At 62.9% G+C, this 56,282-nt stretch carries 58 protein-coding genes and 1 tRNA gene (1 of these 59 running past the window's edge); 24 read left to right on the plus strand and 35 right to left on the minus strand.

What is annotated here, in order from left to right; translation table 11 throughout:
- Positions 1–187 (minus strand): hypothetical protein (locus tag E4634_RS21645; protein ID WP_206046741.1); only part of this gene is annotated, 187 nt, incomplete at its 3' end.
- Between E4634_RS21645 and E4634_RS00005 the strand changes: the two genes are divergently transcribed.
- From E4634_RS00005 to E4634_RS00030, 6 genes are all read left to right on the plus strand, one after another.
- Entirely contained in the window at positions 174–773 is a 600-nt protein-coding gene (locus E4634_RS00005) for an RNA polymerase sigma factor (RefSeq protein ID WP_135440554.1), read from the plus strand. The genes E4634_RS21645 and E4634_RS00005 overlap by 14 nt on opposite strands.
- On the plus strand, positions 770–1,465 hold the full coding sequence (locus tag E4634_RS00010; RefSeq protein WP_135440555.1) for a zf-HC2 domain-containing protein: 696 nt from the start codon (positions 770–772) through the stop codon (positions 1,463–1,465). Before E4634_RS00005 ends, E4634_RS00010 begins: the two co-directional genes overlap by 4 nt.
- A gap of 6 nt (positions 1,466–1,471) precedes the next feature.
- On the plus strand, positions 1,472–2,779 hold the full coding sequence (locus E4634_RS00015; protein WP_135440556.1) for a S8 family peptidase: 1,308 nt from the start codon (positions 1,472–1,474) through the stop codon (positions 2,777–2,779).
- Between the two features lies 1 nt (position 2,780).
- The gene (locus E4634_RS00020) at positions 2,781–3,503 is read left to right on the plus strand and encodes a hypothetical protein (protein WP_135440557.1); all 723 of its coding nucleotides are present in this window, start codon (positions 2,781–2,783) and stop codon (positions 3,501–3,503) included.
- Between the two features lie 66 nt (positions 3,504–3,569).
- Positions 3,570–4,319, plus strand: a complete 750-nt coding sequence (locus E4634_RS00025; RefSeq protein ID WP_135440558.1) for an SDR family NAD(P)-dependent oxidoreductase — start codon at positions 3,570–3,572, stop codon at positions 4,317–4,319.
- 126 nt (positions 4,320–4,445) lie between these two features.
- Positions 4,446–5,705: an endonuclease/exonuclease/phosphatase family protein gene (locus E4634_RS00030; protein ID WP_135440559.1), complete on the plus strand. Its 1,260-nt coding sequence runs from the start codon at positions 4,446–4,448 to the stop codon at positions 5,703–5,705.
- Positions 5,706–5,717: 12 nt separating this feature from the next.
- Here the strand turns inward: E4634_RS00030 and E4634_RS00035 are convergent, their stop codons facing one another.
- The 3 genes from E4634_RS00035 to E4634_RS00045 form a co-directional block, all read right to left on the minus strand.
- Complete coding sequence (locus E4634_RS00035) at positions 5,718–6,164, minus strand: hypothetical protein (protein WP_135440560.1); 447 nt, start codon at positions 6,162–6,164, stop codon at positions 5,718–5,720.
- A 154-nt stretch (positions 6,165–6,318) separates the two neighbouring features.
- Positions 6,319–6,834 (minus strand): hypothetical protein, encoded by a 516-nt coding sequence (locus tag E4634_RS00040; protein WP_135440561.1) that lies wholly within the window; start codon positions 6,832–6,834, stop codon positions 6,319–6,321.
- A 49-nt stretch (positions 6,835–6,883) separates the two neighbouring features.
- The gene (locus E4634_RS00045) at positions 6,884–7,192 is read right to left on the minus strand and encodes a DUF2218 domain-containing protein (RefSeq protein ID WP_135440562.1); all 309 of its coding nucleotides are present in this window, start codon (positions 7,190–7,192) and stop codon (positions 6,884–6,886) included.
- A gap of 147 nt (positions 7,193–7,339) precedes the next feature.
- Between E4634_RS00045 and E4634_RS00050 the strand changes: the two genes are divergently transcribed.
- On the plus strand, positions 7,340–8,245 hold the full coding sequence (locus E4634_RS00050) for a LysR family transcriptional regulator (RefSeq protein ID WP_135440563.1): 906 nt from the start codon (positions 7,340–7,342) through the stop codon (positions 8,243–8,245).
- A gap of 55 nt (positions 8,246–8,300) precedes the next feature.
- Here the strand turns inward: E4634_RS00050 and E4634_RS00055 are convergent, their stop codons facing one another.
- From E4634_RS00055 to E4634_RS00065, 3 genes are all read right to left on the minus strand, one after another.
- A complete protein-coding gene (locus E4634_RS00055) occupies positions 8,301–9,161 on the minus strand; it encodes an SDR family NAD(P)-dependent oxidoreductase (RefSeq protein WP_135440564.1) in 861 nt (286 codons plus the stop codon).
- Positions 9,162–9,190: 29 nt separating this feature from the next.
- Complete coding sequence (locus E4634_RS00060) at positions 9,191–9,745, minus strand: nuclear transport factor 2 family protein (protein ID WP_206046742.1); 555 nt, start codon at positions 9,743–9,745, stop codon at positions 9,191–9,193.
- A gap of 214 nt (positions 9,746–9,959) precedes the next feature.
- On the minus strand, positions 9,960–10,559 hold the full coding sequence (locus tag E4634_RS00065; protein ID WP_167854687.1) for a TetR/AcrR family transcriptional regulator: 600 nt from the start codon (positions 10,557–10,559) through the stop codon (positions 9,960–9,962).
- Positions 10,560–10,756: 197 nt separating this feature from the next.
- Here E4634_RS00065 and E4634_RS00070 point away from each other — a divergent pair, with 197 nt between their 5' ends.
- From E4634_RS00070 to E4634_RS00095, 6 genes are all read left to right on the plus strand, one after another.
- Complete coding sequence (locus E4634_RS00070; protein ID WP_135440566.1) at positions 10,757–11,590, plus strand: TauD/TfdA dioxygenase family protein; 834 nt, start codon at positions 10,757–10,759, stop codon at positions 11,588–11,590.
- Between the two features lie 14 nt (positions 11,591–11,604).
- The gene (locus E4634_RS00075) at positions 11,605–13,212 is read left to right on the plus strand and encodes an NHL repeat-containing protein (RefSeq protein ID WP_135440567.1); all 1,608 of its coding nucleotides are present in this window, start codon (positions 11,605–11,607) and stop codon (positions 13,210–13,212) included.
- A gap of 34 nt (positions 13,213–13,246) precedes the next feature.
- Positions 13,247–13,639 (plus strand): DUF4345 family protein, encoded by a 393-nt coding sequence (locus E4634_RS00080; protein WP_167854688.1) that lies wholly within the window; start codon positions 13,247–13,249, stop codon positions 13,637–13,639.
- A 465-nt stretch (positions 13,640–14,104) separates the two neighbouring features.
- Entirely contained in the window at positions 14,105–14,335 is a 231-nt protein-coding gene (locus E4634_RS00085) for a hypothetical protein (RefSeq protein WP_135440569.1), read from the plus strand.
- A gap of 91 nt (positions 14,336–14,426) precedes the next feature.
- Complete coding sequence (locus tag E4634_RS00090) at positions 14,427–16,955, plus strand: hypothetical protein (RefSeq protein ID WP_135440570.1); 2,529 nt, start codon at positions 14,427–14,429, stop codon at positions 16,953–16,955.
- Positions 16,952–17,878 carry a hypothetical protein gene (locus E4634_RS00095; RefSeq protein WP_135440571.1) on the plus strand — a complete coding sequence of 309 codons (927 nt, stop codon included), beginning with the start codon at positions 16,952–16,954 and terminating at the stop codon, positions 17,876–17,878. The genes E4634_RS00090 and E4634_RS00095 overlap by 4 nt, the downstream gene beginning before the upstream one ends.
- 91 nt (positions 17,879–17,969) lie before the next feature.
- On the opposite strand, the gene E4634_RS00100 is transcribed toward E4634_RS00095, so the two are convergent.
- Positions 17,970–18,045 (minus strand) — tRNA-Ala (locus E4634_RS00100).
- A gap of 249 nt (positions 18,046–18,294) precedes the next feature.
- On the opposite strand from E4634_RS00100, the gene E4634_RS00105 reads away from it, so the two are divergent.
- On the plus strand, positions 18,295–18,780 hold the full coding sequence (locus tag E4634_RS00105; protein ID WP_135440572.1) for an FKBP-type peptidyl-prolyl cis-trans isomerase: 486 nt from the start codon (positions 18,295–18,297) through the stop codon (positions 18,778–18,780).
- 92 nt (positions 18,781–18,872) lie between these two features.
- Here the strand turns inward: E4634_RS00105 and gltX are convergent, their stop codons facing one another.
- The 3 genes from gltX to E4634_RS00120 all read right to left on the minus strand — a co-directional run bounded on the left by gltX (position 18,873) and on the right by E4634_RS00120 (position 22,173).
- Entirely contained in the window at positions 18,873–20,357 is a 1,485-nt protein-coding gene (gene gltX, locus E4634_RS00110) for a glutamate--tRNA ligase (RefSeq protein ID WP_135440573.1), read from the minus strand.
- A gap of 95 nt (positions 20,358–20,452) precedes the next feature.
- Positions 20,453–21,178, minus strand: a complete 726-nt coding sequence (locus E4634_RS00115) for a tRNA pseudouridine(65) synthase TruC (protein ID WP_346763327.1) — start codon at positions 21,176–21,178, stop codon at positions 20,453–20,455.
- 5 nt (positions 21,179–21,183) lie between these two features.
- The gene (locus E4634_RS00120; RefSeq protein ID WP_167854689.1) at positions 21,184–22,173 is read right to left on the minus strand and encodes a type II asparaginase; all 990 of its coding nucleotides are present in this window, start codon (positions 22,171–22,173) and stop codon (positions 21,184–21,186) included.
- 331 nt (positions 22,174–22,504) lie between these two features.
- On the opposite strand from E4634_RS00120, the gene E4634_RS00125 reads away from it, so the two are divergent.
- Positions 22,505–25,018: a glycogen/starch/alpha-glucan phosphorylase gene (locus E4634_RS00125; protein WP_135440575.1), complete on the plus strand. Its 2,514-nt coding sequence runs from the start codon at positions 22,505–22,507 to the stop codon at positions 25,016–25,018.
- Positions 25,019–25,044: 26 nt separating this feature from the next.
- Here the strand turns inward: E4634_RS00125 and E4634_RS00130 are convergent, their stop codons facing one another.
- From E4634_RS00130 to E4634_RS00150, 5 genes are all read right to left on the minus strand, one after another.
- Positions 25,045–25,326, minus strand: coding sequence for a cytochrome C oxidase subunit IV family protein (locus tag E4634_RS00130; protein ID WP_135440576.1), 282 nt, complete (start codon positions 25,324–25,326; stop codon positions 25,045–25,047).
- 5 nt (positions 25,327–25,331) lie between these two features.
- The gene (locus tag E4634_RS00135; protein WP_135440577.1) at positions 25,332–25,931 is read right to left on the minus strand and encodes a cytochrome c oxidase subunit 3 family protein; all 600 of its coding nucleotides are present in this window, start codon (positions 25,929–25,931) and stop codon (positions 25,332–25,334) included.
- Between the two features lie 12 nt (positions 25,932–25,943).
- Positions 25,944–26,726 (minus strand): hypothetical protein, encoded by a 783-nt coding sequence (locus E4634_RS00140; RefSeq protein WP_135440578.1) that lies wholly within the window; start codon positions 26,724–26,726, stop codon positions 25,944–25,946.
- Positions 26,723–27,427 (minus strand): hypothetical protein, encoded by a 705-nt coding sequence (locus E4634_RS00145; protein WP_135440579.1) that lies wholly within the window; start codon positions 27,425–27,427, stop codon positions 26,723–26,725. Before E4634_RS00145 ends, E4634_RS00140 begins: the two co-directional genes overlap by 4 nt.
- A gap of 174 nt (positions 27,428–27,601) precedes the next feature.
- The gene (locus tag E4634_RS00150) at positions 27,602–30,019 is read right to left on the minus strand and encodes a TonB-dependent receptor (protein WP_167854690.1); all 2,418 of its coding nucleotides are present in this window, start codon (positions 30,017–30,019) and stop codon (positions 27,602–27,604) included.
- A 412-nt stretch (positions 30,020–30,431) separates the two neighbouring features.
- On the opposite strand from E4634_RS00150, the gene E4634_RS00155 reads away from it, so the two are divergent.
- A complete protein-coding gene (locus E4634_RS00155) occupies positions 30,432–31,025 on the plus strand; it encodes a TetR/AcrR family transcriptional regulator (RefSeq protein ID WP_135440581.1) in 594 nt (197 codons plus the stop codon).
- Positions 31,026–31,059: 34 nt separating this feature from the next.
- Here the strand turns inward: E4634_RS00155 and E4634_RS00160 are convergent, their stop codons facing one another.
- Genes E4634_RS00160 through E4634_RS00180 form a run of 5 tightly spaced genes read right to left on the minus strand, consistent with a single transcriptional unit; the run spans position 31,060 to position 33,369 of the window.
- The gene (locus E4634_RS00160) at positions 31,060–31,791 is read right to left on the minus strand and encodes an SIMPL domain-containing protein (RefSeq protein ID WP_135440582.1); all 732 of its coding nucleotides are present in this window, start codon (positions 31,789–31,791) and stop codon (positions 31,060–31,062) included.
- Positions 31,792–31,825: 34 nt separating this feature from the next.
- Positions 31,826–32,146 (minus strand): cupin domain-containing protein, encoded by a 321-nt coding sequence (locus E4634_RS00165; protein ID WP_240725031.1) that lies wholly within the window; start codon positions 32,144–32,146, stop codon positions 31,826–31,828.
- 42 nt (positions 32,147–32,188) lie between these two features.
- Complete coding sequence (locus tag E4634_RS00170; RefSeq protein WP_135440584.1) at positions 32,189–32,572, minus strand: GFA family protein; 384 nt, start codon at positions 32,570–32,572, stop codon at positions 32,189–32,191.
- A gap of 45 nt (positions 32,573–32,617) precedes the next feature.
- Positions 32,618–33,052 (minus strand): MAPEG family protein, encoded by a 435-nt coding sequence (locus tag E4634_RS00175; RefSeq protein WP_135440585.1) that lies wholly within the window; start codon positions 33,050–33,052, stop codon positions 32,618–32,620.
- A complete protein-coding gene (locus E4634_RS00180) occupies positions 33,049–33,369 on the minus strand; it encodes a putative signal transducing protein (protein WP_135440586.1) in 321 nt (106 codons plus the stop codon). The genes E4634_RS00175 and E4634_RS00180 overlap by 4 nt, the downstream gene beginning before the upstream one ends.
- Before the next feature lie 107 nt (positions 33,370–33,476).
- On the opposite strand from E4634_RS00180, the gene E4634_RS00185 reads away from it, so the two are divergent.
- On the plus strand, positions 33,477–34,562 hold the full coding sequence (locus E4634_RS00185) for a formylglycine-generating enzyme family protein (protein WP_135440587.1): 1,086 nt from the start codon (positions 33,477–33,479) through the stop codon (positions 34,560–34,562).
- Complete coding sequence (locus E4634_RS00190) at positions 34,563–35,729, plus strand: methanobactin export MATE transporter MbnM (protein WP_135440588.1); 1,167 nt, start codon at positions 34,563–34,565, stop codon at positions 35,727–35,729.
- Positions 35,730–35,743: 14 nt separating this feature from the next.
- On the opposite strand, the gene E4634_RS00195 is transcribed toward E4634_RS00190, so the two are convergent.
- The gene (locus tag E4634_RS00195; protein ID WP_135440589.1) at positions 35,744–35,932 is read right to left on the minus strand and encodes a hypothetical protein; all 189 of its coding nucleotides are present in this window, start codon (positions 35,930–35,932) and stop codon (positions 35,744–35,746) included.
- Between the two features lie 284 nt (positions 35,933–36,216).
- Here E4634_RS00195 and dusA point away from each other — a divergent pair, with 284 nt between their 5' ends.
- A complete protein-coding gene (gene dusA, locus E4634_RS00200) occupies positions 36,217–37,206 on the plus strand; it encodes a tRNA dihydrouridine(20/20a) synthase DusA (protein ID WP_276606609.1) in 990 nt (329 codons plus the stop codon).
- 107 nt (positions 37,207–37,313) lie between these two features.
- On the opposite strand, the gene E4634_RS00205 is transcribed toward dusA, so the two are convergent.
- The 5 genes from E4634_RS00205 to E4634_RS00225 form a co-directional block, all read right to left on the minus strand.
- On the minus strand, positions 37,314–37,703 hold the full coding sequence (locus E4634_RS00205; protein WP_276606611.1) for an MAPEG family protein: 390 nt from the start codon (positions 37,701–37,703) through the stop codon (positions 37,314–37,316).
- Positions 37,704–37,779: 76 nt separating this feature from the next.
- Positions 37,780–38,151, minus strand: a complete 372-nt coding sequence (locus E4634_RS00210) for a VOC family protein (RefSeq protein ID WP_135440591.1) — start codon at positions 38,149–38,151, stop codon at positions 37,780–37,782.
- A 138-nt stretch (positions 38,152–38,289) separates the two neighbouring features.
- Positions 38,290–40,137 (minus strand): DUF885 domain-containing protein, encoded by a 1,848-nt coding sequence (locus E4634_RS00215; protein WP_167854691.1) that lies wholly within the window; start codon positions 40,135–40,137, stop codon positions 38,290–38,292.
- A 125-nt stretch (positions 40,138–40,262) separates the two neighbouring features.
- Positions 40,263–40,649 (minus strand): hypothetical protein, encoded by a 387-nt coding sequence (locus tag E4634_RS00220; protein WP_135440593.1) that lies wholly within the window; start codon positions 40,647–40,649, stop codon positions 40,263–40,265.
- A 186-nt stretch (positions 40,650–40,835) separates the two neighbouring features.
- Positions 40,836–41,831 carry an enoyl-CoA hydratase/isomerase family protein gene (locus E4634_RS00225; protein ID WP_135440594.1) on the minus strand — a complete coding sequence of 332 codons (996 nt, stop codon included), beginning with the start codon at positions 41,829–41,831 and terminating at the stop codon, positions 40,836–40,838.
- A gap of 354 nt (positions 41,832–42,185) precedes the next feature.
- Between E4634_RS00225 and tal the strand changes: the two genes are divergently transcribed.
- Positions 42,186–43,139 carry a transaldolase gene (gene tal, locus E4634_RS00230; protein ID WP_135440595.1) on the plus strand — a complete coding sequence of 318 codons (954 nt, stop codon included), beginning with the start codon at positions 42,186–42,188 and terminating at the stop codon, positions 43,137–43,139.
- Between the two features lie 17 nt (positions 43,140–43,156).
- Here tal and E4634_RS00235 read toward each other — a convergent pair whose 3' ends face one another.
- The 7 genes from E4634_RS00235 to hrpA all read right to left on the minus strand — a co-directional run bounded on the left by E4634_RS00235 (position 43,157) and on the right by hrpA (position 51,610).
- Complete coding sequence (locus E4634_RS00235; protein WP_135440596.1) at positions 43,157–43,642, minus strand: STAS domain-containing protein; 486 nt, start codon at positions 43,640–43,642, stop codon at positions 43,157–43,159.
- 1 nt (position 43,643) lies between these two features.
- Positions 43,644–44,822 carry a PP2C family protein-serine/threonine phosphatase gene (locus E4634_RS00240; protein ID WP_135440597.1) on the minus strand — a complete coding sequence of 393 codons (1,179 nt, stop codon included), beginning with the start codon at positions 44,820–44,822 and terminating at the stop codon, positions 43,644–43,646.
- Between the two features lie 118 nt (positions 44,823–44,940).
- Entirely contained in the window at positions 44,941–45,666 is a 726-nt protein-coding gene (locus tag E4634_RS00245) for an MlaA family lipoprotein (RefSeq protein WP_135440598.1), read from the minus strand.
- Positions 45,667–45,715: 49 nt separating this feature from the next.
- Positions 45,716–46,474, minus strand: coding sequence for an HvfC family RiPP maturation protein (locus E4634_RS00250; protein ID WP_135440599.1), 759 nt, complete (start codon positions 46,472–46,474; stop codon positions 45,716–45,718).
- Complete coding sequence (locus tag E4634_RS00255) at positions 46,471–47,319, minus strand: HvfB family MNIO-type RiPP peptide maturase (protein ID WP_276606610.1); 849 nt, start codon at positions 47,317–47,319, stop codon at positions 46,471–46,473. The genes E4634_RS00250 and E4634_RS00255 overlap by 4 nt, the downstream gene beginning before the upstream one ends.
- An 18-nt stretch (positions 47,320–47,337) precedes the next feature.
- Positions 47,338–47,730 (minus strand): hypothetical protein, encoded by a 393-nt coding sequence (locus E4634_RS00260; RefSeq protein ID WP_434783488.1) that lies wholly within the window; start codon positions 47,728–47,730, stop codon positions 47,338–47,340.
- A 145-nt stretch (positions 47,731–47,875) separates the two neighbouring features.
- Positions 47,876–51,610 carry an ATP-dependent RNA helicase HrpA gene (hrpA, locus tag E4634_RS00265; RefSeq protein WP_135440600.1) on the minus strand — a complete coding sequence of 1,245 codons (3,735 nt, stop codon included), beginning with the start codon at positions 51,608–51,610 and terminating at the stop codon, positions 47,876–47,878.
- A 263-nt stretch (positions 51,611–51,873) separates the two neighbouring features.
- Between hrpA and E4634_RS00270 the strand changes: the two genes are divergently transcribed.
- The 3 genes from E4634_RS00270 (at position 51,874) to E4634_RS00280 (ending at position 54,834) form a co-directional block, all read left to right on the plus strand.
- Entirely contained in the window at positions 51,874–52,959 is a 1,086-nt protein-coding gene (locus E4634_RS00270) for a hypothetical protein (RefSeq protein WP_135440601.1), read from the plus strand.
- A gap of 16 nt (positions 52,960–52,975) precedes the next feature.
- Positions 52,976–54,277 carry an LssY C-terminal domain-containing protein gene (locus E4634_RS00275; protein ID WP_135440602.1) on the plus strand — a complete coding sequence of 434 codons (1,302 nt, stop codon included), beginning with the start codon at positions 52,976–52,978 and terminating at the stop codon, positions 54,275–54,277.
- An 80-nt stretch (positions 54,278–54,357) separates the two neighbouring features.
- A complete protein-coding gene (locus tag E4634_RS00280) occupies positions 54,358–54,834 on the plus strand; it encodes a MaoC/PaaZ C-terminal domain-containing protein (RefSeq protein WP_135440603.1) in 477 nt (158 codons plus the stop codon).
- Positions 54,835–54,846: 12 nt separating this feature from the next.
- Here E4634_RS00280 and E4634_RS00285 read toward each other — a convergent pair whose 3' ends face one another.
- A complete protein-coding gene (locus E4634_RS00285) occupies positions 54,847–55,371 on the minus strand; it encodes a hypothetical protein (protein ID WP_135440604.1) in 525 nt (174 codons plus the stop codon).
- A gap of 95 nt (positions 55,372–55,466) precedes the next feature.
- Here E4634_RS00285 and mnmC point away from each other — a divergent pair, with 95 nt between their 5' ends.
- A protein-coding gene (gene mnmC, locus E4634_RS00290; protein ID WP_135440605.1) for a bifunctional tRNA (5-methylaminomethyl-2-thiouridine)(34)-methyltransferase MnmC2/FAD-dependent 5-carboxymethylaminomethyl-2-thiouridine(34) oxidoreductase MnmC1 crosses the window boundary here: on the plus strand, positions 55,467–56,282 show its 5' end (the start). Its footprint extends 1,236 nt past the window's final position; 816 of the gene's 2,052 nt are visible here — the first part of the coding sequence; the start codon lies at positions 55,467–55,469; its stop codon lies beyond the right edge, outside the window.

Genomic DNA, 56,282 nt, shown 5'->3' on the forward strand with positions numbered 1-56,282 from the left:
CCACACCAGATTCTTTTCCCCCGCCCTTCGAACCCTCTCGCGCCAGGCGGGTACCCACCTGTGAAGGCCGCGACACACGCGCCGCCGGGATTGCGAAAAACACCCCGCAACCCTTGAACTTTTTATCCAGAATCAGATACTTACCCGAAATAAAAGCGAGACCAGCCCCTGCAATGAACCGGCTCAACAGCAAAGCCAGCGCCGAGGACGCCCGCCACCGGGAACTGCTCGCCGCGAGCGCGACGGGATGCCGGGAATCCTTTGCCCAACTCTACGACCTGCTGTATCACCCGGTGGTGCGCTTTCTCTACCGCTACACCAGCAACAGCGCCACGATCGAGGAAATCCTCAACGACACCATGCTGGTGCTGTGGCAGAAGGCCGACACCTTTCGCGGCGATTCGCGGCTGATGACCTGGGTGCTGGGCATCGCCAGCCGGCGCGCCCTGAAAACCGTGAATCGCGAACGCTCCCAGCGCGAGCGCGCGGCGCAGCTTGATCCCCCGGAACTGGCGGCGCAGGACCTGGAGCGACTGGGCACCCTGGCCACCCTGGAGTGGGCCATGCAACAGCTCAGCGCGGACCACCAGCTGGTGCTGGAAATGGCCTACTTCCAGGGCCTGAGCTGTGAGGAAATGGCCGAGGTCCTGGGCTGCCCGGTAAACACTGCCAAGACCCGCCTGCACTACGGCCGCAACAAGCTGCGCGCCGTATTCGCCGGTGAAGACAATCCACTCGAACTCAACGACTTTATCGACGAGGCATCCCGATGAACCACGCCAGGATGGCACTTTCCCACGCGCAGGTGCGCCAGCTGATGCCCGGCTTCATCCACGGCCGGCTGGACAGCCAGCAACAGCGCGAGGTCCAGGAGCACATCGCCTCCTGCGCCAGTTGCGCGCGCCAGCACCGCGATGACCTGCAGCTGACCGAGGCCTTCGCACCACCGCCCCGGGACATCGAACTGCTGCTGACCTCGAGCCGCCGCGAGCACAACCGGCAGCAATTGTTCGCCATGATCGACGCGCTGGAACCCGCTGCAGCTGCGCCTGCATCGGCGGGCCCGGCGAGCGCAACGCGGCCGCGGCGGCATTCAACCTGGCCCCTGGCACTGGCGGCGGGACTGGCGGCGCTCAGCGTCGGCGCCACCCTGTTCAACAGCCAGCTGGACCCGCACCACGGCTACCAGTCGCAGAGCTATCGCACGCAGACCGCGGCCCTGCCCGGCGCCACGAACCAGGCCAGCCCGGCGAGCTACCGCGTGGTCTTCGACGCCAGCACCACCCTGGAGAGCATCCAGGCGCTGCTGCAGGGCATGCACGCGACGGTGATCGACGGGCCCAGCGCCGCCGGCGTCTACACGCTGGTATTCCCCGCCGACACACCGGAAGCGGAACTGCTGGGCGAGCTGCGCGCCGACCCCGCGGTGCTGTTCGCGGAAAAAAGCGTACACAACGACGGCTGATCATCGATGCGCAACCCCCTGCACTACTGGCTTCGCGCCCTCGCCTGCCTGCTCGCCCTGGGTTTCGCCGCCGGCTGCAGCAGCCTCGGCGACGAGAATGCAGCCGCGGCCCATGCCGGCCACCAGCAGCTGCTGATCACCTTCGCCCCCGGCGAGGAGCACGAGACCGGCCTGCTCAACGCGTTTGCCAACCAGTATCACCGCGGCAACTACGGCGCGGCGCTGAGCACGCGGCGCCAGATCTCCGCGGTGGAAAAGGACTACCCGATCCACGAGGAGGCGGGCTGGACGATCAACTCACTGGGCATTTACTGCGTGCTGTTCGCGGTCAACCCGGACACCGACGTCGACCAGCTGCTGCAGCGCCTGGGGGCGGACAGCCGCATCGATAGCGCGCAACTGCTGCTCAGCTACCAGACGCACGCCAGCGTCAGCTACAACGACCCGTATTTCGGCTTGCAGTACGGCCGTGCGCAACCGTTCATCCTCGAGCTGCACCGGGCGGCCACGGGCAAAGGCGTGCGCATCGCGGTGGTCGACACCGGCATCGATCCGGATCACCCGGACCTGGAGCGCCAGCTCGCCGGCAGCGAGGACTTCCTCGGCGACGGCAAGCAGGCCAGTCACCAGGACATTCACGGCACCGCGGTGGCCGGGGTGATCGCCGCCCAGGGCAACAACGGCAGCGGCATCGTGGGCATCGCCCCGGACGCGCGCATCTACTCACTCAAGGCCTGCCGCCAGTTGCAACCCGGCTCCAGCCTGGCCAGCTGCGACAGCTTCACCCTGGCGCGGGCCCTGGATTACGCCATCATGCGCGGTATCGACATCATCAACCTGAGTCTCTCGGGGCCGCAGGACCCTCTGCTCGCGCGGCTGGTCGAGTCCGCGCTGGCGCGCGACCTGGTGATCACGGCCGCTGACCCGGGGACGGGTGAGGCGCGCTACCCGGCCCTGCTGCCCGGGGTTATCGCGGTGCGCGAAGACCCGCTACAGGCCGCACCCGGCGCGGAGTCCGACCCGCATGGTTTGCTGGTAGTGGCGCCGGGCCGCGAGATCCTGAGCACCGGACCGGGCGGCGGCTACGACTTCTACACCGGCTCGTCGATCGCCACCGCCATCGTCAGCGGGCTCACCGCGGTGTTGCTGGAGGAGGACCGCGACATGCCGCCGGCGGGCCGCGTCGCCTGGATCAACGACGCGCTGCGGCGGGAAATCGGCCCCGCGGACAACGAACCGCGTCCCACAAAACCGCTGGCGATGGCGTCAGATCGGGTACAATCGGAGAAAATACCAATACGTTTGGAATTCTGATATGCCCGTCCGCCGGACGCTCGCCTGCCTGACCTGCGCCCTCACCCTCTCGCCACATTCCCAGGCCATCTCCCCGTCGGACTTCGACTGGAACGGCCAGCTGGGTATCGCCAGTGGCCTGGTCTACCGCGGCCTGGACCTGACGTCCGGCGATGTCACGCCGAATGTCGATGTGGCTGTCGAGCATACCAGCGGCCTGTACCTGCACGGCTGGCTTACCTATCTCTACCTGCCCGAATACTACATCGACGAGATCGACGGCGAGGACGCCTGGCAGGGCATGATCGACCTCGGCTACAGCTGGCGCGCCAGCCACGACTGGACGCTGACCCTCGCGCACAACTGGTACCGCTACACCGAGCAGTGGCTGGAGCAATCGCCGGATTACCGCGAGTGGAATGCCAGCGTGGATTACCGCGACTTCGTCACCGTCGGCTACGCCCGCAGCGACCGCCTGTGGGGTATCGACGAGCGCCAGGACACGCTGACGCTGAGCGCGCGCTGGCCGTTCCACCGCCGCGTGCTGGGCGAGGCGGCGTTCGGCTGGGTGGACCAGAGCGGCACCTACAGCGACCACTACAGCTTCGCACGCCTCAACCTCGGTGTGTTATGGCGGGCGTGGAGCGCGCAGCTGCAGTATCATCACAGCTTCGGCATGGGCGATACCTACGAACACGATATCGCCGAACACGTGGTCATCGCCGCGCTCAACTGGCACTGGTAGCGCGCCGCGCACAGACCCGGGCCGCCCACCCCTTTCACGACAATCCAGAAAAAAGGAAAACACAGCATGACGAGCAAGACTGCCCTGGTCACCGGCGCCGCCGCCGGCATCGGCAAGGCCTGCGCCCTGCGCCTGGCCGCGGAAGGCATCAATGTCGGGGTCCTGGACCTCAACCTGGCCGGCTGCGAGGAAGTGGTCGCCGAGATCGAGGCGGCCGGCGGCCGCGCCATCGCCCTGCAGGCGAGCATCGCCGACCGCGCCCAGGTGTCCGCCGCGGTGGACAAGCTGCGCGCCGCTTTCGGCCCGGTCACCATCGTGGTCAACAACGCGGGCATCTCCAACTTCATCCCCTTCGAGGAGCTCACCGAGAGCGACTGGGACCGCATGTTCGAGATCAACACCAAGGGCACGTTCATCGTCACCCAGGTGGTGCTGCCGGACATGAAGGCCGCCAACTGGGGCCGCGTGGTCAACATCTCCTCCTCCAGTGCCCAGTCCGGCAGCGTGGAGCAGGTGCACTACTCCGCCTCCAAGGGCGCGGTGATCAGCATGACCCGCTCCCTGGCCCAGGCCCTGGGACCCTTCGGCATCACGGTGAACAACATCCCCCCCGGTGCGGTGATGAACACCATCATGTCCGAGGAAAACAAGCACCGCTTCAAGATGCCCATGGACACCCTCAAGCGCATGATCCCGGTGGGCCGCACCGGCGAGCCCGAGGACATCGCCAACGCCTGCGCCTGGCTGGTGGACGAGCGCAGCAGCTACGTGACCGGGCAGACCATCGGTGTCAACGGCGGTCGCGTGCCCTCCTGAGGACAGCGCGCGGTGTGACGGCCGGCGCTGTCACACCGCGGTCTTGAAAGGTTTACCGGGGCGTCATACGCCGGTCAGATCGCAACTGCTAGTGTGCCGGGTAACCCCCAAAACCGGAGCACCGCGATGACCCCCGCATCCCGCACCCGCAAGCCACGCCGCAACCTCCTGCCCGCCCTGTTGTCCGGCGCCCTGTTTGCCTGCGGCACCGCGCTCGCCAGCGAGGGGGGTCTCGACCGCGAGGTGCGCTTCGCCACCTTCAATGCCTCGCTCAACCGCGGCAGCGAAGGCGCCCTGGCCGCGGAGCTGGCCGACAGCGGCAGCGCGCAACCGGCGGTGATCGCCGAGATCATCCAGCGGGTGCGGCCGGACGTACTGCTGATCAACGAGTTCGACTATGACGCCGCGGGCCTGGCGGCACAGCTGTTCCGCAGCAACTACCTGGGCGTTTCCCAGTCCGGCCAGGAACCGTTGGACTACCCCTTCTATTTCGTTGCGCCGTCCAACACCGGCGTGCCCTCGGGGCTGGACCTGGACAACGACGGCAACCTCGACGGCGACCCGGACGACGCATTCGGTTTCGGCTTCTTCCCCGGCCAGTACGGCATGGTGGTGTACTCCCGCTACCCCATCGACCGCGACAAGCTGCGCAGCTTCCAGCATTTTTTGTGGCAGGACATGCCCGGTGCGCTGCTGCCCGACGACCCCAACACGCCGCAAGCACAGGACTGGTATTCACAGGAGGAGTTGCAGGCGGTGCGGCTGTCCTCGAAAAGCCACTGGGACGTTCCCGTGGCGATCAACGGACGCACTGTCCACCTGCTCGCCAGCCACCCCACGCCGCCGGTATTTGACGGCCCCGAGGACCGCAACGGCAAGCGCAACCACGACGAGATCCGCTTCTGGGCCGACTACCTGCGCCCGGGGCCGCGCTCGAACTACATCTACGACGACAACGGCGACTACGGCGGGTTGCGTGCGGGTGCACTGTTCGTGCTCGCTGGCGACATGAACGCGGACCCCTATGACGGCGACAGCGCCGCAGACGCCGCCAACCAGTTACTGCGCCACCCGCGCATCAATACACGCGCCACGCCAGACAGCCTCGGCGGCCCGGACGCCAGCGCGCGCCAGGGCGAGAATAACCTCACCCACAACGGCGACCCGGCCTACGACACCGCGGACTTCGCCGAGGCCAGCTTCGGCGGCCCCGGCAACCTGCGGGTGGACTACGTGCTGCCCTCGCGCTCGCTGCGCATCGTCGATGCCGGCGTGTTCTGGCCCGAGGCGACGGACCCGCTGTTCGCGCCGCTGGTAGGGGACTACCCGTTCCCGTCTTCAGACCACCGGCTGGTGTGGATCGATATCAGGGTGGGCGCGTTCTAAGACGCGCCCGGTTCAGGCCACGCGGGGAATCGGTTCCAGGTCCGGCGCGACGTAGTGGCGGCGCGCCTGCTCGGTGGCGAGGGTCGATTCCGAGTAGTGGCTGAGCAGGATGCGCGCATCCAGCAGGGCGGGATTGCGACGGATAAACTCGTCGAAGCTGTTGCCGGGTGCGGTCTGCAGCATAAAGAAACTGATTGCGTCGACCCAGGCGCAGGTCAGGGTGCGGTGATACTTCTCGCGGCCCAGTCCCAACACATTGAGGAAGGCCAGCAGCGCACGCTCCATGCGCCAGGCGGCGGTCTCCGCGCTGTCCACACAGAGGTAGACATAGGCCAGGCGCAGGTGGTCGCGATGGCCGAAGTCCTCGGGGGAGATTTCCAGCGCCTCGAAGCGGCAGCTGAATTCCATATCTTCTGGCGAAGCCAGGTGGTGCACCGGAGCCTCCTTCATGCTCGGCATGTTTACGAATTGCGGGCACAAAAAAAGGCAGCGCCATTTGACGCTGCCTTTTCTTTTTGTGAGGCGCGATTATACGCAGCCGACCCCGGAGCGCAACACCACTTGCGGATTTTGTGACCGATGCACGCTTTGCTGCGACAGGTAGCGCTCTCGCCTAGCCCAGCAGCACGACCCCCAGGGCCAGCACGAAGCCAGCGGCGGCGAATTTCAGCCCGGTGCGGAACACCGGCAGGCGCGACACAAACATGAAAAACGCCGACACGGCGAAGAACAAAAGACCAAGCCCGAAGAAAATATTCATGAAAAACAAAGGACTATTGGTGTTTGCCTTATGCAGGTTGACCAGTTTCTGCAGCGGCAGCGGGTATTCCTTCAACGTGACCGTGGCCAGGCCGCTGCGTTTTTCATAGCGCCCCTGGCGGAACAACAGTTGCTCGGCATCCTCGGCATCCACCGCGAAATTGCGGATTCTCAACTCCTCTCCCAGGGCCTGTCCGCCCAGCCCCGGCGCCAACTGGCGCTCCTCGATACGCTCGTACTTGAGGAAATCCGTGGTGCGGAAGATCAGCAGCACACCGCTGCAGGCGTAGATCGCCATGATGCCGGCGAGGAAAAAACCGAGCAGGCGGTGGTATTTGCGGAAGGTATTGGCGGTCTTGAGCGTGGTCATGATGTCAGCGTTTCACTTTGAAAATGGCGTTCGGTTACAGGGGTCGGACTCAGTTCTCGCGGCTGGCGCGGGGCTGATCGTCGCGCACCCAGTCCACAGCCAGGTCCTCGTCGCGACTCATGCGCAGCAGGTGCTCGCCGACCACCTGCTCCGCCTGCAGGGCCTCGTAGCCGGTCCTGATGTCGATGGCGAGGTCCAACCGGTCGCAATCCGCCGCCAGGCGACAGCGGCCGAAGGGGAAGTCGATAATCCCCTGCGCCCCGGCGAGATTAGTGGGCACCTTGTGGGCGAAATGGCGGCACAGCTTGCTGAGCAGTATCGCGCTGTTGGCGGTGGTGACTGTGGCCCTGGTTTGCATGGTACGGTCCTGCAGCTGGAGGTTCCGGTTGTTTCGCAACGTTCACCGTCGGGTGATACTGCTCGCGCAAGCGACGGTGAGCGCTTAAGTCCGGGCAGTATCCGCCGATAGTGCTATGAAATATACTGATGTTTAATAATCTTTATTATGAATGAATTTGATTTTAGTTCGCTCGATGCCCGCACCCTGAAGACCTTGCTGGTCATCCTGGAGGAGGGTTCCATCTCCCGGGCCGCGGTGCGCATGGGCGTCACCCAGTCCGCCGTCAGCCACACCCTGGAGAAGCTGCGGCTGATCCTCGGCGACCCGCTGTTCGTGCGCGCCGGGCGCGGTATCACCCCGACCGAGCGGGCCCGCATGCTGCGCGAGCCGGTGCAGGACATCCTCGACCAGCTCAAGGCACTCACCGACCAGCGCCCCTTCGACCCCGCGGTCGGTGCGCTGCAGTACACCATCGCCGCCAACGACTTCCAGCGCGACCTGCTGTTCCCCGGCCTGCTGCGCCGTATGCTGGCTGAAGACGTGAACATCAACCTGCGCTTCATCCCCTCCGGCGTACCGGCAACCAACCTGCTGCGCCAGGCGCGCTGCCAGCTGATCGTGACCCCCATGCCGCCGGATGGCGCCGACATCTACCAGACGCGGCTGTTCGACGACGAGGTGGTGTGCTTCTACGACAGCGAGGTGCGCGAGGCGCCGCAGGGCCCGCAGGCTTTCAACGACGCTGACTATATCGACGTACAATTCGAGGACGACGAGGAAGTCTTCAGCGCACTGTACGCCAGCCTCGGCATGACGCAGGTGAACTCGCGCGTGACCGTGCCGAACTTTGGCGCCCTCGCCGCCTTCCTGCGCGACAGCGATATGCTCTCGCTGCAGCTGAGCCTGCTGTCCAGGGTCACACTGCAGGGACTGGCCAGTTGCCCGCCGCCCTCCCCGGCCGAGCGCATAACCATGTACATGGCCTGGCACCAGCGCGACCACAACGACCCGGCGCACCGCTGGTTGCGCGAGCAGATCAAGGGGTTTGCCGGGGAATTGCTGTCGACCTGACGACGAGTGCCTGCGGAGCTCCGGGCGACGGACGGTCAGCGACCGACCAAGGCGTTCAAACCGGCCGCCAGAGCGGCGCGCCGCGAGTGTCCCTGAGGGAGGGAATCTCTCGCCCGTCGATATCCGTGACGCCGTATTCTTTCGCCAGTTCCGCGGTGATGAAAGTCCCGCCGCTGTGCCGCATGACATCCGGGTCCGCGGCCATGGCGACGATAACGCGCCCGGGGAACTCCGGTGAACAGCCGTCTTTCAACCGGGTCGCCGCGCCGGATTTCAGGCCGGGAATACTCGCCAGGTTGTGCTCCGCGCGTTCGGTGAGAGTGAGGCCCTGCCACAGCGAAACGGATGCGACATGGTGCGGTTTCAGTTCGATGGCCATGTCCCGTGCCATGCGGTCGGCGGCAGACTTACTGGTGCCGAACAGCACGCCGTAGGTGTAGGCCACACCGGTGTAGCCGGAGATGGCGACCATCAAACCCGACTGCTGCGGCACCATTAAGCGCGCGGCGTGCCAGGCGGCGACGAAGTTCGAGCGCACGCCAACCTCCAGCATGTCCAGGTTGGAGAGCGGTTTTTCCCAGAAGCCTTTGGCCTCGGTCAGGTCGTCCGGCAGTGCGAAGGCGTTGTTGACCAGAATATCCAGTCGCCCCTGCTCGCGTTCCACCTGGGCGAACAGTGCGGCCACCTGTTCGTCGTCGCTGTGATCCGCCTGCACGGCGATGCCCTGCCCGCCTCTGCTGGTAACCTCGGCGGCGGTGGCGCCGACGGTACCCGGCAGGAAGTACTCGTCCTCGTTCACGGTGCGGCCGGTCACGTAAACCGTGGCACCCGCCGCGCCCAGCGCCAGGGCTATGCCCTTGCCGATACCACGGCTTGCGCCGGTGACCACTGCCACCTTGCCCTGCAGACTACTCATTCTCATCTCCCATGCGGCGCGCTTGCACCCTATTCTTCGGCCAGGAACCGGTCGAAAAAGTCTTCGCTGAAATCGTCAAATGTTCGACCGACGTAGTGGTCGCCCGCCAGGGGCGCGCCCAGCAGTCCATTGCGCCAGTCCGGGGCCGCACCCAGGTCGTGGTGCCAGTCATGCAGCATGGTGCGCTCCAGGATGCGCCACTCGTCGCCGCGCTGTTCCAGTTTGTCCAGGTAGCGGCCACCCATCACCAAGTCCCGTTGCCCGCCGCCGTCGCAGCGGCTGCGAAGGTAAATAGTGACGTGGGTTTCCGCGGCGGCCTGGTCGGTTTTCAATGTCATCAGCGTCTGGCCGAGCGTGTGCTGCATGAGGGTTACCGCCTTCGAACCGGCGATAGCCCAGTTCTGGTATTCCCGGAAACTCCCGGAGAAAACCCCGAGGTCGACGCAGGCATCCGGCCACAGGCATAGCCCGATGCGCTGGTCGCAGCGGCGGTCCTCGGCGCGCGCCAACCGGGCTATACACTCGCGAATTTTTTCGCGGGCCAGCAGGCGTTCCAGTTCGGGTCTGGCGGTTCCTGTCACCACAATGCTTGCGGTCTCCTCACTCGTCACTACCCCGTGGAAATCGATTGTCGTACGCCGCTACGCACCCACAATAGCTTGGCGGTGCCGAGACGCCATCCGGCTACTCACCAGGAGACAACAAGGGCATCGGGGTCGGCCAAAAAAAATGCTAAGGATAATATTAGCATTAGCGGGACGGCGAGCCAACCGGCGCTGGCGGCCCGGGAAAGCGACGCTAGTCGGGGATGGCGGGAGGCAGGCTGGCGATGGCGCTTTCGACCAGCCGCATGGCTTCGTCGTAGCCCTCGTTCACATCCAGCACGGCATCCTGTGCCATGGCCCGGGCCAGGGCGGCGACGATGGTCACGATCCCCGCGGCCGGGTAGGTCTCGGCATCCAGACCGCGGCTTTTAAGCTGCTGCTCGACAGCTTCGATCTGCAGTGTGCGGAAGTTGCGGGCCGAGGCGACGGCTTCGGCGCGGATGGATTCGCGGTGGTTAGCCAGGGCAATCAGTTCTGTGGCGGATATACCGGCGGTGTGGTCCCGGTGCAGTTCCCAAAGGGCTTTCAGTGGGTCTTCTGCACCCAGCGCCTCGACAAACAGCTTCAGTCGGCGCGCGGAACTCTTGCGGATAACCTCGAGGATGAGATCGTCCATGGTCTCGAAGTAGTAATAGACCAGCGGCGTTTTCAGACCCGCCGCCTCCGCCACATTGCGCGCAGTAATCGCGATATAGCCTTCATCTCGTAGCAGCCGCTCCGTCGCATCGATCAGCGCAGTCCGGTTCTCGGCGCTCTCCTTGCCGATGCGTCGCTGGGGCTTGCTCTTTGACATGCGCGAATTTACTTGTGGCGAGTGGAAGTTCCGCATCTTATATCGAACCCCTCCCGGCGGGCAAAGCGACCCGTGAATCCAATTGCCTATGCCACCCACTCAATGCTAAGGTTATGTTCAGTTTTTTGACCAAACCCATCCCCTCTCGCCGGACAAAAGCCAGGGGGCCCACGACACCCTGAAGGGAGGTGCGGAGCATGCAGGCAGCCAGGAACGCGGAACTGGAGTTCAGGGACATCAAGCCCGAAATTGGCGCCGAGATTCTCGCCGACAAGGAAACCCTGCTGAGCGGGGTGCACGCCGAGACATTGCGCGACCTGCTCGAACAAAAAGGCGTGCTGGTACTGCCGCAGGTCCATTTCACCGACGAAGAGCAGGTGCAGTTCACCAACACCCTGGGCAAGCTCGCCCAGGAAAACCTCGGGGCTGATGTCTACAAGGTCACCCTGGACCAGGAGCAGACCGCCACCGCCGACTACCTGAAAGGCTCCTTCTACTGGCACTTCGACGGCGCCATGAACCCGGTGCCCATTCGCGCCTCCATTCTCACCAGCAAGGTGACCTCCCCCGAGGGCGGCAACACGGAGTTCGCCAATACCTACGCGGCCTACGAGGCACTGCCGGAGGAACGCAAGCAGCAGATAGCGGACCTGCGCGCCGTGTACGCGGCGACCGCAACGCAGATGTGTCATACCCCCGAACCCAGCTACGAGGAGTTCATGCGCTGGCGGGCCCTGGGGCGCGTGGAACTGCCTCTGGTGTGGAAGCACGCGTCCGGGCGCAAGTCCCTGGTGATCGGCAACTACGCCGTCAACGTGCTGGGCATGGACCCTCTGGATGGCATCGAGCTGTTGGTGTATTTGCGCGACTGGGCCACCCAGGAACGCTTCCACTACAGTCACACCTGGAGCGTGGGCGACACCGTCATCTGGGACAACACCGGCACACTGCACCGGGCCATGCCCTACCCCCTGGACTGCGGGCGCATGCTGCATCGCACCAAGTTGCAGGGCGAAGAGCCCCTGCGCTAAGCAGGAAAGCACGCATGCTGACATCTGCCGGACGCTTCGCTGCAGCAAGTTCCATCGCCTGTGCCGCCGGCTGGTCCGTCGAGCGCGTGACACCGGCCAGCCGCTTGTTTGGCGCCAATGGCCTGCGCAACGGCCCGGATGGCCGCCTCTACGTGGCACAGGTGTCCGGCAGCCAGATCAGCGCCATCGATGTTGCCAGCGGCGCGGTGCATACCGTAAGCCCGATGGGCGGCGCTATCGTCGCACCGGACGACATCGCCTTCGACAGCGAGGGCAACCTGTTCGCCACGGAAATCAGCGAAGGACGGGTGAGCGTGCGCAGCCCGAACGGCCAGTCGCGCGTCGTCTACGGCGACCTCCCCTGCGCCAACCCGATCACCATCCACCAGGGGCGGTTGTTTGCCGGCGAATGCCTGCACCGCGGGCGTATCGTCGAACTGGACCTGAATGGCAGGCCACCGCGGGTGCTGGTGGAAAATGTGCCCATGCCCAATGCGATGGAGGTGGGACCGGACGGCAGGCTGTACTTCCCGGTGATGGAAGCCAACGAAATCTGGCGCGTGGGACTCGACGGTGGCGCGCCGGAAGTCGTGGCGCGCAACCTCGGCGTGCCGGACTCGGTAAAGTTCGACCAGCATGGTTTTATCGTCTCGACCCAGGCCGCCAGCGGCGAGGTACTCCGCATAAACCCCGAAACCGGGGAGCATTCGACACTGGCACAACTGGCACCGGGGCTGGACAACCTGGCCTTCGTTGACGGCCGGTTGTTCGTTTCCAGTTTTTCTGGCGCGATTACCGAGATTCTCGCGGGCGGCACTACGCGTTCACTGCTGCCGGCGGGCATGAACGGGCCGCTGGGGCTGACCTGCGAGCCGGACGGACGAGTGCTGGTTTGCGACGGTCCCTACTGCTATTGCGTGCACCGGGGCGCCCGCCCCGAAGTGCTGGGCATGTTGTTTACGCCGGGCAGCCCCGGCTATTCCCGCGGCATTGTCTTCGCCGCGCCGGGTGAATACATCATCACCACCGGGCTCGGCCAGGTGGCGCGCTGGCGACCGGCGCAGCAGGCCAGTGAAATACTGGCAGAGGGATTCGACCGCCTGTTCGGCGTGGACGTCGACGCCCGCGGGGCGGCGATTGTTGCCGAAGCGGGCCGCGGCCGCCTGCTGGGAATTTTCAAGGGCAAAGTGGCTGAACTGGCCTCAGGCCTCGACGAACCCAGGGGCGTCGCGGTGACAGACGATGGCGACTACCTCGTCGCGGAACAGGGTGCTGGTCGCGTGGTACGGGTGACACCGGGCGGCGTCGAGACTGTGCTGGATGGCCTGCAGTGCCCACAGGGTATCGCCTGCCGCGGAGCGTTTCTCTACGTGATGGACGCCGGCTCGCGCTCACTCGTCCAGTACAACTGCGTGAGCAAGGACAGGCAGACAGTGGCCACCGAATTGCCCGTAGGTCACCCGGCCGGTGTCACGCCCAAGCCGATCAGACCGTTCCCGCCACTGTCCGGCGCCATGGGGCCGTTTGCCGATATCGCCCTTGCCGCGGATGGTAGGTTGTACATTGCCGCCGATGCGGAAGGCAGTGTGGTGGCTTTGCGGTGCGATGACCAGGCAACTTGATCAGGTTGGGTCATGCTTTGGCGAGGAAGGCGCTGTGACTAAAACAAGACTCTATTTGCTGGTTTCGGGGCTCGTCATTATCGCCATTGGGCTGTCCTACGGCGCTCCCCGGCCAGCGCTTGAGACGTCTTTCGGGATAGCGATCGACGACGCAGCTCTACATATTTTCCGCGCCATCATGGGCCTGTACTGCGGGCTCGGCATTCTGTTGCTCCTGGGTGCCCGGTTCGATATCTACGTAAAACCGGCATTGGTGCTCGAGGCCGTCTTCTTCACCAGCGTGGGCGTAGGACGGGTGACCAGCTTTCTGCTCGATGCAAACATCCCGAGCGTAGCTGTTGGTGCCGTTGCTGTGGAGATTGTTTTGTCGGTGGTCACCTTGGCAGTGCTGTTTATGCAGCCGAGACGGACGCACCCGGGCAGTTGACTGCGACAACCGCTACACCTTCAAGGAATACCGTAAGCACCTTGCCGGACATGCCGCCCGACTTACAGTAGCAACCCAATGCCACGGCGGGGGCCAAACAAAAAGGGCCTACGTTTTCACGTAGGCCCTTCAAGTCGATTTGGTGGAGCTATGGGGGATCGAACCGCAGACCTCAACACTGCCAAGGTTGCGACAACCATCTTTTTTCTACTAGAGAAAACCACCATTTTATTTACACATATCAATAGGTTACAAACACCCAAAGTGGCGAGATTGCTTTCGTGAGTCTTTGTACCCTTTTAGTCAAATTATGTATTATCTCTTTATATTCAATTAGTTAAGTCACACTATTGGGCCTAAAACCTCCATCTATCATCGCAACATTCCAAATGTTGAATCGACTGAGCCGATCCTATTGGTAACCCTTATCTGTCTGATACTTTTAAAGAAAATGGGGCTACGCAAGTGAAAGCGCAAAACAGCAGCTATGACCTAGCTCAGACCAAACGGATCTTTGAAACGAAGCGAAAGCTCACCGCGAATAAGAAGCTCAATTCGGGCTGGATATTGGTTGGGGTAAGCCTTAAAGAACCTGGGTTTATGTACACATTGGCTCTGCCGGGTGGCGATCTACCTTGGGACTCCCGCGTTTCCCCCGATAAAGTAACGGAAGACGATTTAGCCTGGCTGAATTGACAAGGAAATATTTGGAGCCACGCTCCCTTTCTATCCAACTCATGGACTGATGCAATGTACTGAAGAGTCGTGCATCACAAGAGGTCATTTTGTGAACACCCGAACCCAACTATTCTTTTCGCAATTTCGCGCGTATGAATCCATCAAGGCTAGGCTGCGGCGAGAAAAATTTCGGCTTAGGTCGAAATTATTCACCATGCGGTATGGGTTAGCTGAGGCGAAAACAGACTATAAATCGTTTCAGGGACTTCTTAGTCTCACGCAAACCCCATTTTTTCTCGCTCTAATTTTCGGAACATTTCTGCAATTTACCGACCTTTATTTAGTTGATCTGTACAGGAAATTTGGAATTAAGATTCCAGCAGATGGGGACTATGCGACCTTTCTTGCAACAATAGCAGGTATTGGTGGTGTATTTATCGGCTTGTACTATGCCGCTATAAGCACTGTAAGCAGCACTATTTACTCAAGTGTCCCTAGCAATCTTAAGGACCTCTTAACCCAGGAGAGATATGGCAATGTATACATGCGTTTCCTCTCCTTCCTCACATTCCTGTGTGTCGTGCTACTGCTATTTCGACTCTCAGGGCAACCAAGGGCATATCTAGCCGTTGTTTTTATAGCAGTTTGCAGTGGCATAGGAATATTTTCATTCGTTACTCTGGGAAAACGCGCATTCGATCTCTTTGACCCAACCCAGCTTTCCCCTCATGTAATTCGCGACCTTAACCGCTGGTTAGCGCATGTCAAAGTTGGGGCATTTCGTTGGAACGACCCGCTTTTTCAAGGTCACGCCCAAAAACAGGCATCAAAGAGCATAGACACGCTTAGAATTTTAGCCACCACTGCGAAGAAAGAGGCTCACCTAAGCGGGGAATCTTACGTCAAGCTGTCAAAACAGATTGTATTCTTCCTCTATAAGTACGAAATATCTAAAAGGAATATCCCCACATCTAGCAATTGGTATGAACAAACACTTGAATTTAAAGACTGGTATCGCACAGAAGACTCGGCAGTATCTCTAGCTCATCAATCTGGAACTACGTTACAACCAGAAACAGCACACAACCATCAATGGATTGAGGAGCAGCTGATTCCGATTGTTTTGGACTGCATCACTGTCAATTACAACGAAAATCGCTTCAAAGAGGTCCTGTCAATTCTTGGGCATATTGAAAGTTATATCCAACTACTGGCCCAGTCGAACGAGATTGATAGAGCATTCGATTTCGCTGGTAAGCTAGCTACCCACATTACGGAAAACTTACAAGGTATTCCCGGCACCACACCTACTCATGCAGAACAAATTGAGTTGCTCGCGATTCTGGACACAATTTCCAGAATTCCTATTACGATCGCCATAGGCCATAGGGAGGCTCTGCAGAAAACGCTGCTACGAGAGCATCAAAAATCAATCAGCTCTATCGAGTGGAAGTCAGAAAAAGACATTTACTCTCATAATTTCCCTTTGTACTGCCTAGATCAGCTTGAATGGTTACGAGGTAAGCTAGAGTTCGAATTCCGATCAGAAGACAGATATATTTCACCTTCTTGGTATTTACAAGAAATATTGAGGCTATCAGAGTCTCGTCGATTTACTGAAAATGTTAAGTCTCTCGTGAATAGAGGGGTCGAGTTTTATGAAAGAAATATCACAGATTTGAGAAGTAAAAATCGACACTGGAGTTTATCGGCTTTTTTGAGTCGAGAAAGGGAATATTGGTCAAAACTGGACTTCCAGAAAAACGACTGGAATGACAGCTGGAAATCCTTGATAGAAAATAATCGTATAGAAGGTTTAGCATGGCCAGTTATAGATTTAGAGGAACTCGGTCAGAGAGGAAAAACACGGGAGACCAACTCACTGAAAGCCATGGTAGACGAATCAGTCCGTTTGGCACTTCTTCCTAGACCCAAGGATTTTCCCGACTATCCAGGGCAATTCTTGCATATTGCAGGAGAATGTACGTTCCTCTCAATGATCGAAAACGATCATCAGCTGTTTTCCGAAATATTCGACCATTATCTGGCTGGTTGCTTATTAAAGTTTGACGCCATGCGAGCCGAAATCTCTGGAACTGACTGGAGAGCCCAGCAACAAATAAAAATTGCATCGGCCCCTATACTTGACTTAATGGACATTAGCGGATACGCGAAACTCTTTTCAGATATTCATGACCAAGAAATTTTCTGGGACCGCGTTGTAGATAGCTGGTCAAAGTACATTTCCGGAAATCCTACAACTCCCATCTTGGAGATTCTTGCAGCCGCACTTGGAATAACTGAATCTGCCTTCGAATTGAGCCATCGGAGCATCTTAAGGACTCAGTGGCAGCAGATGGTTCAATACAAGCTTTCTGAAATACCAACCCACGAAGTTGATTATGGAGGGATGATATCTGCCACTCATACGTCTGTAGACCATGAGAGCACTCTAGTGAGGGTATACGCTGATGGAAGGCATTATTCTCCTTACGATGGAATCGATGCATTTATCGAGTTTTTTGTTCGTGCACAAGGTAACGGATCTGATCTAGATTTTGGAAGGAGACGAAGCAGAGATTTAAGAGAAGCTCTAGAAAGAGAAAAAGGCAGATATCAGGAAGATAACCAAGAATGAACAGAAGATTAATGCAGCGCGACTTCGCAATGGCAAGTCATTTTCCGAGTCTCGCGCGAGAAATGCGCATTAATCCTGACTCTCACATGTTTGCTGAAGACATCCGACTCTTCGCAATGCCAATCAGGCATCCTGCCCCTAGCTCACCGAATTACAACGTAAACCTCGTCGGCGCCCAGAGCGAAGTATCACGCACGAAGGATTTGCTGTCGCAATTCAGTGGATATGGAAGACACTCAAATGAAGAACTGCTAATTGACGCAATTGGCGAGATCGTTCTTTCGCTGTCTCACGAAGGCCGAGCCCTCTATGAAATTCATCAGCAGGAGAATGGGCAGACAACTCTTAATCAGTTTACCTCCCAGAAACTGATTAAGTTGCCATTTTACTATGTGCAGTTGATTCCAGCTATTGACCAAGAATTGTGGAAACGAAAATTCTCTAAACTACGGTCGTCTCGCGTTTGGAAAATTGAGATGCCCAGCAGACTTGGTGGGTATAAAGGCTATCGGAAGATACTGAGTGAACTAGGTAGATTTGACTCAACTGGCCCCAAATACTGGAGAGAAGAATTAGAGAATGGAACGATATCTGAACTTTTTAACTTTTCAGAGTACTCACTGAACCGTGATATATATCTTAATCGGATAACGAGAGCATGGGGATGGAATCGACGGGCAGTCTCATCTGATCGCTCTACTGAGTACTTCACTATATACAAGTCAGCCAGGTTCAACTTATCAGAGGCAATTCTACGAGAGCATATAATTCAAGAATTGAATCACCTACTATCCAAGCTTAGGATTGAGTGCAAGATTCAAGTTACTGGCCTACCTACTGAATCTGGAATCGAAGAAGCGTTAGAGCAATTAGAGAAAGGTAACATTGGATTTGAAGAAATCGTCACAAAGATAACAATATAGTCGGAAGGCTTATCACGGCCTATTTCAAGTCCTGTAGTGCTCCAAAACGAAAAAGGGCAACTAGCCTGTCGGTCAGTTGCCCTTAATAAATTGGTGGAGCTATGCGGGATCGAACCGCAGACCTCAACACTGCCAGTGTTGCGCTCTCCCAGCTGAGCTATAGCCCCAAATTTGTAGCTAACCTGTTGATCTCCCGGGAAAAAATCTTAAATGAGATCAAGCAAGAGCTGCGCATTTTAGTGAGCCGTCCGCGCCCTGTCAAGGCGTTTACTGGATGATTGGGACCCACCTCGCGTGTATCATACCGCGTCCCGCGCCGGGGCGCCTGCCCGCCCTTTAACCAGCGCCTAAAACAACACCCCGGCCGGTTCCAGAACCTGAGCCAAAACGAGAGCAAACCGAGAGAGAGTCCCGCAGTGAAAATCGGCCCCGAAACCGTCGTCCAGTTCCACTACACCCTGCGCAACGCCGAAGGCGAGGAGCTCGAAACCTCCCGCGGCGACGACCCCACCGCCTACCTGCACGGGGCGGACAACATCATCCCGGGCCTGGAGAAGGCCATGGTGGACCACGCCGCGGGGGATGTGTTTACCGTGGAAGTCGCGCCGGAAGACGCCTACGGCGAGGTCGACCCGTCGCGGCAGCAGCGCGTACCGGTCAAGCACCTGTTGTTCAAGGGCAAACTGAAGCCCGGAATGCAGGTGCTGCTGAACACGGAGCGCGGACGCGTGCCGGTGACGGTGGTCAAGGCCGGCCGCCACAGCGCGGATATCGACACCAACCACCCGCTGGCAGGGCAGACCCTGAGCTTCGATATCGAGATCACCGACGTGCGCGCGGCCTCCGCCGAGGAAGTGGCGCATGGCCATGCCCACGGCCCCGGCGGCCACCACCATCACTGAGCAGGCCCCCACAAAAAAGGCCCGCCAGGCACTGTGCCTGAACGGGCCTTGATTGCGTAGCCGCCTGCTTCCGCAGCGCGGCGCCCGCCGCCTTACAACGCGGCGTATTCCTTCTCCAGCCGCTTGGCCGCCTTCTTCGACACACCGCCCAGCACCTCGATAGCGTGGCGCAGTCGCGCGCGGCTCATGTCCGGGCCGAGAATCTCCATGGCGTCCACGACAGAGAACGAGGCACTGGAGCCGGCGATGGCGATGAACATCGGCGCCAGGTAGTCCTTCACTTTCACGTCCAGCGCGTCGGCCAAACCCTTGAGGTCGTTCCAGATAGTGTCGCGGGTCCAGTGGCGCTGTGCTTCGAGCTTCCACAGGGCGAACTGCAGGCCCTTGACCAGGTCCTCGCGCTCGCCCTTGATGCCCCCGAAATCCGTCTCGGTGATGGGCAACGTGCCGGAAACAAGGAACGCGGCCAGCGGCGCGAAATCGCTCAGCACTTCCATGCGCTTTTGCGCGTGGGGCAGCACCTGCAACAGGTTCTCGCGGTTAAAGGCCCACTGCTGCAGGCGGTCGGCGAGTTGCTCGGTGTCGAGGTCCTCGCGCATCCACATGCCGTTCAGCCAGCGTAGTTTCTCCACGTCGAAGATCGGCCCACCGAGGGAGACGCGGCTGATATCGAACTCCGCCAGCATCTGTTCCAGCGAGAACTTCTCGCGCTCGTCGGGCATGGACCAGCCCATACGGCCGAGGTAGTTGAGCAGCGCCTCGGGCAGGAAACCCATGCGCTGGTAGTACAGGATGCTGGTCGGGTTCTTGCGCTTGGAGAGCTTGGATTTATCCGGGTTGCGCAGCAGCGGCAGGTGGCACAGCTGCGGCATGTCCCAGCCAAAGTACTCGTAGAGCAGCTTGTGCTTGGGCGCGGAGTTGATCCACTCCTCGCCGCGGATCACGTGAGTGATACCCATCAGGTGGTCGTCCACCACGTTGGCCAGGTGGTAGGTGGGCATGCCGTCGGACTTCAGCAGCACCTGGGCGTCGACCATGCCCCAGTCCAGCTCGATGGTGCCGCGCAACATGTCGTCGACGGCGCAGGCGCCCTCCTCTTCCGGCACGATCATGCGGATCACGTAGGGCTCGCCGGCCGCCTCGCGTTTGGCCACTTCGTCGTCGGGCAGCTTGAGGTCCGAGTATTTCAGGGCGTTGCTGTTGCCGGATTCACGCTGGGCTTCGCGCAGTGCGTCCAGCTCCTCCGCGGTGCGGTAGCAGACGAAGGCCTTGCCCGCCTCCACCAGCTGGCGGGCGTACTCGCCGTACAGCTCCATCCGCTCGCTCTGCCGGTAGGGGCCATGCGGGCCGCCGACGTCCGGGCCCTCGTCCCAGGTGATGCCCAGCCAGCGCAGGGAATCGAGAATCGCCTGCTCGGACTCGGGCGTGCTGCGCTGCTGGTCGGTGTCCTCGATGCGCAGCAGGAACTGGCCGCCGCTGGCGCGCGCGAAACACAGGTTGAACAGGGCGATGTAGGCGGTGCCGACGTGGGGGTCGCCGGTGGGCGACGGGGCGACACGGGTGCGGACTGTCGTCATGGAAATTCCGGGTGTAGTCAGGAAACGCGGCGATTATACGGGGTGAAACGGGCAAATCCCACCGCGACCATGTCCTGGCGCGACCGGACCGGCCGTCAGGGAAGCAGCCAACCGAAGCCGTCCAGAAGGCGGGCAAAGCTGCCCACGGGTTCCGCTCGCAACTGCAACGGCTCACCACTCACCGGGTGCAGCAGGTCCATGCCGGTACAGGCCAGCAGCAGCCGCTCGCAGGCGTAGTGCTCGCGAAAGAAGCGGTTGTGCACGCCCTTGCCGTACTTGGCGTCGCCGATGATCGGGTGGCCGATGTGCTTCATGTGCCGGCGCAACTGGTGGCGGCGCCCCTCCCGGGGCAGCAATTCCACCAGCGAATAGCGCGCCTGCGGGTAGCGGTCCACCGCGTGGGGCAGTTCCACCGTGGCCAGGCAACGGTAGTCGGTATGCGCGGATTGTGCCGGGCGCGGCTGGCTGCGGTTGCGGTCGGCGATGGCGTCGGCCTTATCGGTCAGGGGATGGTCGATGCTGCCCGAATCGGGGCAGTAGCCGCGCACTACCGCCAGGTAGGTTTTGCCCATGCTGTGTTCGGCAAACTGGGTGGACAGTTCCCGGGCGATCTCCGGCGAGAGCGCGAACAGCAAAACGCCGGAAGTCGGTTTATCCAGGCGGTGCACCGGGTAGACGCGCTGTCCCACCTGGTCGCGCACCAGTTGCAGGGCAAAGCGCGTTTCGTGACGGTCGATGGGGCTGCGGTGCACCAGCAGGCCGCTGGGCTTGTGCACAGCGACCAGGTGCTCGTCTCGGTAGAGGACGGGCAGCGTTTCCACGGGGCTCAGTACTGGTCGAACAGGGCCTGTATCGACGCGGGGTCGCGCTTCTCCAGCAGGGCGAGCTTGAGCAGCACGCGGGCCTGCGGCGGCTTGAGTTCGCCCGCGGCCACCGTACCCAGGGTGTCGTCGTCGGTCTCCACGTTGCGACCGACAAAACCGCGGGTAACGCGGGTGGAGCGCACTACCGCGACGCCCGCCTTCACCGCGCGGGCCACCGCCGCCTGGGTCTCGCGATTCATGTTGCCGTTGCCGACGCCGGCCAGCACGATGCCGCGTGCGCCGGCGGCCACCAGGGCGTCCACCAGGTCCGGGGAGGCGCCGGCGTGCAGGTAGAGCACATCCACCCGGGGCAGCGCCTGCAGGCCATCGACGCTGAATTCGGAATCCGCGGTGTGGCGCTTGTAGGGGTAACGGAAGTAGCGGTTCTCGCCGTACAGGCTGGTGCCGATCAGGCCGCGTTCGGGGGAGATGAACGTCTGCACGTCGGTGGTGCTGGACTTGGTCATGCCGCGCGCGCCGTGGATGTCGTCGTTGATCACCACCAGCACGCCGCGCCCCGCGGCCTGCGGGTCCGCCGCAACCGCCACCGCGTTGTAGATGTTCAGCGGGCCATCGGCAGACAGCGCAGTGGCCGGGCGCATGGCGGCGGTGAGCACGACCGGCTTTTTGCTGTGCACGACCAGGCTGAGGAAATAGGCGGTTTCCTCGATGGTATCGGTGCCGTGGGTGATGACCACGCCGTCGACGCCCTCCTCGGCCAGCAGCGTGTTGACCCGCGCGGCGAGAGTCAGCCAGATGGCGTCGGACATATCCTGGCTGCCGACACTGGCCACCTGCTCGCCGCTGATCGCGGCCAGCTCCGCCAGCTGCGGCACGGCCTCGATCAGCGCGTCCACGGCCAGGGCCGCCGCGTTGTAGCTGGCCCGGGTGCCGGAGTCGCCGCGCCCGGCGATGGTGCCGCCGGTGGCCAGTATCACGATGTTCGCTTGCATGTTGTCTCCCGCTTGGGCGGCGCCGCCCGCGAGCGCCAGGACCAGGCAGACAATTCGGGTCAGGGCTTGCATGGCTCTCCCGGGTCGATGACCTTGAAAAACGGGCAGTATCGGGGAATTGCCAGCGCTGCTCAAGGGCTGAGCAACCCCGATGTACTCCCCGAAACGGGGCGGCGCACTGCGGGCGGGCGCTGAAACAGTGCAGCCTGCAACAGGCCGCTTCCACAAGGCCCCCGAATTCGACTATAAGTAAGGATATTCAGGGTTCTTGCACGCAACTTGCATTGCCCCGGTACCTTCCCGTGTCCCCACGCCTCGGATACCCGCCGCCATGGAACAGAACACCGCCCCCTACCGCGAACACAACCGCACATCGTTGACCAAGGAAAAACTCAAGCAGGGCTTCCTGGACAACCTCTACTTCATCCAGGGTAAATTCCCGACCCTGGCCAGCCGCAACGACTACTACCTGGCGCTGGCCTACACCATCCGCGACCGCATGCTGCACCGCTGGATCAGCACCGCCACCAACTACTACGAAAGCGGCGCGCGCACGGTGTGCTACCTCTCCGCGGAATTCCTCATGGGGCCGCACCTGGGCAACAACCTGGTCAACATGGGTATCTTCGGCATGGTCAAGGAGGTGGTGGAGGAACTCGGACTCAACTTCGAGGAACTGCTCGCCCAGGAAGAGGAGCCCGGCCTCGGCAACGGCGGCCTGGGGCGTCTCGCCGCCTGCTTTATCGACTCCCTCGCCACCCTGGAAATTCCGGCACTGGGCTACGGCATCCGCTACGAGTTCGGCATTTTCGAACAGACCATCGTCGACGGCTGGCAGATGGAAAAGACCGACAAGTGGCTGCGCAACGGCAACCCCTGGGAAGTGCCGCGACCGGAGTGGGCGCAGGAAGTCCGCCTGGGCGGCCACACCGAGCAGTACACCGATGAGAACGGCCGCCTGCGTGTGCGCTGGGTACCGGCAAAAATCGTCCTCGGCATTCCCTACGACACCCCTATCCTCGGCTACCGCACCAACACCGCGAACACGCTGCGGCTGTGGAAATCCGAGGCACCGGAATCCTTCGATTTCGAGGTCTTCAACCGCGGCGACTACTACGGTGCGGTGGACCAGAAGGTCACCTCCGAGAACATCAGCAAGGTGCTCTACCCCAACGACGAGCAGCTCTCCGGCAAGCAGCTGCGCCTGGAGCAGCAGTATTTCTTCGTGTCCTGCTCGCTGCGCGACATGCTGCGGGTGCTGGCGATACAGAACATTCCGCTCAGCCGATTTCATGAAAAGTTCGCGGTACAGCTCAACGACACCCACCCGGCCATCGCCGTGGCGGAACTCATGCGCCTGCTACTGGACGAGTACCTGGTGGACTGGGACGACGCCTGGGAGATCACCCAGCGCACCTTCGCCTACACCAACCACACGCTGCTGCCCGAGGCGCTGGAACAGTGGCCGCTGCCGCTGTTCGCCAGCGTCCTGCCGCGGCACCTGGAAATCATCTTCGAGATCAACAGCCGCTTCCTCGACGAGGTGCGCATCAAGTTCCTCGGCGACGAGGCACGCCTGGCCCGGCTGTCGCTGATCAACGAGGGCGGCGAGCGCTACGTGCGCATGGCCCACCTCGCCTGTGTCGGCAGCCACGCCATCAACGGCGTGGCGGAACTGCACTCGGAGCTGCTCAAGCAGGACGTGCTCAAGGACTTCTACGAGCTGTGGCCGGAGAAATTCCGCAACAAGACCAATGGCGTCACACCGCGGCGCTGGATGATCCTTTCCAACCCCAGCCTGGCGAGTCTGGTCAGCGACCGCATCGGCAACGGCTGGGTGCGCGACCTGGAGCAACTGCGGCAACTGGAACCCATGGCCGACGACGCCGACTTCCGCAAGGAATGGTGGGACGTGAAGCGCGCCAACAAGGTGGCGTTTGCCCAGTACATCTTCAAGCGCACAGGCATCCTTGTGGACCCGGAGTCGATGTTCGACTTCCAGGTCAAGCGCATCCACGAGTACAAGCGCCAGCACCTGAACGTGCTGCACATCATCTCCCTGTACCGGCGCCTGAAGGAGAACCCCAACCTCGAGGTACCGCCGCGCACCTTCCTGTTCGGCGGCAAGGCGGCACCCGGCTATCACACCGCCAAGCGCATGATCAAACTGATCACTTCCGTCGGCGAGGTGATCAACCGCGACCCGGACATCCGCGACCGCATCAAGGTGGTTTTCGTACCCAACTTCAACGTGACCACCGGGCAGAAAATCTACCCGGCGGCGGACCTCTCCGAGCAGATCTCCACCGCCGGCAAGGAGGCCTCGGGTACCGGCAACATGAAGTTCTCGATGAACGGCGCGCTGACCATCGGCACCCTGGACGGCGCCAACGTCGAGATTCGCGAGGAGGTCGGCGCGGAAAACTTCTTCCTGTTCGGCCTCACCGCGGACGAGGTCTATGCCTTGCGCGCCTCGGGCTACCACCCCTACGACTACTACAACACCAACCCGCACCTGAAGGACGTGATCGACCTGCTGCGCGGCGGCTCGTTCTCACGCGGCGACGCGGACCTGTTCCGCGGACTCACCGACGGCCTGCTGCACCACGACCCCTACCTGCTGTTTGCCGACTTCCAGTCCTACGTGGACTGCCAGGAGGAAGTCTCGCGCGCCTACCTGGACCGCGATCACTGGACGCGCATGTCGATCCTCAATGCGGTGCGCAGCGGCAAGTTCTCCTCGGACCGCTCCATCCGCCAGTACTGCGAGGACATCTGGAAGGCCGAGCCGGTGCCGATCACCCTGCTCGGCCAGAACGAGGAGCCCACCGGTTTCATCCAGTAGGCTGCAGCGGACCACGGGCAGGCTGGCTAGCCGGCGCCCAGGAAATACGCTGTGAGCAACGACGCCAGCAGGGCTGCCGCCCAGCCATAGGTAGTGCGCTTGAGCCAGACCGGCGCCAGGCGCACCTCCATGAAATAGGCGATCACCAGCAGTGCCTTGAACATCGACATGCCCAGCACGCCGACGGTAATCGCCGTACTCAGGTGATACTCGGCGCCGTGTCCACGGCCCAGCGTCCAGGACACTAGGGTGATCGCCATGAGCAGGGCCCAGGCGTAGGTCAGGGGGTTGCGAAGATACTCGTGCATGGGCGCTATCTCATCAGGTAGAACAGGGCGAACAGGACCAGCCACAGCAGGTCCACCATGTGCCAGTAGATGGCTCCCGCCTCGAGAAACTTCACATCCGGCAACGGATTGCGGCGCAGGTGGCGGATCATGAAACCGATGATCACCAGGCCGAGCAACACGTGGCACAGGTGCAAGCCTGTCATCACGTAATAGAACATGAAGAACAGGTTTTCACCGGCGGTATGGCCGGCGGCGAGCTTGGGCCCCCACTCCAGCAGCTTGAGGAAGGGGAACAGGCCGCCGATGGCGACCGTCGCACCGAACAGGCGCAGCGCGTGGGCCGTCTTGCCGTCGCGCGCCGCCTCCGTCCCCAGGGCCAGGCACCAGGAACTGGTCAGCAGGACCAGGGTGTTGATCACGCCGATGGACTGGTTGAGCTGCTGCTGGCTGTGCAGGAACAGCGCGCTGTCCTGCCCGCGATAGACCATGTAGGCAATGAAATACAGTCCGAAGATCAGCAGGTCGCCGAGGATAAAAAACCACATACCCGCCTCGCCGGGCAGGTACCGGGCGCGCGGGTTACCGGCCCGGCCCGGTGCGAGAGCGCTACTGGATGACATCATCGTCCCCCCTCCTCAGGCATAGGCCGCGCCGGCAACAGGCCGGGCGTTGCGCAGCTGGCTTTCGGGCTGCCGCTTGATCGCCCGATAAATGCATACGTAAATCGTGATCTGCCATGGCACGTACAGCACCATGTTGAAGTAGAACGCCAGCAACCCGTTCCAGGCGAAGGGGCCGGAGTGGCTCACCCACACGGTCATCGCGAAAATCTCGGTGACCGACTGCCAGATCGTGTAATACCCCAGCCAGCGCGGCAGGGTGTTGTTTTCGTCGAGCAGGATCGACAGGCCGAGACAGGACCAGTTGAGGAAGAAGCAGCCCAGGCAACCGATGAACGACAGGTAGCCGAAATCGTAGAGCATCTGCAGGATCGCCGGGTCGTAGCCCGGCCGGAAAGCGCCCAGACCGAAACAGAACATCGGGAACAGGCAGCCCACGGTGGCGCCGGTAACCGCGCCAATGATAAACGCGTAGCGCAAGACCGGGCTGACCGTCATGCGCTGCATCTGGCTGAGGTAGACGCCGTTGCCCACGGCGGAGAGACCGTAGCAGAGTATCAGGATGCTCGAGGCCAGCAGCAGGTTGGGCGACTGCATGAAGGCGACAACGCCCTCCTCGGTGTTCATCGGTGCACGCGGCGGCATCATCCAGCTCAGCGGCACGAACACCAACCCGAACAGGTTGTAGAACACCGGCACGCTCCAGAAACACAACCACTGGTCGAGTTTCCTGGATTTGTACCAGGGCGCACCCGCCGCGGCCTGCGGTGCGGACTGCAGGGCAATGGCTTCACTCATAGTGTCACCCCCTCGTCGGCGACCTGCTGACGGACGACACCCAACATGACCCAGAACATCACCGCGACATACACCGTGAAGGCCGCCAGGCGCAGCGAGTTCGACAGGAACCCGTCCCAGGCCAGCGGGCCGGTCTTGTGCATGATAGAAAACGCAGCGGGCACGAACAGCAGCGCGGTGAGCACGTTAAAGTGCGCGACCCAGCGGGGAAACACCGGCTGCGGGCGTTCGTCGAGGTAGATAGCCCCGGCCAGGCAGAGGTTCTGTACCACCAGCACACCCGCCGGGGTGATAAAGAAAAACCACGCCATATCGTTGAGCAGGCTGATCAACTGCGGGTCGCGGTCCGGCCGGTACAGCGCGATGCCCCAGGCGAAATCCGCGAGAATGAATGCGGTGATGCCAATGCCGACGCAGATCAGGTAGGAGTATGCGAACACCTGGCTGGAGTTAATCACCCGCAGCATCTGCACCACAATCACCGCGAACAGCGGCACCAGCAGGCAACCGATCAGGTTGCCGAACACCACCACGCCGCGCATGGTCGCCAGGTTCTCCTGGAAAAACGCCGCCACCTGCTCCGGCGTCATCTGCGGCGACAGCGGCGGCGAGAAGGCGGGGAACATTAAATAACAGATCAGGAACAACACCCCCGCCACCGGAGTGCTCCACAACATGATCATCTGGCCTTTGCTCTGCATGACGCTGCTACCTCCTGAAATTGATGTTACCGACGGCGTTATTGTTTTAAGTCGGCCCCGGGCGACGCCACCCGTCCCGGGGTCCATGGTCGCTCCCGCTGCACCGGGCCCGGGAACGTGTTTGCCTGTGACGGTCGCCGCGGCTACGGGACCGGCCCCGCGGCCGCGCAGACCCTAGAAGTTATAGCGCAAGACCATCCCGTACACGCGCGGTGTACCGTAGGTCACATCGACGAAGCCCAGTTGTTCCGGCACGCTCTTGCCGCCGACCACGTAAGCCTCGTCGGCGACGTTGTTGATGTAAGCGCCGACGTCGAGCCCGCTACCGAGCAGGTCCGACCAGTCCAGGCGCAGGTTCCACAGCGCGTAGTCGTCGATCACCGCGGTGGCCTGCACCTCGGCGAGGTCCTCGGCGGACCAGCCGAACTCCGGCCAGCGCTCGGCCTCGTCATTGGGGATCATCTCATCCTGCCAGTAGAAAGACGCAACGAAGGAGAGCGTGCCCAGCGCCGGGTCCAGCGGCGCGATAAGGCGCAGCTCGCCAGTGACCTGCTGTTCAGGAATATAGACGAAGGGCGCGCCGGAGTTGTCGGTGTACTCGATGATGGCGTCGCCGTTGTCGTCGGTGCCTACCGCCGTTTCCAGAATCCATTCATCGTAGCTGGGGTCTACCCAGGCGTAGGCCAGCGACAACTGCAGCAGTTCGCCGGGCGCCCAGGTGAACTCGAGTTCGGCGCCCTGGATCTCGGCCTTCGCGGCGTTGACCACTGCTGTGCCAAAGGCGCCATCGGCGGTAAAGTCCTGGGTTTTCTGGATGTCCTGGTACTCCTGCAGGTAGGCCGCGATATTCGTGCGCAGGCTGCCCAGCGCGCCCAGTTGCCAGTCGCCCTTGAAGCCGAGTTCGTAGGTGGTGACGGTTTCCGGGTCGTAGGGGCGCAGGCTGAAGTTGTTGGCGCCGCGGCCGTTGAAGCCCCCTGCGCGGTAGCCGGTGGAGATACTGCCGTAGACCAGATGATCCAGGCTGGGCGTGTAGCTGACCGAGAGCCGCCAGGTCGGGTCGGAGTAGTCCTCGTCGACGGTGCGCGAACAGGCATCGTTGGGCAGCACCTGGTTGTCCTCGCCCTGCACGTCGCAGATCAGCTCGCGCGTGACTTCCGGGTCGTAGCGGAACGCCCGGGTGGTCAACTCGCGGTAGTCCCAACTCTGGCGCGCGCCGGCCGTCACCGACCACTGATCGTTGAACTGGAAAGTGCCCTCCCCGAACACCGCCCAGGCCTCGTTGACCACGTCGATGTTGGGGTTGAGGAACAGGAAGCCATCGTGGGCGATATTGTACAGGGGCTGCACCGCGGCGATGGGCGCATCGCCCTCGGGCCACTGGCTGTTGGCGCCGACCAGCATGGACGGCTGGTAGTCGGAACCTTCCATGCGCATCCAGTAGGCGCCGACCATCCACTCCAGGCGGTCATCAAAGGCGCTGGAGAGCAGTTGCAACTCGTTGCTGTACTGCTCGCTCTCCACCTGTTGCAGGGGCGGGTCCGGGGTGTAGGTCTGGGTGGTGGAAGTCACCGCGCCGAACAGCGGCAGCGCGACGCCGTCCGCATCCTGGCTGTAGGCCATGTCCAGTTCGCGATAGCCGAAGATGTTCTTGAGGGTGAAGTTTTCGCTGAACTCCCACTCCGTGGTGTTGGCGAAAAACCAGTTCTTGATACGTTCCTGCGGGTTGATGTCGGTTTCCACGTCCTGCCAGTCGCGCTGCTGCTGGCGCGCGACCGCCGCATCCACCGCGGCCTCGGTGGGTATCCCTGGCATGGGCAGCAGTTCGGAAAGCCCGCCGTTGTGCAGCAGGTTGATAGTGAACGGGATGAAGTTTGCCTGCGGGTCCGTCGTCGAGCTGATCCAGGCCTGCAACACGTTGATGCGCGCCGCAGCGTTGTTTTCGTCGTAGCTCATGGTGGTCAGGTTGGTCAGCGCACCAGTGGGGCTGTATTCCACGGTCAGGCGCACGGCCCGGGAGTCTTCGTCGCCCAGGCAATCGTCACAGGCCAGCGGGTTGTCCGCGACATTGCTCTGGTAACCATCGCGGTCGATGCTGCGCCCGGCCAGGCGCAGGGCCAGGCTGTCGCCCACCGGGATATCCACGGCCCCCTCCACGTGCAGCAGGTCGTAGTTGCCCATGCGCGCCTGCAGGTAGCCGCCGAACTCCGCGCCCGGCGTGCGCGGCGTGAACAGCAGTGCGCCCCCGGTGCTGTTGCGGCCGAACAGCGTACCCTGGGGTCCTTTCAGCACCTGCACGTTGGCCAGGTCGTACAGGGCGAGGTTGGTACCGAAGGTCGGCGTCAGTACCACCTCAGCGAAGTACATGGGCACCGCCGGGTCCAGCGTCAGCAACACCTCCGAGGGCCGCTGCCCGCGCAGGGTGACGATGGGGGCGTTGGAACTGATGCCGTTGTCGGAAATACGCATGGCCGGCACGTGGGTGCCGAGGTCCTGCAATTCAGTGATGTTCTGTTCACGCAGGAACTCGGCGCTGAGTGCGGTCACCGCAATCGGGATGTCCTGCAGCGCCTCCTCCCGGCGGCGTGCCGTCACCACCACTTCCTCGAGCATATTCGGGGCCGGCTGCGCCACAGCGACTGACGGAAAAACACCGGCAGCGGCCGCGCAGAGCAGCGCCACACCCGGCTGCCGCGAGGCACGCAGGGCTGCGCCGGACATAAATACCAAATCTGAATCAGTGTGTTTTTTATGCGGACAATCTCTCACCACTTCCGTCACCTCCCAGTGCTTTTATGATTATTGGCGGTAAGTCACGTGACCGTCCCCAGGCGGTGGGCACATGGGTGCGCACCATCTATGAGACATTCCGTATCACAAAAGATATGAGACAACTTATCTCACAGCTTGTCAAGCAAAGCCGCTGGAGTTACTTTGGCGATACAATGGGGAAGGTGATGAACAGGCGGATGAGCTGTCCTTTTATCCAGGGGCAACAAGACAGACGATGATACCGAGCAGCAACTCCAGGCACCGGGACAACAACGACCCACCGACGGATGCGCGTGCCCTGCGCTCACGCGAAGCGCTGCGCGCCGCCCTGCTCCGCCTGCTGGAAACACAGAGCCTCGAGGAAATTTCCATACGCCACATCGCCGCCGAGGCCGGGGTCGGCCACGCGACGTTCTATCGCCACTACAGCGGCAAGGAAGACCTGCTTGATGATGTCGCCACCGCGGAAATCGAGCGGTTGGTCTCGCTTTCCCTACCCGCCCTGGTCACCACTGATTCCGCGGCTGCCAGCCTGGTGTTCTGCGAGTATATCCAGGACCACTGGCGAGTATGGTCCACCCTGCTCACCGGCGGTGCCTCCGCCGCCATGCGCGAGGAACTCATGCGTATTACCGGCGATATCGCCGAACAGTGGCCGCACATCGACCACTGGATGCCGCAGGACCTGCGCCGGGCCCTGAGCATCGGCATGATTATCGAGATCCTGGTGTGGTGGTTGCGCCAGCCGTCACCGCAGCCGGCGCAGGAAGTCGCACTGATCTTCGACCGGGTCATCGTGCAACCCCTGGTCAACGACGGCGGGGCCTGACCGGTGTTTGCGCTGGCCGAACGGGGCCTGCGGGTCAGTCGGAGAGATAGTATTCCACGGTGGAGACCACGCGAACCTTCTTGATGTGCGGGTTGTTGCGGTCGCGGTCGCTGATGCTGAACTGCCCCTGGGAGGCCTGCCTGATCTTGCCCAGCACGCTGTCCGAATCGGCGGCGAATTTCTCCGCGACGGCGCGCGCGTTGGTGGTCGCCTCCTCGATCATCGCGGGTTTGACTTCGTTGAGCCGCGTAAACAGGTACTCGGTCTGGCCCTGGTAGTTCCCGCCGGTAAAGGCAATACCCTGTTTCCCCAGCGCGGATAGCGAGCCCATCACCTGGCGCACCGCGGCGATCTGCGACGAATACACGGTCACCGTCTGGGTGGCGACATAGCGAAATTCCGCGGCGGCATTGTTGCCATACTGCTGCGCGGATTTATCGGTGATTGCCGGCGCGGCCAGGGTGATCTCGTCCGGGTCGATGCCGCGCTCTACGAGGAAATCGCGGATACGCGAGGCGCTGTCCTCGATCACACTGTACAGCTCGCCGAGGTCGTTGCTGGCGGCGGTGAACTGGATCGGCCAGATCACGATGTCCGCGTCGTACTCGCGCTCGGACAGGCCCTTGACCGTGACGCTGCGCTCAAACTGCTTGACGTCGATGGCGGCGTCGCCGAGTTGCGTACCCAGCAGGTAACCCAGGCCAACCAGGCCGATGCAGATCAGTGCGCCGAGGATGAGCGCGCTGCCCTTGCCGTTTTGAGTCATGTTCACCTCCCGTCACACATTGCGCTGTATGCCGTCATGGGTAGAACACCGCCAGCCAGACAGTCAGTTCGTCCGGGCTGGTCCAACTCACCCGGTGGCGGCGGTGTGCGGGTATAGTAAGGTATTGCCCCGGGCGGAGATACACTTCCTCGCCGTCGTCGAACTGCAGGCGACCAGCGCCGCGCAATACCAGCACCCACTCGTTCTCGGCCTGGTCGTACCAGCCCTGTTCGGGCGAGGTGTGGCCCTGCGAGACGATGCGTTCGATACGCAGGCCCGAAGCCCGCAGCAGGTCCTCGAAGGCCTCTTCCGACAACGACTCGGGCAGGTCGGCAAACAGGTCGCCCGGATTCAAACGCGTGCTACTCCGCCAACGCATACACTTCGCTGCGCGTATTCAGTCATCGCGACTCTTGTGTGCCAGCGTATGCGCATTGCGCTCCCAGTTGCGGCCGTCGAAGTCCTCGATATGCAACGCTTCCGGCTGCGAATCAAGGCAGTTCACGTTGACGTCGATACCGTCCGGGTTGGAGCGCGGCGTGTAAAAAGGCTTGATACCGCAGACCCGGCAAAAGGTATGTTTGGCCACGCCCGTATTGAACGTGTAGGTGGTCAGGGCATCGGCCCCGCGCAGCAGGCGAAAGCGGGTGAGCGGCACAATGAGGTGCAGGTAGCCGGCCTTGGCGCAGACCGAGCAGTTGCAGCGCACGGCTTCGATGACTTCCGGCGCCTCGACCTCGAAGGCAACGGCGCCGCAATGGCAGCTTCCCTGGTAGTGCATATCACCCTCCCCGGCGAATGGCTGCGATCATGGCGATCACCCGTATCAAGCCGACGTAGCAAATACCGCGTACAGCGCATCGATAGTCAGCCACAGCAGTGCCACGTTGGACAGCATGAACAGCGCGAAGCGCAGTTCGATACGATTGACCAGCGCCTGCAGCAGGCTGTGCGCGATACGCAGTACGACGTAGGCCCAGGCGGCCATCAGCGTAGTGCCCTCGCCTGCGCCGAGCAGCGCCAGCGACAGTGCCAGCGCGTAGAACACCGTCGGCTGTTCCATCAGGTGGTTGTAGTTGTCCGCCTTCCAGCGCACCCGCGGCGGCAGCGTCGCCATCTGCTCGCCGCGCGGCGCGTTCGGGTCGAGGTGCATGCGCATCGCGGAGATGGCCGGTATACGTGTGGCGTACATCCATACCCACATCACCATGGACCAGGCGACCAAGGTGACCACTGGCGCCAGGATTGCCTGTTGTGTCATTCGCCTCGCTCCTTCCCGCAGTGCCAGCAGAATTCGAAGTTGCCCGGATTGTCTTCCATGCAGTGGACGCAGCGCCACTGCTCGAGGGCCGGTGAGTCCTGCTGGCGTCGGTAGGCGTCCAGCAACTCGAGCGCGCGCGGGTACTGCACATCTTCGCGCACCCACAACTCGGCCCAGACACTGAGTCCGCCGTGCGGAACCACCGCACTCGAACCCTGGTATTCGTTGAGCATGCTGACGCGAACCCCCGCACTTTCCAGGTAGTCCGCCACCAGTTGCAGGTTCACCAGGCTGGGAGATTCGAGCAGTTTTCGCATCGGGCGCTGCGGCCGGTATTTGCAGATGCACTATCTGACCACGCGAAAGGCGACGGGCACAAGCCTGCCGAAGGACCGGCAGAGAGTACGGCAAAGGAGCCGACAGAATGACCAGTGGCGTGTCGAGGTACCGTTGGCCGCACGAACCGGATATATTTTTCTTTGCCGAGGCAGACGACAGCTCGTCACCGATGAGAACCCCCCGAATCTACATGCTCGCCACAGTGGCCTTCATCTTGCTCGCCACAGGGGTCTTCATCGCGCGCTCCACACAGTCGCCGGCTGCCTATCTCAGCAACCCAGGTCCAATGTCGAAGCAACTGGCGGCTGGCGAGCCCTGGCAGGACAAACTGCGCGACGGCTCGCCCGGCCCGCGCCTGGTCGTGGTGCCTGCTGGCAGCGTTAACATGAGTGCCAGCAACCTGGGGAATAGCGACGCACGCGCAAGCGGCGGAATTCTGTCGCGCACAGTTGTACTGGAACGGCCTTTCGCGGTTGGCGTCACCGAAGTGACCGTCGCGGAGTTTCGCCTGTACGCCACCCGCAGTGGTCACGACGTAGCCGCCGGGTGCTGGTACCACTCAGCGCAGCAAGAGTGGCTACTGAACGAGACCGCGCACTGGACGGGGCCGGGGTACGAACAGGGCGATGATTCGCCCGTCACCTGTATAAATTGGCAGGATGCCGTTGCGTACACCCGCTGGTTGAGCGAGCAGACCGGGGCTGTCTACCGCCTGCCTTCCGAAGCCGAGTTCGAATATTTCAGCCGCGCTGGCGAGTCCGGCAGCCTGCCCTTCGGCGCGAAACAGGAGGAAGAGCTGTGCGAGTACGTGAACGGCGCGGACCAGAGCACCGGACTGCCCTACGCCACTCCCTGTTCCGATGGCTTTCCCTTTGCAGGGCCGGTAGGTGCATTCTCGCCCAACGCCTTCGGCCTGTATGATACCAGCGGCAACCTCTGGGAATTCACCCTGGACTGCTGGAACGCAACGTATGCCGCCAGCTGGCGATCCCTCTTCATCGGTCCTCCGCTGGACGGTAGGGAATGGAGAACCGGCAATTGCCGGCGCCACGTTATTCGCGGTGGCGCGTTCCTCAGTTCCGCGCACAACCTGCGCCTGGACCGCAGGGAGCCCGGTGCCGGGGCCATGCGCCTGAACCGCGTCGGCATCCGCCTGGTACGGGAACTGTAAATGAATCGATTAACCACGCAATTCTGGACCGGTGCCCTGGTGTTGGGCGGCGTGGCCCTGTTCGTCCTCTCCCTGCTACTGGGCGAGGAACCTGGAAACCCGGAGGATCCAGACTCGTTTCTCACCGACCGACTGATGTACGTCCCGCCCCTGCCGGTACCGCCCGACAATCCGCTGACACCACAGAAGATTGAACTCGGGCGCCGCCTGTTCTACGAGGAGGACCTCTCCGTCAACGGCTCGATCGCCTGCGCGACCTGCCACGAGCAGGCCCGGGCGTTCACCGATGGCCGCGCGCATTCTGCCGGGGCCACAGGCGAGCTGACTCGGCGCAACGCCATGAGTCTTACCAACGTCGCCTACAACGGCGTGCTCACCTGGGCCAGCGATACGGTGGTGACGCTGGAGCAACAGGCCCTCATGCCGCTGACCCTGGAGCATCCGGTGGAGATGGGCATTCTGGGCAAGGAGGAGACAGTACTGGCCAGACTGGCGGCGGAGGACGACTACAGAAAACAGTTTGCGGATGCCTTCCTCGCTAGCAACCCCGCCATCACGCTGGACAACGTACTGCTGGCGCTGGCCAGCTTCGAACGCACACTGCTTTCCTACGACTCGCCGTACGACCGTTTTCTCGCCGGCGACGAGGACGCCCTGTCCGCCGAGGCGCAGCGCGGCCGGGTGTTGTTCTTCTCTCCCGGATTCAACTGCAGCCGCTGTCACGACGGGCACAATTTCCGCTTCACCCCGGGTACCCGCCAGGGGGAGGACGATACCTCGGTGGCTTTCCACAATACCGGCTTGTACAACATCGATGGGCAGGGTGGGTTGCCGCCCGAAGACCGCGGTTTACTGGAGGTAACGGGCCGGCCGGAGGATATGGGGCGCTTCAAGGCGCCCACACTGCGCAACATCGCGCTCACCGCGCCCTACATGCACGACGGCAGTGTGGAAACACTGGAAGATGTGCTGCGGCATTACGCCCGCGGCGGCAGGATGATCGAAGAAGGCCCCTACGCCGGTGATGGCAGGCAGAGCCCGCTGAAAAGCGAGCTCATCGGCGGGTTTGAACTGCCGCCGGATGACCTTGCGGCACTGTTGGCTTTCCTAGAGTCCCTGACCGACGAGCACTTCGTGACGCGCAACGACCTTGCAGACCCCGGGTAGGACCCCGAGGCAGTTCAGGACTTGCCAGCGCGCCGGGTGATGAAACGCAGGGCAAAGCCGGCGAGAGCCATGGCCATACCGAGCATGCCGAGATCGGTAAGAATCGGCACCACTTCGGGCTCCGCCGGTGGCGAACCGGCCAGGGTTGCTGAACTCGCCAGGAGAAGCGCAGAAGCAACAGTAGCTGCTATCAAGGTTTTCATTTGTAGGTATCCCCCCTCGGATAACCCGTAAATCCTAGCATAAGACACGAAAAATTCGCGCCACCCGGCCTGAAATTTTTCGAGTCAACATTCGTCGTCGTATTAGTGGACAGGTGTTCCAGAGGACGGCAGACAAATTACCTATATTCATCAGGCGCCTTCACACTCCAGCATCTGGCTCTGTTAGGCCCCGCCCCCGACAACTGGCACAAGTCCGCCACCGGCGTTACCATGCGCCCGACCGACCCCGATGTTTGCCGCCTCCAGCTGGAATATCCGCACCCGTGACCCCAGATCGCACATTTTCAATTGCCCCCATGATGGACTGGAGCGATCGCCACTGCCGTTTTTTCTGGCGGCTGCTGACCCGGCGTGCCCTGCTCTACACGGAAATGGTCACTACCGGCGCACTGATCCACGGCGAGCGCGAGCGTTTCCTGAACTTCAACCCGGAAGAGCACCCCGTGGCCCTGCAACTGGGCGGCTCTGATCCCGCGGAGCTGGCGCGCTGTGCGCGATGGGCCGGGGACTGGGGCTACGACGAGGTCAACCTCAACTGCGGCTGCCCATCGGACCGGGTGCAATCAGGCATGTTTGGCGCCTGCCTGATGGCACAGCCGGCACTGGTTGCCGACTGCGTGCGCGCCATGCGCGAGGCCTGTGACATCCCGGTCACCGTCAAGCACCGCATCGGCATCGACGACCTGGATTCCTGGCAGCACTTCGTGGATTTTGTCGGCACCGTTGCCGAGGGCGGGTGCGAGACATTCATCGTGCACGCCCGCAAAGCCTGGTTGCAGGGCCTTTCACCGAAGGAAAACCGCGAGATACCGCCGCTCAACTACGCCTGGGTTTACGAACTGAAGCAGTTGTTTCCGCAACTGGAGATCATCATCAACGGCGGCATCCAGCGGCTCGACGAGTGCCAGGCACACCTGCAACACGTGGATGGCGTGATGATCGGCCGCGAGGCCTACCAGAATCCGTGGATGCTGGCGGATGTCGACGCCAGGCTGTTTGGTGAGGCAAACCCGGTGGATAGTCGCGACCAGGTAATCGAGCGCTTGCTCCCGTACGTCGAGAAACAGCTGGCTCAGGGTTCGAAGCTGAACCATATCTCGCGGCATATCCTCGGCTTGTTCCAGGGAGTGCCGGGCGCGCGGAAGTTTCGGCGACACCTGAGCGAGAATGCCTGGCGCAGCGATGCGGGACTCCACGTGCTTGAAAACGCCTGGCGTGAGACTCAGGTGGTTGGAGCTGTTCCCGGCAATTGAGGCCGGGTCTTCGCCTTCCACCGATACCTTCCTACATTCCCCAACACTGGCAGCTGGGATCCGAGCTGGAGGGCCCGAGTTCAAGAGCCTGTCGGTCTTCCCGCTCGCTAGACCTGTTGTACCAACAAGTTCACCCACAAGACCATCACACAGATAAACGCCACCCAGAAGACTGACATGCGATGGAGGATGTGATTGTAGGTCAGGTGCACGAAGGCGTGGATATAGCGGAAAAACACGAACAGCCAGGCCGAAACAAGCCCTACCCGATCTTCAGCCCCCAGGGCGATGTACAGCGTGCAAACAGTGTAAAACAGGACCGGGATCTCGAACTGATTGTTAAAGCACCGCGTCGTCTTGGTAACAAGTTCCGGCACGGAAGCCCCATCCATCAGCTTGTAGTATTTAGCGTTTACCTCCCCGGTTTTGACGCTGGCGAATCTCACCTTGACTGCAAACATCCCGATCCCGAAGGTCAGTACAATCATTGCAAACATTGGGTATAGCACTGGATATTCCTTATTCTGGTTTATTGGAAGAAACCTGCCCTGGCCTGCCGGGCTGGGTGGCTGGTCAGGCCTCAGGTTCGTGACAGACGGCTTCGATATTGTGCCCGTCCGGGCCAATGACGAACGCGGCATAGTAGTTTGAGTTGTATTGCGGGCGTAGACCAGGGGCGCCATTGTCCTGTGCTCCCGCCGCGATAGCGGCCTGGTAGAATCGCTCGACCTGGTCGCGACTGTCCGCGGTGAAAGCCAGGTGAAAATGCGCCGGGGTTTCCTCGACACGGCGAATACACAAGGAAGAATTTCCGTCGGGATGACAAAGCTCTACGCCAAGCGGCCCTTCCGATAAAACCTCGACGCCGAGAGGTTCGAGCGCCTTGATAAAAAACGTCTTGCTCGCCTCATAGTCACTGACGCCAAATACAACGTGATCGAACATGAGTCTGCCTCTCTCAGTGAATTCCAGTGATATCTGATGCTGCAATCGGGAGCGCGCAAGCGGCTCGCTCAACGACTCCTGTCAATCTCAAGAACGGGCAGCATGAGAGCCTGACATGGAGACAGCCACTTCGTGCTATCACGCTGCATCTGCCTGTCGCCCACCACCGGCTTTGCTCCGCAATATCCACTCCCGCACCGTGCGCTGGATAAACGGCATCGGCGCCGAGGCAACGCCGAGCACAAGCTGATTGAAGTCCCGGATATCGAAGTCTTCACCCAGCGCCGCCCTCGCCTCCTCCCGCAAGGCCAGGATATTGAGTTGGCCCAATTTGTAGCCCAGCGCCTGGCCCGGCCAGACCACGAAACGCTCGATCTCCGCAACAGCCGTGCCCTCATCGAGCCCCTCGGTGCTGACCATGTACTCGATGGCCCGCTCGCGACTCCAGCGTTTTGCGTGCATCCCGGTATCCACGACCAGGCGCACCGCGCGATGGAGTTCTGCCTGCAGGCGACCGAGGTCGCCGAAGGGGTCATCGGCATAGAGCCCCATTTCCGCAGCCAGTCGCTCGCTGTACAGCGCCCACCCCTCGCTGCTGGTATTTGAATAGAGCAACTTCACCAGCGCCGGCACGTCGCGGCTGATAGACGTGGCCGAATCCAGGTGATGACCGGGCACGGTCTCGTGAAAGGTCAGCGAGGGGAGCGTCCAACGCGGGTGCTCCGCAGTATCGCGCAGGTTGATAAAAAACATGCCGGGACGCGAGCCCTCGGGTGTGGGCACGCTGTAGTAACCGAGGGGCGCCGATGCCTGCCGGAACTCGGGAATACGGTGTACTTCCACAGGATACGGCGGTATGGCGCGGAACCCCCTGGGCAACTCCGCATACATGCGCTGTATATGCCCATTTACATCCGCGAGTAACTCTGCCCTGCCCTCGTTGTTGTTGGCGTAGATAAACCGGGGCTCGCGGTTGAGCCGCTGCATACGCACGCCCACGGTACCTTCGGTATAACCCTCGGCACGCAGGATGCCATCCATCAGCCCGAGGATACGCTCGACTTCGGCAAGGCCGGTGCGGTGTATGTGCTCAGGGTCAGCGTTCGAGTCGATGTACTGGCGTATCATCGCCGCGTACAGCGCCTCCCCATTCGGCAGGCGCCAGAGGCCGGCTTCGTGCGAGGCTTTATCACGCTGGCTCACCAGGTAATCGCCGATGCGGCGGTAGGCGGGGATGACCTGTGCGTCGATAATCTCCAGTGCACGCGCCGCATACACGGAAGCACTCTCAATTTTCGCTGCGTCGAGCTTCTCCAGGAAGGCGAGATAAATCGGATTTTCAGCAGCCGCAGGTTCGAGGAATGCCTCGACGACTGCGATGGAGCGATCGAAGATAAAGTCCGGCGGCATGGCCCCGACCGACACGCTATGCCTGAAGTTTTCCAGCGCGCCGTCCAACACAGATTCAACGGCGCCCAGTCGCGCCAGGAACTGCTCGGCCTGCAGCGCATTGCCGACCGGATGTTGCGAGATGAGGAAATCGGGCACGTCGACTGTCGGCCCGGAGTTCTGCGCGATCGGGTATACCAGGTACCACTGGGCGCTCTCCCCGGAACTGCCGTAATCCACTGCCCGGGCAGGCGCCAGCATGCCCTCCACCAGCAGGGCCAGTGTGGCATGTGTCACCTGACTGCTAGCATCCAGCGACGACGCGTCGACCGCGAGCAATTCCGCGAGCGCCGCCTCCAGCGCGGCAACACGCACCTTGTGACCCGCCCGCGAGCGGTCCATCAGCCGCGAGGCGGCACCCGGCGCCTGTGCCTCATCCAACCCCAGGTAAGTCGCACCTTCCGGCAGGTGTGCAAAATAGGTACGCGACAGCCGCTCGACCGCCGCGTCGAACCTGGCGTCCAGGTCCCGGGAGAAAACCGGCAGCGCAAAGGTGGCCAGCAGCAGGGAAAGTGCCAATGTCTGTGGTCTGATCACGGAAGTTACTCTTGTACCGGCAGGTACCTGAGTATAGAGCATGCAATTCAGGTGGCCCGCATTGCTCGGAACTGGGAACAGCCGCGCAAAGGCAGCACCGCGCAGTGCCGCCGACGGACATAGGTTCAGGCGTTCTGGACATGATGCAGATCATCACGCACCACCACTTCCATGGCCTGATACACCCGTTCGTCATCGGGCATAAACTCGACCGCAAGGCGCTTCACGCTTTCGAGAATTTCGCCCGCCGCTTCCCAGGAAATCGGTGTTTTTCTGACGACTGATTGTGGTGCGACCAAACAGGTGACAGGGTTTTTCCGGGTAGCAGTGATAAATGACTTTACCAGCGGCGACCTGTAGGCGACGATCCCGTCGCCGCTGCCAGCGCTCTCGGGGTCGACCCTGAAAAGCATTTCATGCTTCGTCTGTTGCGAATCGAGAAATGTGACACCGAGTGAGCCGCCGTCCCGATGCGCGTCCAGAGATACAATTTCCTTGACGTCGATAGGCACGTTTACTCCTCACATACCGGGATGCACGCCAGACGTGACAACCGTCCTGGCGATAGGTTGGGTCGCTATTGAGTGTACTCGAATCAGGAAGCTTGCTGATAGCGGATCGCACCGCGAAGCGGGAGGGTTCCGGAGGACGCTGGCGGTGGAGCGCCCCCCGGGGTCAGTCAGGTGAAACAGCCCCGATCAGGGCTTCTTGCGGTTGGAGTGCGCCAGGCGCCACTCCGGCGGGTAGAGCATGTCCACGTCCTTGACCACGTTGTTCAGGCCGCGCTCCTTGAACACCTCGTCGCCGAGTACCACGTCGTCCATGCCCTTGTCTTCGCGCACCGCGGGCAGCATGCCCTCGACCCAGGCGCTGACCAGGCTGCCCATGTACTCGCCCTTGTGCTGCTTGAAGACTTCCAGGAAGGTCTTCTGCACCTGCACGGTATCCACCGGGCGCGAGGTGGCACAGGCGCGGGCGTACTTCATGGTTTCCTCTTCGAGCTTGTCGCGCGGCACCACGCTGTTGACGAAGCCGATTTCGTACATCTCCGCCGCGGTGAACGGACGGCCGGTAAACAGCATCTCCATGAACTTGCGCACACCCATGGTCTCGGCCCATTGCCACAGGCGCGGTGCCCAGCCCACGTAACGGAAGGAGGGGTGGCCGAACAGGGTGTCGTCGGAGGAGACGATCAGGTCCACATCCGCGGCCTGGTAGAAGTGCCAGCCGTAGCAGTAGCCCTTGGTCTCGAGGATGGAGATCTTCTTGAACTCCTGCAGCGAGCGGTTGCCCGCGGGGGCCTTGGCGTACTGGTCGACCAGGGAGTGAATAAAGCGGAAGGAGTTCTTCGGCGGGTATTTCACAGTGGGGTCGTCGATACCGAATTCCGGCAGCAGGGAAACGTCACCGGAGGACTCGGAGAGCATCTCGGCCTGTTCCGGCAGGTCGCCACCGGCACCGAAGTTGTTGCCTTCGCCGCGAATCACCAGGACTTTCACGTCGTCGTCGACGTTGGCCTTGTGGATGAACTCGCCGTACAGCTGGCGCATGCCGATGTTCATCGCGTTCTGCTTGTCGGGGCGGTTGAAGGTGATCGTCGCGATCTTAGTGGCCGGATCCTTGGAGTACAGAATCCATCCGTTATCCAGCGCTTCCTGCTTGAGCGTGACGTGATCTCTCAGTTCTACTGCCATGTCTCGTGCTCCCTATGCTTATATCGAGAAAATATTGTCGCGGGTTGCAGCGGCGCTGCCGTTGGCCCGGGCAAGCCACGGACGTCGCCGACCTTATGGGGTGCGCGCTGCCGGGCCACAGTATGGCCCAGGCTTTGTCAGAATTCTTGACATTAGGTGTCGGGCAATGGCTTTTTGATGCAAAAAGGGCCCGACCCGGCTGCCGGCACGGACAAGAAATCCCCTCCTTCGCAGGCAATCTATCCGCAGGCCCGTCCCCCATTGGACAAGCGTCGCCAATCCCGCGATGATAATTCACCCGTGCCCCGGCCCCGCGCCAGGCGCGGGCTGCCCTACCGCTGTACGGAAACCGCCATGACCAGCAAGCTCGAACAATTGAAAGCCATGACCGACGTGGTCGCGGACACCGGCGATATCGAAGCCATTCGCCGCTTCGCGCCGCAGGACGCCACGACCAACCCGTCGCTGCTGCTGAAGGCGGCTGCCCTGCCCCATTACGCCGAACTGCTGGACCGGGCCAGGGCCTGGGCCGCCGGCCAGGGTGGCAGCAGCAGCGAGCAGCTGGCCAACTGCTGCGACCACTTCGCGGTGGACGTGGGTCGCGAGATCCTGAAGATCGTGCCCGGGCGCATCTCCACCGAGGTGGATGCGCGCCTGTCCTTCGACAGCGCCGCGAGCATGGCGCGGGCGCGCAAGCTGATCGGCATGTACGAGGAGTCGGGCATCGGCCGCGAGCGCATCCTGATCAAGCTCGCATCGACCTGGGAAGGCATCCGCGCCGCCGCGGAACTGGAGCGCGAGGGCATCAACTGCAACCTGACCCTGCTGTTCGGCTTCGGTCAGGCCGCCGCCTGCGCGGACGCCGGCGTGTACCTGATTTCACCCTTCGTCGGCCGTATCCTCGACTGGTACAAGGCCAACACGGAACTGGTCATCCAGCAGCCCGGGGACGACCCCGGTGTACAGTCGGTCACTCGCATCTACAACTACTACAAGCAGCACGGCTACCAGACTGTGGTGATGGGCGCGAGCTTCCGCAACGCCGGCGAGATCGAGGCACTGGCGGGTTGCGACCGCCTGACCATCAGCCCGGCGCTGCTCGAGGAACTCGCCGCCGATACCGCGGAACTGCCGCGCCAGCTCTCGCCGCATCAGGCCAGCTCGGAGATCGGGCGCCACAGCCCGGCGGAGTCCGGCTTTCGCTACGATCTCAACGCCGACGCCATGGCCACGGAGAAACTCGCCGAGGGCATTCGCAATTTCGTCGCCGACCAGGTCAAGCTGGAGCAGTTGATCAGCAGCCGTTGAGGCCTGCCGCGCAGGGCCTAGTTACCCTGCTCGAGCACCGTCATCAAATCCCTGAAACGGGCGCGGTTTTCGTCGGAGAGGTCCATCAGCACCCGGTGGGCTTCGATCACCTTATCGCGCACCGTGTCCTGCGAGCCTTTCACCCGGGGAATCTCGTGAATATCCCGCGGTGTGCTGCGCGCCATCTCGTTGAGCTGGAACAGGCGCAGGAAGCCCATGCTCTTGAGCAGGCGGTTGATGCCGGGGTCGTGGGAGTAGATGGCGGGCTGGAAGCCGAAGCGGTCGCGGGCGGTAATGGCGAGTTTGGCGAGCAGGCCCAGGGTGGTGGAATCCAGGCCTTCGACCGCGTCCAGGTCGACCCAGACACTGGCGAACTCCGGGTCGTCGAACATGGCGTGGAAGTAGTCGTCGATGGTCGTGCACAGGGACAGGCGCACATCCCCCTCGAGGCGAATCACATAGGCGCCGTTGTGACTGGCTGCCAGAAAGCGCCCCTCGTGCATGTCAGCCTCGCTTGCTGATGAACAGTGCCGCAATATCATCCGGGGCAGTTTCCACGTGGTCAAGACCCAGTCGGGTCACCAGGTCCTCCGGCGCGCTGGCCGAGTGCTCGAAAACCTGCAGGAAATAGCGTTCCTTCTCGATCAGGTTCTTCGACGGGAGGATCTCCAGTATGCCATCGGAAAACAGCGCCAGCATGAAGCTCGCGGGCATATCGATCATGTGCTCCTCGTAGCTGGGATCATCCATGATACCCACCGCGGAGCCCTCACCGCGCAGGTAGCGCGCCCCCTCGTTGCACACCAGCACCGGTTGCGGCAGGTGCCCTGCGATGCTGTAGCGCAATGTATTGTTCTTGATATCCAGCACGCCCACGACCATGGTGGCGAACTTGCCCACCTGGAGTTCCTTGATCTCGTGGTTGGCGCGCTTGAGCATCCCCACCGGGCTGAGGATAGTGTCGTCGCCCTTGCGCAGGAAGTCAGAGCGCTTGCGGGCGAAGAGGTTCTTGAGCAGGACCGTGGCGAAGGCCGAGGAACTGCCGTGACCGGAGACATCTGCCATGAAGAACGTGACGAAATGGTCACCTACCGTGAAGTAATCGGTGAAGTCGCCGCTCAGGTAGAGGGAGGGAATGACCGTGTGGCTGAACACGTAGTCGCCGAGTACCAGCGGCGTCGCCGGCAGCATGCGCAGTTGCACCTGGCGCCCCGCCTGCTGGTCCTGCTCGAGCATCTTGACCGTGCCGCGCAGTTCCGTATTGAGCGCCTCCAGGTTGTGCTGGGAACGCTCCAGTTCGCGCAGCACCTCGCGCTGGCCGACGCAGCGCTCGATCGAGCGCTGCAGGGCGCGGGAATCGTCGATGGGGTGAACAAAGAAGTCGCTGGCGCCGAAGCGCAGCGCGCGCATCATGCGTTCTTCCTCGCCGCCTTCGCTGAAGAAGATCACCGGGACCTTGGAGTAGGCCTCGCGCGAGGCGCGCCGGGCCTCGTCCCAGTTCAGCCCCTGCATGTCCATGTCGCACAGCACCACGTCGATGCTGCCGGACTGCAGGGTGCGGGCGGCGGTCGCCAGGTCGCTGTTGATCTCGGCGTTGAAGCCGACGTCCTCGACCAGGCCGGCCAGCAACTGCGCCCGGGTGACGTCGTGATCAACAACCAGAACGTTTCCGGCAGGTTTCATTAGGGTTACAAGTCGGCCCGAATGGGCCAGACAGTACGCCCATCGCCGAAGACAGGCAATGTTGCGCGGTTGAGTTTGGGCAGGATTTCACAGTTTTGCGACGCTCGCGGTGCTGGGGCTAAAAGTCTTCCCAGTCGTCGTTCTCGATACCGAAATCGGAAAAGCTGTCTTCGACCTTACCGTCGTTGACGAAAATCTCCCGGCTTTGCAGGTAGGCATCGCGCAGGAAAATATAGCGGTCCCCGGTGATCAGTTCATCGGTCGTCAGCAGACGTGATCGACCGTCCACCAGTTCCAGGCCGAACAGGCTGTTGCGCACCGTGTTGTCATTGGCGTAGGTGGGAATTGACGTATAGGTGTCAAATATCGTGCCGGTACCGCTGCGCACCGTGCGCGGCCCGAACACCGGGACCATGAGAAAGGGTCCGGAATCGAAACCCCAGATGGCCAGGGTGTGTCCGAAATCCGTGCGATAGGGGCTGATACCCATGGGCGTGGCGATATCCACCAGCCCGGCCAGGCCCAGTGTACTGTTGACCAGGAAACGACCGGTGCTCTGCGCCGCCCGGCCAAAGCGCCCCTGCAGCACGCTGTTGATGGCGGCGTTGAAGTCATACATGTTGGCGAACATATTGCCCACACCGCGCTGGGCGATGTCCGGCATCACCCAGTCGTAGCCCTTGGCGACCGGGCGCAGCAGGTACTTGTCGAGCCCGTCGTTGAGCACGAACATCTTGCGATTGAACGGTTCGAAGGGGTCGATATCCTTCTGCTCCTCGCTGGCGAAGGCCGCGGGCAGCGGCAACACCAACAACAGCAGGAGGCACAGGCGTGGGAGCGTCATGCAATGACCGGTCGAGGGTGGCAGGGAGCGCAAATGTTACGCCCCCCGACTAGCTCGGGCAAGAGGCGTCCGCGGCCGCGGGCAGCACTACACCGAGCTCAAAAAACTCGCGCAATTGCGCCAGTCCGAAGTCGCTCACACTTTGCGGGGCCAAGCCAAGTTCTGCCGCCAGAAACTCGAGCACAGCATCGGCAGGGCGTGTCTGGTTGTCGCGCAGAAGTTCGAGCAGCCGTGCGGTGGCCGCGTTGAGGGCAATGAAACACACCTTGTCCTGGCGATCGCGGTAGACACACAGGAAGGTGGGCTCGGTCTCGTCGGGGCGATAACCGGGACCGATCCGGTGCACCGGGTAGCTGTAATTCAATACCCAGGCCAGCGGCGACAGTTGCAGCACCTGCCCGGCGATATCGTCGACCGGTTGCGCTGCGGGCAATTCCTCCTGTGCGATATCCAGGGCCAGCTCGACCCACTCATAGTGCGCCAGTTCCAGGATGAACGCCGGGTCGCACTCGCGCAGGGTGTGCTCGTGCATCAGGAAGCCCAGGAATTCCTGGCCGATCTCGGGAAAGTACGGGGTATGACTGCGGTGCCCGTTGATGAAGGCGCGCACCAGCTCCAACCACTGCTCGGTGGTATACAGGCTGTGCAGCACGGGAAAGCCGCTGCGCAGGAAATTGTCGATGTTGTTGAAAATCAGGTCGCGGTAGATCTGCAGACGCCGCTCTTCAACGCCGCCCGGCGCCGGCTGCCCCTGCGGGTCGCGCAGGTGGGCGGCCATGTCCAGTTGGGCCTGCTGCAGGGCGCTCATGCGCGGCGCTCCAGCGGGGTCACCGCCTCGGCCTGCAGGGCGCGCACCTGGGCCACCTCGCCCAGCAGCTGCGCCAGTGGCGGGATGTTGAAATCGCGTTCCAGCAGTGTGGGCAGCGGACCGACCAGGCTGTAAGCCTCGGCCAGCAGGGACCACACGGGGTCGATCACGTCCGCACCGTGGGTGTCGACCTTGAGATCCTCCGCCTCGTCATAGTGCCCGGCGATGTGAATGTAGCGCACGCGATCCAGCGGCAGTGAGCGCAGGAAGGCCTGCGGGTCGTAGCCGTGGTTAATACTGTTCACGTAGATATTGTTGACGTCGAGCAGCAGGTCGCAGCCGCTCTCGGCGATCACCGCGCCGATAAACTCCGCCTCGCTCATGGCGCGGTGGGGCTGCGCGTAATAGGAGGCGTTTTCCAGGGCGATGGGAGCCCCGAGGATGTCCTGCACCTGGCGTACACGCGCCGCCACATGGCGCACGGCTTCCTCGGTGAAGGGCAGCGGTAACAGGTCGTAAAGATGACCCTGCGCCGCGCAGTAAGTCAGGTGTTCGCTGTAAAGCGGTACGCGAATCTCGCGCATCAGTTCACCGACCGCACGCACCAGGTCGACGTCCAGCGCATCGGGGCCGCCGATATCCAGCGACAGGCCGTGCAGTACGATGGGGAAGCGTTCGGCGAGCGCGCGGAACTCGCGCCCGTAGCGGCCGCCGACGCCAATCCAGTTCTCCGGCGCCACTTCGAGAAAATCCAGCGGCAGGTGGTCCTCGGCCGCGAGCGGACCCATCAGGGCCCGCCGCAGGCCGAGGCCGGCGCCGTGAAAGTCGATAGCGGAATCAGTCACTGGCGTTTACCCGCGAGCTCAGTGCCCGCACTTACCTTCGCCGCACTTGCCTTCGGTGGTTTTCTCACCGCAGGAGCCTTCGGCTTTTTTCTCGCCGCAGGAGCCTTCAGCTTTTTTCTCGCCGCAGGAGCCTTCAGCTTTCTTCTCACCACAAGAGCCTTCGGCTTTCTTCTCACCGCAAGAGCCTTCGGCGGACTTGCCACCGCAGGAGCCTTCTTCCATCAGCTTCGCATGGTTGGCGAGGTCGTAGCCGCCACTCAGCTGCTGCGCCGAAAACGGGTTGCTGGAGGCCGCTGCCAGCGGTGCGATGGAAGACGCCAGGAACGCGGTACCGAGAGCGATGGCCAGTGGTTTTTTCGATTGAGACATAATGAGTAACCTGTATCGGAGTGAGAGTTTTTGTGTTGCCACGTAAAGCGGCGTCCCGGTGTACCCCGGGGGCGCCATACGGGTCGTAGTATGACCCAAGTCGAAAAATGAAGTTTCACGGAAGTATAACGTCTGCCCGGAACTCGATGGTATTTTTTCACAAGCCCGCGGGCGGCGTTGGCAGTCCTCAGGCGGGGTGCTCGCGCAGCCAGGCCTGCACCGCGGCCCACTGCTCCTCCAGGCGCTTTTGCGACACCGCCATGCGCGTGCCGAGGTTCTGCGCAAACAGGGAAACACGCAACTCCTCGAGCATCCAGCGATAGCGCGCGGCGTCCTCGCAACTGTCGAGGATACCCTCGCGCCGCTCTACCAGCTCCCACAACGGCGCCTGCAGCGACTCCAGCAGATGCAGGTGCTTCTGGTCCTTGGGGTACTGCCCGGCCAGGCGCTCGACGCGCTGCTGCAGGGCTTTCATATAGCGCGGGTACTGGCCCAGCCACTGGGCAGGCGCGTCGCGCAGGGCGTGAGGGCGCCACAGGGCAGCGGCCTGGGTTTCGATATCGGCCACGCTGTCCGCCCACTGTCCGGTGGGGATGCGCGCGAGTCGCTGCCGCGCATCCGCCAGCGCCTGCAGGGCCGTGAGCAGGGCCGACTCCAGGGCGCTGGCGCGCTCCACAACCTGCGCCCGCCCGCGCTGCAGTACGGTCTCGAACGCCGACTGGTCGCGGGGCGCGCCGGCCTCCAGGTCGTGCCCCTCGGCCAGGGCGGCATCGATCAGGTCCTCCACCAGTGCCTCGCGCGACACCCCAGCCCCGGCCAGCGCCAGCTGCGCGGTATTGCCCTTGAACATCTGCTTGCGCAGGTACTTCACGGTCTGCGCACTGTGCAGGCGCAGCAGCTTCAACACGCCCAGGCGGTGTGCCCGCGCGGCGCTGTGCGCGTAATCCAGCAATTCGATGGCGACACTGTCGCCGCAATCCACCAGCGCCGGGTAGGCGACGATCTCCACGCCAGCCTGGGTAAAACGCCACTGCTCCGGGACATCGCCGAAGTCCCAGCGCGTCAGGCCCTGGCGCGCGGGGGACGCGCTCTCGCTGGTGCTGACACTCTGCCGGGTATCGCTTCGGTAGGCCTCGACCAGGGTCGCCAGGTCCCTGCCCTGCTGCAGCAGGCGTCCGTCGGCATCGACGACGCGAATGTTCATGCGGTAAAAGTCGTCGAGCTTCTGCGTATCCCAATCCGCCGGCCTCAATTTGATCCCCGCCTGCCGGCCGAGAATTTCGGACAGCGCGTCGAGCAGGTCGCGGTCGCCCGGAGTGAGTTCCGCCAGTGCACGGTCCACGTGGTCAGGTACTGGCACCAGGCGCTTGCGCTTGTCCTTGGGCAGGCCCTTGACCAGGGCGATGCATTTATCGCGCAGCAAGCCGGGTACCAGCCACTCGAACAGGTGCCGGGGCACGCGATTGAGCAGGGCCACAGGGACCGTCACCGAGACCCCGTCCGCCTCGCCGCCGGGCTCGAAGCGGTAGTCCAGGCGCAGGGTGAGATCGCCGTGCTGCAACTGGTCCGGGAACTGGTCGCCCAGTGCGCCGGGGTCGCGGGCGATAAGGTCCTCGCGGCACATACGCAGGGTTTGCGCCGCCTGCGACTCGCGCCGCAGCCAGGACTCCAGCTGCTTGCTGTTATAGCAATCCGCGGGGAGCCGCTGGTCGTAGAACTCGAACAGCGCCTGTTCGTCCACCAGGATGTCGCGGCGGCGGGTCTTGGACTCCAGTTCCTCGACCTCGCGCACCAGTCGCAGGTTGTGCTTGAGAAATGCGGGCGGCCGCTGGTAGCGCCCGGCCACCAGACCCTCGCGGATCATCAGTTCACGGGCGACCGGCGGGTCGATGGGGCCGTAGTGCAGCGAGCGTTTGTCGACCACGGTGAGGCCGTAGAGCGACAGCCGCTCGTAGGCCATCACCCGGCCGCTGCGCGGCTGCCAGCGCGGGTGGTAGTAGTGGTGCTTGAGCAGTGCCGGGTTGGCCTGGGCAATCCACTCCGGTTCGATGGTGCCGACGTCGCGGGCAAAGACCCGCGAGGTCTCGACGATCTCCGCCGCCACCAGCCACTTGGGGCGTTTGCGCGCCTGCGACGACCCCGGGAAAATCTGCAGTTTGCGGTTGCGCGCGCCGAGGTAGTCGCGATCCTCCTGGTGCTGCGCGATATTGCCGAGCAGGCCCGCCAGCAGTGCGCGGTGCACGCCGGCGTAGTTTTCCTCCTCCGGCAGGGCCGATGACGCGCGCAGGCCCTGTTGGCGACAGGCGATGGCCAGTTGCGTGTGCACGTCGCGCCACTCGCGCATGCGCAGCCAGGACAGGAACTCGCGCTTGCACAGCTTGCGCAACTGGTTCTGGCTGAGTTCCTGGCGCTGGCCCTCGTAGTAGCGCCAAAGGTTCAGCCAGGCCATGAAATCCGAGCGCTCGTGGCGGAACCGGGCGTGGGCCTGGTCCGCCTGCTGCTGTTTCTCCTGGGGTCGCTCGCGCGGGTCCTGCACCGCCAGCGCACTGGCGATCACCAGGATCTCCGCCAGGCAACCTTCGCCCTGGGCCGCCAGTACCATGCGCCCGAGGCGCGGGTCCACCGGCAGGCGCCCCAGCTTGTGACCGATGTCCGTGAGCCGGTCGTCGCCGTCCACCGCCCCCAGTTCCTCGAGCAGCTTGTAGCCGTCGCGCACCAGCCGGGAATCCGGCGGGTTGATGAACGGGAAGTCCTTCACCTTGCCCAGGCCCAGGCTCAGCATCTGCAGGATGACGGCGGCGAGGTTGGTGCGCAGGATCTCCGGGTCGGTAAACTCCGGGCGACGCTGGAAATCCTCCTCGCTGTACAGGCGCAGGCAGACCCCCGGCCCGACCCGGCCACAGCGCCCCTGGCGCTGGTTGGCGCTGGCCTGGGACACCGGCTCGATGGGCAGGCGCTGCACTTTCGTGCGGTAGCTGTAGCGACTGATGCGCGCCTCGCCGGGGTCGATCACATAGCGGATGCCTGGCACGGTGAGCGAGGTCTCGGCCACGTTGGTGGCCAGCACCACACGCAGGCCGCGTCCGCCCGCCGCATCGAACACGCGGTTCTGCTCGGCCTGGGACAGGCGCGCATACAGCGGCAGCACGTCGAGCGCCTGCTCGCCGCGCAACAGGCGGGCGGTTTCGCGGATCTCGCGTTCGCCCGGCAGGAACACCAGCATGTCGCCGCGCGGACCCCAGGCGCCGCTGTCGATCTCGCGCACCAGTTCGGCGATGCGCTCGGTGGCGTCCTGGTCCTCCTCCTGCGGCGCGCCCAGGTAGTGGGTCTCCACCGGGTAGCTGCGACCGGAGACCTCGATGACCGGAGCGTCGCCGAAGTGGCGGGCGAAGCTCGCCACGTCGATGGTCGCCGAGGTGATGATCAGCTTGAGGTCCGGGCGCCGCGGCAACAGGCGCTTAAGGTAACCGAGCAGGAAGTCGATATTCAGACTGCGCTCGTGGGCCTCGTCGATGATGATGGAGTCGTAGCGACGCAGCTCGCGATCGCGCTGGATCTCGGCGAGCAGGATGCCGTCGGTCATCAATTTGACCGCAGTGTCCTCGGACACCTGGTCGGTGAAGCGCACCTGGTAGCCGACCGCGCCGCCGAGTTCCACCTGGAGTTCATCGGCGATGCGCCGCGCCACCGTGCGCGCGGCGAGCCGGCGCGGCTGGGTGTGGCCGATCAGGCCGGCGCGGCCGCGGCCGAGCTCCAGGCAGATCTTGGGCAGCTGGGTGGTCTTGCCCGAACCGGTTTCGCCGGCGACCACCACCACCTGGTGTTCCGCTATCGCCCTGGCGATCTCCTCGCGGCACTGGGCCACCGGCAGTTCTTCCGGGTAGCGGATGTGCAGTTGCAGGGTTTCCGGGAGCGGGGACATCGGGACGGGAGACAGGAGGTATGCAGGTCAGCTTATCGACCGCGAACAATGCGCGATTATCGGCGCCGGCGCAACCGCTGCGTCGCCAGTGGAGTGCGCTGCGCTTACCCGCGTATGATTGGCAAAAACGCGGGCAGCCCCGAAGCAGGGTGCCCGCCGCACAGGGAACAGGGAACGTGAACGGCACGACAAAAACTACGCCGGGTCGTTGCGCCCGGCTTGCAGGGCTCAGGCTCCACCGCCTGCTGGCACCGCTGGGCGCAATGCTGCTGTCCGCCTGCGCCAGCCTGCCGACGCCGGAGGAGATCGCCAGCGCGCCCTCCCCCCTGCCCGGCCTGCCGCTGGCGCTGGATGGGCGGGCCGTGTTTCGCGACACCTTCTGCGCCCTGGCGCACGCGCAACAGCCCGACCTGGTCGCCGCGGACCCGGACTGTGAGCAGTTGCTCTGGCGACTGCCCGATGAACCCGCCGCCACCGGGTCGCACGGCCCGGCCGATGCGCCCTCGCTCGCTCCTGCCGAGACGCTCGTCGACGACAGCTCGCGCGTCTTCATCGTCGGCGGCGCGTTCTCCGATTGCTTCGGCAGCGCTTCACAGGCCTATCGCGACGGCGCCGAGGTGCTGCGCAGCGCGGGCGCGGATGTCGTCCGCATTCCGGTCAGCGGCCGTTCCAGCGCCGAGTACAACGCGGCGATCATCGCCAGGGAACTCCAGACCGCGCAGCTGTCGCCGGAGGACACGGTCATCCTGCTCGGCTATTCGAAGGGCACCGTCGATATCCTGCAATTCCTGGCCGAGACACCGGCCATGGCAGACTACATCGACGCGGTGATCAGCGTCGCCGGCCCTACGCTGGGCAGCGCCACCGCGGACACCGGCGACTGGGTCTACGATGTGTTCATCGCCCACGGCTTCTCCGGGCACTGCGACCCGGGTGACGGCGGCGTCATCGACGCCCTGGTCACCGAGCGCCGCCAGGCCTGGTGGCGGGAAAACTCGCCACCGGCCGGCATCCGCTTCTACTCGCTGCTGGGAATTGCCACGGAGCAACACCTGGCCCGCGCCCTGCGCCCCAGCTGGCGACTGCTGGCCGACCAGGCGCGACTCAACGACGGCCAGGTCACGCCGCAGGAGGGCTGGGTGCCGGGCAGTACCCTGCTGGGTTTTGCCCATGCGGATCACTGGAGTATCGCGGTGCCTATCGAGGAGGAACTGGAATTTTTCGCCGCCCGCCCCGACCCGCGACCGTACCCGCGCTCGCTGCTGTTCCAGGCGCTGGTGCGCTATGTGGTGGCGGATCTTTCGGGGCCAGATGGCGCGCCCGATACACGCGGTAAAAGCGGGCAATAGGGGTTAGACTGCACGGATGCCGAGAGCCAAGACCGCAATCGCCGCCAGGCTGCTGGCCGCACTGTTCCTGCTGGCTGCGCTCGGGGGCTGCGCCAGCTATGCCCCCGCGCCACTGGACCAGTGGCCGGACCGCGAGCGCCTGCACCGCGAGACCCAGGGGCAGGTCACCGTCTCCGCCAGCATCCTGTCCGACGCCGAGGCGCAGGCCCTGTACGGCGTGGACCTGTCCGACGTGGGCCTGCAGGCGGTATGGCTGCGCATCGAGAACGCCTCGCCGCACAGCTACTGGTTGCTGGTATCGGCACTGGACGCCAACTACTTCGCCCCTGACGAGGCCGCCATACTGTTCCACTGGCGCCTCTCGCGCGAGAACGAGCAGCGCGCCACCGCGCGCTTTCGCGAACTCGCCATTCCGCTGAAGACGCCCTCCGGCAGTGTCAGCGAGGGCTTCGTGCTGGCCCCGCGCCACGAGGGCGGCCGCTACCTGCCGGTGTTGTTGATGGGCAACAACGAGGTACTCAGCTACGGCTTTGCCGTCGCCCTGCCGGACGGCGAATTTGATTTCGAGGCCCTGGATGTCGCCGCCATCTACCGCGACGAAACCCTGCCCGAGCACGACCTGGACACTTTGCGCCAGCAACTGCTGGCGCTGCCCTGCTGCACCTACGACAAGGCCGGAGAACGCGAGGGCGACCCGCTCAACGTGGTCCTGGTCGGCGACAGCGCGGCGGTGCTCTCGGCGCTGACCCGCGGCGGCTGGTCCTCCACCCACCGCATCGACAGCGACACCGTGCGCCGCATGCTCGGCGCCGCGATCTCCGGCAGCGCCTACCCGGTGGCGCCGATCAGCCCGCTGTACCTGTTCGGCCGCCAGCAGGACCTGGCGATGCAGCGCGCGCGCAGCAACATCCTGCAGCGCAACCACATCCGCCTGTGGCTGGCGCCGTTTCGTTTCGAGGGCAAGCCGGTCTGGGTGGGGCAGGTCAGCCGCGATATCGGCATCAAGGCAACCTGGCTGAGTCCGACCCTGACCACCCACGTGATCGACCCCAACGTGGACGAGGCGCGCGAGCACCTGCTGCAGAGTCTGCTGGTCAGTGGCGCGGTGCGGCGTTTCGCCTTCGTCGGCGGCGCCGCCGCGGCCAGCGCCGAGGCACCGCGCAGCAACCTCACCGACGACCCGTTCTTCAGCGACGGCCTGCGCCTGGTCGCCGAGGTCTCCGCACGGGATACCATTCCGCCGCAGGACGTGAAATTCGTCGAGTGGCGCACCAGCGCCGACCCCAACCGCAGCGCCGTCGACACCGCGGCGCCCTGAACCGGCCAGCGCGGCCGCTCGGACAACACCACACGCGGAAATGCGTTAAGCTTGCGCCGCCATCATCCCGGAGCAAAGCCATGACGCAGTTGAGCAACTACACCTACGACGAAATCAGCATCGGCCAGCGCGCCAGCTTCGAGCGCAAGGTGGAGGAACGCGACATCCAGTTGTTCGCCGCCGCGACCGGCGACGTCAACCCCCTGCACCTGGACGCAGACTTCGCCGCAACTACCCGTTTCGGCGAGCGCATCGCCCACGGCATGCTCACCGCCTCCTTCGTCTCCGCGGCACTGGCCATGCGCCTGCCCGGTCCGGGCACCATCTTCATGGAGCAACAGGTGCGCTTCCGCCTGCCGGTCAGGATCGGCGACGTGATCAGCGTGGAACTGGAGGTGACGGAGAAGGAGGACAAGCGCAAGGCGGTGACCCTGGCCTGCACCGCGCGCAATCAGGACGGCAAGGCCGTGCTCACCGGTACCGCGAAGGTGGTGGCCCCGGCGGAGAAGCTCTCCCTGCCCTGCCCGCCGACACCGCAGGTGACGGTCGCCGGCTGAGCCGTCTGCGCCTCAGGCGGCGCCGTCGGCGGCGGCCTGCTGGAACTGCTCGTGGCCGAGGTACATCAGGTGCAGCAGCACCGAGGCGTCGCGGCCACCGAGGTCCGCCGCCAGCACCATCACCGTGGGCTGGCCTTCCTCCATGGTCACCGCGGGGATGCCGAAGATCATCTTGTCCTCGTTGTTCTCAGCGCCGAAGGTGCTGACCTCCTTGTCCTCCTGCACCGCAGCGGCGATGTTCGCCATCAGCGTGCGCGTGCTGGCGCGGAAGGCGCTGTAGTTGAAGTTGCCGTGAAACTCGGTGTGATCCAGCGCGAGGTCGAAACGCACGGTGGACTTGTCTTCCATCTGCACATTGGTCAGCGCCACCCGCTTGCCCTGGGCCAGCGCCTTGAACAGGTTCTTGGCGTCGGTGCGCGGCGACTCGACCAGCGCCTTGTGCAGCAGGTTGACGGCCACGGTCAGGAACTGGTTCCTGGACAGGCTTTTGGTCTCGTACTTGGCCATGGTCACCTCGGTGTTTTCGCAGGCTGGCAAGTCTACTGGCAGGCGCCGCCGCAGGCAACGGCGACTGCTGCCTTGCTGTTCACGGGTGCCGGTGACCGCATAGCCGGCGGCGAGCCGCGACTGCTATGCTTGCCGCCCATGTACGCCAGCACCCACCCCACCGCATCGTGAACCGCGACAACACGCCCTGGGGGCCGACCCCCGCCGCCGACCTGCAGTGGACTGCCGCAGGTGAGCCTTGGTCCGGCCGGTTCCAGGACATCTACTTCTCACGCGAGGACGGGGCGGCGGAAAGCCGCCACGTGTTCCTGGCCGGCAACCAGCTGCCGCAGCGCTGGCAGGACTGGCCCGGGGAGCGCTTCTGTATTGCCGAGACCGGCTTCGGCACCGGGCTCAACTTCCTGCTCACATGGCAGGCCTGGCGCACACTGCCGACACCGCGGCCGCGCCTGCACTACATCTCGGTGGAACGCTACCCGCTGGCGCGCGAGGAACTGCAACGGGCGCTGGTCGCGTGGCCGGACCTTGGCGAACTGGCGGCGGCGCTGATCGCGTACTGGCCCGGGCGGCTGCCGGGGCAGCATCGGCTGGTATTGGAGGACGGCGCCGTACTGCTCGACCTGTGGTGGGAGGACGTGGCGCAGGCGCTGCCGGATCTCGCCAGCCACGGCCCGCAGGTCGATGCCTGGTACCTGGACGGCTTCGCCCCGGCGCGCAATGAGGCGATGTGGTCGGCGACCCTGTTCCCGGCCATCGCCGCGCTGTCGCGGCCGGGCACCACCTGCGCCACCTTCACCGCGGCCGGGGAAGTGCGCCGCGGGCTGGCGGCGGCCGGCTTCGATATGCACAAATTTCCAGGCTACGGCCGCAAGCGCGAATCCCTGGGCGGCGTTCTGTCCTCCGCCGCGCCCGCACCGCCGCTGCGGGCAACCCCCTGGGAC

Origin of the sequence: Mangrovimicrobium sediminis (assembly GCF_004745945.1) — a bacterium.
Lineage (GTDB): Bacteria > Pseudomonadota > Gammaproteobacteria > Pseudomonadales > Halieaceae > Mangrovimicrobium > Mangrovimicrobium sediminis.

Coding starts and splice junctions, on each gene's coding strand:
- E4634_RS00280 (WP_135440603.1), top strand. CDS start 54,358: ATGACGCAGTTGAGCAACTACACCTACGACGAAATCAGCATCGGCCAG.
- gltX (WP_135440573.1), bottom strand. CDS start 20,357: ATGACGACAGTCCGCACCCGTGTCGCCCCGTCGCCCACCGGCGACCCC.
- E4634_RS00210 (WP_135440591.1), bottom strand. CDS start 38,151: ATGTTCGATCACGTTGTATTTGGCGTCAGTGACTATGAGGCGAGCAAG.
- E4634_RS00270 (WP_135440601.1), top strand. CDS start 51,874: ATGCTGCTGTCCGCCTGCGCCAGCCTGCCGACGCCGGAGGAGATCGCC.
- E4634_RS00225 (WP_135440594.1), bottom strand. CDS start 41,831: ATGGCAGTAGAACTGAGAGATCACGTCACGCTCAAGCAGGAAGCGCTG.
- E4634_RS00055 (WP_135440564.1), bottom strand. CDS start 9,161: ATGAGTAGTCTGCAGGGCAAGGTGGCAGTGGTCACCGGCGCAAGCCGT.
- E4634_RS00125 (WP_135440575.1), top strand. CDS start 22,505: ATGGAACAGAACACCGCCCCCTACCGCGAACACAACCGCACATCGTTG.
- E4634_RS00175 (WP_135440585.1), bottom strand. CDS start 33,052: ATGACACAACAGGCAATCCTGGCGCCAGTGGTCACCTTGGTCGCCTGG.
- E4634_RS00205 (WP_276606611.1), bottom strand. CDS start 37,703: ATGTTTGCAATGATTGTACTGACCTTCGGGATCGGGATGTTTGCAGTC.
- E4634_RS00025 (WP_135440558.1), top strand. CDS start 3,570: ATGACGAGCAAGACTGCCCTGGTCACCGGCGCCGCCGCCGGCATCGGC.
- E4634_RS00185 (WP_135440587.1), top strand. CDS start 33,477: ATGACCAGTGGCGTGTCGAGGTACCGTTGGCCGCACGAACCGGATATA.
- E4634_RS00095 (WP_135440571.1), top strand. CDS start 16,952: ATGAACAGAAGATTAATGCAGCGCGACTTCGCAATGGCAAGTCATTTT.
- E4634_RS00130 (WP_135440576.1), bottom strand. CDS start 25,326: ATGCACGAGTATCTTCGCAACCCCCTGACCTACGCCTGGGCCCTGCTC.
- E4634_RS00240 (WP_135440597.1), bottom strand. CDS start 44,822: ATGAAACCTGCCGGAAACGTTCTGGTTGTTGATCACGACGTCACCCGG.
- hrpA (WP_135440600.1), bottom strand. CDS start 51,610: ATGTCCCCGCTCCCGGAAACCCTGCAACTGCACATCCGCTACCCGGAA.
- E4634_RS00045 (WP_135440562.1), bottom strand. CDS start 7,192: ATGCAAACCAGGGCCACAGTCACCACCGCCAACAGCGCGATACTGCTC.
- E4634_RS00075 (WP_135440567.1), top strand. CDS start 11,605: ATGCTGACATCTGCCGGACGCTTCGCTGCAGCAAGTTCCATCGCCTGT.
- E4634_RS00070 (WP_135440566.1), top strand. CDS start 10,757: ATGCAGGCAGCCAGGAACGCGGAACTGGAGTTCAGGGACATCAAGCCC.
- E4634_RS00030 (WP_135440559.1), top strand. CDS start 4,446: ATGACCCCCGCATCCCGCACCCGCAAGCCACGCCGCAACCTCCTGCCC.
- E4634_RS00010 (WP_135440555.1), top strand. CDS start 770: ATGAACCACGCCAGGATGGCACTTTCCCACGCGCAGGTGCGCCAGCTG.
- E4634_RS00120 (WP_167854689.1), bottom strand. CDS start 22,173: ATGCAAGCGAACATCGTGATACTGGCCACCGGCGGCACCATCGCCGGG.
- E4634_RS00040 (WP_135440561.1), bottom strand. CDS start 6,834: ATGACCACGCTCAAGACCGCCAATACCTTCCGCAAATACCACCGCCTG.
- E4634_RS00020 (WP_135440557.1), top strand. CDS start 2,781: ATGCCCGTCCGCCGGACGCTCGCCTGCCTGACCTGCGCCCTCACCCTC.
- E4634_RS00015 (WP_135440556.1), top strand. CDS start 1,472: ATGCGCAACCCCCTGCACTACTGGCTTCGCGCCCTCGCCTGCCTGCTC.
- E4634_RS00195 (WP_135440589.1), bottom strand. CDS start 35,932: ATGAAAACCTTGATAGCAGCTACTGTTGCTTCTGCGCTTCTCCTGGCG.
- E4634_RS00180 (WP_135440586.1), bottom strand. CDS start 33,369: ATGCGAAAACTGCTCGAATCTCCCAGCCTGGTGAACCTGCAACTGGTG.
- E4634_RS00035 (WP_135440560.1), bottom strand. CDS start 6,164: ATGCCGAGCATGAAGGAGGCTCCGGTGCACCACCTGGCTTCGCCAGAA.
- tal (WP_135440595.1), top strand. CDS start 42,186: ATGACCAGCAAGCTCGAACAATTGAAAGCCATGACCGACGTGGTCGCG.
- E4634_RS00275 (WP_135440602.1), top strand. CDS start 52,976: ATGCCGAGAGCCAAGACCGCAATCGCCGCCAGGCTGCTGGCCGCACTG.
- E4634_RS00065 (WP_167854687.1), bottom strand. CDS start 10,559: ATGTCAAAGAGCAAGCCCCAGCGACGCATCGGCAAGGAGAGCGCCGAG.
- E4634_RS00140 (WP_135440578.1), bottom strand. CDS start 26,726: ATGAGTGAAGCCATTGCCCTGCAGTCCGCACCGCAGGCCGCGGCGGGT.
- E4634_RS00190 (WP_135440588.1), top strand. CDS start 34,563: ATGAATCGATTAACCACGCAATTCTGGACCGGTGCCCTGGTGTTGGGC.
- E4634_RS00145 (WP_135440579.1), bottom strand. CDS start 27,427: ATGCAGAGCAAAGGCCAGATGATCATGTTGTGGAGCACTCCGGTGGCG.
- E4634_RS00155 (WP_135440581.1), top strand. CDS start 30,432: ATGATACCGAGCAGCAACTCCAGGCACCGGGACAACAACGACCCACCG.
- E4634_RS00005 (WP_135440554.1), top strand. CDS start 174: ATGAACCGGCTCAACAGCAAAGCCAGCGCCGAGGACGCCCGCCACCGG.
- E4634_RS00135 (WP_135440577.1), bottom strand. CDS start 25,931: ATGATGTCATCCAGTAGCGCTCTCGCACCGGGCCGGGCCGGTAACCCG.
- E4634_RS00050 (WP_135440563.1), top strand. CDS start 7,340: ATGAATGAATTTGATTTTAGTTCGCTCGATGCCCGCACCCTGAAGACC.
- E4634_RS00170 (WP_135440584.1), bottom strand. CDS start 32,572: ATGCACTACCAGGGAAGCTGCCATTGCGGCGCCGTTGCCTTCGAGGTC.
- E4634_RS00160 (WP_135440582.1), bottom strand. CDS start 31,791: ATGACTCAAAACGGCAAGGGCAGCGCGCTCATCCTCGGCGCACTGATC.
- E4634_RS00235 (WP_135440596.1), bottom strand. CDS start 43,642: ATGCACGAGGGGCGCTTTCTGGCAGCCAGTCACAACGGCGCCTATGTG.
- E4634_RS00245 (WP_135440598.1), bottom strand. CDS start 45,666: ATGACGCTCCCACGCCTGTGCCTCCTGCTGTTGTTGGTGTTGCCGCTG.
- E4634_RS00250 (WP_135440599.1), bottom strand. CDS start 46,474: ATGAGCGCCCTGCAGCAGGCCCAACTGGACATGGCCGCCCACCTGCGC.